This is a genomic window from Cupriavidus sp. FW305-3-2-15-C-LB2 (genome assembly GCF_058787575.1).
Genome location: NZ_JBYSZW010000017.1, coordinates 55,970 through 112,206, shown reverse-complemented (window position 1 = coordinate 112,206; position 56,237 = coordinate 55,970). Strand labels below are relative to the sequence as shown.

At 66.6% G+C, this 56,237-nt stretch carries 53 protein-coding genes and 1 other RNA gene (2 of these 54 running past the window's edge); 44 read left to right on the top strand and 10 right to left on the bottom strand.

Annotated elements, in window-relative coordinates; genetic code table 11:
• Together AC3WRR_RS14975 and AC3WRR_RS14970 are read right to left on the bottom strand one after the other, a co-directional pair.
• Positions 1 to 1,742: the 5' portion of a xanthine dehydrogenase family protein molybdopterin-binding subunit gene (locus AC3WRR_RS14975; RefSeq protein ID WP_058697897.1), read on the bottom strand. 634 nt of this gene lie to the left of the window's left edge; 1,742 of the gene's 2,376 nt are visible here — the first part of the coding sequence; the start codon lies at positions 1,740 to 1,742; its stop codon lies beyond the left edge, outside the window.
• 12 nt (positions 1,743 to 1,754) lie between these two features.
• Entirely contained in the window at positions 1,755 to 2,243 is a 489-nt protein-coding gene (locus AC3WRR_RS14970) for a (2Fe-2S)-binding protein (protein ID WP_058697896.1), read from the bottom strand.
• Positions 2,244 to 2,589: 346 nt separating this feature from the next.
• Here AC3WRR_RS14970 and AC3WRR_RS14965 point away from each other — a divergent pair, with 346 nt between their 5' ends.
• The 17 genes from AC3WRR_RS14965 to AC3WRR_RS14885 all read left to right on the top strand — a co-directional run bounded on the left by AC3WRR_RS14965 (position 2,590) and on the right by AC3WRR_RS14885 (position 22,532).
• Positions 2,590 to 3,168: a YqaA family protein gene (locus tag AC3WRR_RS14965; protein ID WP_011614517.1), complete on the top strand. Its 579-nt coding sequence runs from the start codon at positions 2,590 to 2,592 to the stop codon at positions 3,166 to 3,168.
• Between the two features lie 180 nt (positions 3,169 to 3,348).
• Positions 3,349 to 7,323, top strand: coding sequence for a DUF3683 domain-containing protein (locus tag AC3WRR_RS14960; RefSeq protein WP_011614518.1), 3,975 nt, complete (start codon positions 3,349 to 3,351; stop codon positions 7,321 to 7,323).
• Positions 7,324 to 7,332: 9 nt separating this feature from the next.
• Positions 7,333 to 7,770 carry an HIT family protein gene (locus AC3WRR_RS14955; RefSeq protein WP_492297336.1) on the top strand — a complete coding sequence of 146 codons (438 nt, stop codon included), beginning with the start codon at positions 7,333 to 7,335 and terminating at the stop codon, positions 7,768 to 7,770.
• Between the two features lie 123 nt (positions 7,771 to 7,893).
• Positions 7,894 to 9,759, top strand: coding sequence for an ABC transporter ATP-binding protein/permease (locus AC3WRR_RS14950; RefSeq protein ID WP_011614520.1), 1,866 nt, complete (start codon positions 7,894 to 7,896; stop codon positions 9,757 to 9,759).
• Between the two features lie 72 nt (positions 9,760 to 9,831).
• Positions 9,832 to 10,254, top strand: coding sequence for a gamma-butyrobetaine hydroxylase family protein (locus tag AC3WRR_RS14945; protein WP_492297335.1), 423 nt, complete (start codon positions 9,832 to 9,834; stop codon positions 10,252 to 10,254).
• Between the two features lie 34 nt (positions 10,255 to 10,288).
• Positions 10,289 to 11,020 (top strand): bifunctional demethylmenaquinone methyltransferase/2-methoxy-6-polyprenyl-1,4-benzoquinol methylase UbiE, encoded by a 732-nt coding sequence (ubiE, locus tag AC3WRR_RS14940; protein ID WP_010814445.1) that lies wholly within the window; start codon positions 10,289 to 10,291, stop codon positions 11,018 to 11,020.
• Between the two features lie 63 nt (positions 11,021 to 11,083).
• Positions 11,084 to 12,073, top strand: a complete 990-nt coding sequence (locus AC3WRR_RS14935; protein WP_011614522.1) for a Tim44 domain-containing protein — start codon at positions 11,084 to 11,086, stop codon at positions 12,071 to 12,073.
• A 130-nt stretch (positions 12,074 to 12,203) separates the two neighbouring features.
• A complete protein-coding gene (locus tag AC3WRR_RS14930; protein WP_492297333.1) occupies positions 12,204 to 12,902 on the top strand; it encodes a ubiquinone biosynthesis accessory factor UbiJ in 699 nt (232 codons plus the stop codon).
• A 67-nt stretch (positions 12,903 to 12,969) separates the two neighbouring features.
• Positions 12,970 to 14,547, top strand: a complete 1,578-nt coding sequence (ubiB, locus tag AC3WRR_RS14925; RefSeq protein WP_010813941.1) for a ubiquinone biosynthesis regulatory protein kinase UbiB — start codon at positions 12,970 to 12,972, stop codon at positions 14,545 to 14,547.
• 32 nt (positions 14,548 to 14,579) lie between these two features.
• Positions 14,580 to 15,200, top strand: a complete 621-nt coding sequence (locus tag AC3WRR_RS14920; protein WP_010813940.1) for a methyltransferase domain-containing protein — start codon at positions 14,580 to 14,582, stop codon at positions 15,198 to 15,200.
• A gap of 293 nt (positions 15,201 to 15,493) precedes the next feature.
• Complete coding sequence (locus AC3WRR_RS14915; protein WP_010813939.1) at positions 15,494 to 16,930, top strand: high affinity choline transporter 1; 1,437 nt, start codon at positions 15,494 to 15,496, stop codon at positions 16,928 to 16,930.
• A 164-nt stretch (positions 16,931 to 17,094) separates the two neighbouring features.
• On the top strand, positions 17,095 to 17,439 hold the full coding sequence (locus AC3WRR_RS14910) for an FmdB family zinc ribbon protein (RefSeq protein ID WP_010813938.1): 345 nt from the start codon (positions 17,095 to 17,097) through the stop codon (positions 17,437 to 17,439).
• A 14-nt stretch (positions 17,440 to 17,453) separates the two neighbouring features.
• Entirely contained in the window at positions 17,454 to 18,167 is a 714-nt protein-coding gene (locus AC3WRR_RS14905; RefSeq protein WP_492297332.1) for a DUF502 domain-containing protein, read from the top strand.
• Between the two features lie 66 nt (positions 18,168 to 18,233).
• Positions 18,234 to 20,042, top strand: coding sequence for an aspartate--tRNA ligase (aspS, locus tag AC3WRR_RS14900; protein ID WP_011614526.1), 1,809 nt, complete (start codon positions 18,234 to 18,236; stop codon positions 20,040 to 20,042).
• A gap of 212 nt (positions 20,043 to 20,254) precedes the next feature.
• The gene (locus AC3WRR_RS14895; RefSeq protein ID WP_492297330.1) at positions 20,255 to 21,166 is read left to right on the top strand and encodes a hypothetical protein; all 912 of its coding nucleotides are present in this window, start codon (positions 20,255 to 20,257) and stop codon (positions 21,164 to 21,166) included.
• Positions 21,167 to 21,264: 98 nt separating this feature from the next.
• The gene (nudB, locus tag AC3WRR_RS14890; protein ID WP_058697892.1) at positions 21,265 to 21,753 is read left to right on the top strand and encodes a dihydroneopterin triphosphate diphosphatase; all 489 of its coding nucleotides are present in this window, start codon (positions 21,265 to 21,267) and stop codon (positions 21,751 to 21,753) included.
• Positions 21,750 to 22,532, top strand: a complete 783-nt coding sequence (locus AC3WRR_RS14885) for an endonuclease/exonuclease/phosphatase family protein (protein ID WP_010813933.1) — start codon at positions 21,750 to 21,752, stop codon at positions 22,530 to 22,532. The genes nudB and AC3WRR_RS14885 overlap by 4 nt, the downstream gene beginning before the upstream one ends.
• 2 nt (positions 22,533 to 22,534) lie before the next feature.
• On the opposite strand, the gene mobB is transcribed toward AC3WRR_RS14885, so the two are convergent.
• Positions 22,535 to 23,050 carry a molybdopterin-guanine dinucleotide biosynthesis protein B gene (gene mobB, locus AC3WRR_RS14880; RefSeq protein ID WP_010813932.1) on the bottom strand — a complete coding sequence of 172 codons (516 nt, stop codon included), beginning with the start codon at positions 23,048 to 23,050 and terminating at the stop codon, positions 22,535 to 22,537.
• 92 nt (positions 23,051 to 23,142) lie between these two features.
• On the opposite strand from mobB, the gene clsB reads away from it, so the two are divergent.
• A complete protein-coding gene (gene clsB / locus AC3WRR_RS14875) occupies positions 23,143 to 24,486 on the top strand; it encodes a cardiolipin synthase ClsB (RefSeq protein WP_492297352.1) in 1,344 nt (447 codons plus the stop codon).
• On the opposite strand, the gene AC3WRR_RS14870 is transcribed toward clsB, so the two are convergent.
• Positions 24,480 to 24,755 (bottom strand): hypothetical protein, encoded by a 276-nt coding sequence (locus AC3WRR_RS14870; protein WP_041687143.1) that lies wholly within the window; start codon positions 24,753 to 24,755, stop codon positions 24,480 to 24,482. The two genes, clsB and AC3WRR_RS14870, sit on opposite strands and share 7 nt — an antisense overlap.
• A gap of 92 nt (positions 24,756 to 24,847) precedes the next feature.
• On the opposite strand from AC3WRR_RS14870, the gene AC3WRR_RS14865 reads away from it, so the two are divergent.
• The 6 genes from AC3WRR_RS14865 to AC3WRR_RS14840 all read left to right on the top strand — a co-directional run bounded on the left by AC3WRR_RS14865 (position 24,848) and on the right by AC3WRR_RS14840 (position 32,905).
• Entirely contained in the window at positions 24,848 to 25,438 is a 591-nt protein-coding gene (locus tag AC3WRR_RS14865; RefSeq protein ID WP_026201385.1) for a TetR/AcrR family transcriptional regulator, read from the top strand.
• A gap of 76 nt (positions 25,439 to 25,514) precedes the next feature.
• On the top strand, positions 25,515 to 27,302 hold the full coding sequence (locus tag AC3WRR_RS14860) for an acyl-CoA dehydrogenase C-terminal domain-containing protein (RefSeq protein WP_316152901.1): 1,788 nt from the start codon (positions 25,515 to 25,517) through the stop codon (positions 27,300 to 27,302).
• 76 nt (positions 27,303 to 27,378) lie between these two features.
• Complete coding sequence (locus AC3WRR_RS14855; protein ID WP_492297328.1) at positions 27,379 to 29,802, top strand: 3-hydroxyacyl-CoA dehydrogenase/enoyl-CoA hydratase family protein; 2,424 nt, start codon at positions 27,379 to 27,381, stop codon at positions 29,800 to 29,802.
• Positions 29,803 to 29,823: 21 nt separating this feature from the next.
• A complete protein-coding gene (locus tag AC3WRR_RS14850; protein WP_037025321.1) occupies positions 29,824 to 31,023 on the top strand; it encodes an acetyl-CoA C-acyltransferase in 1,200 nt (399 codons plus the stop codon).
• Positions 31,024 to 31,140: 117 nt separating this feature from the next.
• Positions 31,141 to 32,097, top strand: coding sequence for a DegV family protein (locus tag AC3WRR_RS14845; protein ID WP_454749230.1), 957 nt, complete (start codon positions 31,141 to 31,143; stop codon positions 32,095 to 32,097).
• A 31-nt stretch (positions 32,098 to 32,128) separates the two neighbouring features.
• Entirely contained in the window at positions 32,129 to 32,905 is a 777-nt protein-coding gene (locus AC3WRR_RS14840; RefSeq protein ID WP_492297326.1) for an enoyl-CoA hydratase, read from the top strand.
• Between the two features lie 90 nt (positions 32,906 to 32,995).
• Here the strand turns inward: AC3WRR_RS14840 and AC3WRR_RS14835 are convergent, their stop codons facing one another.
• The gene (locus tag AC3WRR_RS14835) at positions 32,996 to 33,400 is read right to left on the bottom strand and encodes an acyl-CoA thioesterase (RefSeq protein WP_037025319.1); all 405 of its coding nucleotides are present in this window, start codon (positions 33,398 to 33,400) and stop codon (positions 32,996 to 32,998) included.
• Positions 33,401 to 33,508: 108 nt separating this feature from the next.
• On the opposite strand from AC3WRR_RS14835, the gene AC3WRR_RS14830 reads away from it, so the two are divergent.
• The 10 genes from AC3WRR_RS14830 (at position 33,509) to AC3WRR_RS14785 (ending at position 44,223) form a co-directional block, all read left to right on the top strand.
• Positions 33,509 to 35,407 carry an ABCB family ABC transporter ATP-binding protein/permease gene (locus AC3WRR_RS14830; protein ID WP_010813923.1) on the top strand — a complete coding sequence of 633 codons (1,899 nt, stop codon included), beginning with the start codon at positions 33,509 to 33,511 and terminating at the stop codon, positions 35,405 to 35,407.
• A 204-nt stretch (positions 35,408 to 35,611) separates the two neighbouring features.
• Positions 35,612 to 36,754, top strand: a complete 1,143-nt coding sequence (locus AC3WRR_RS14825) for an ABC transporter substrate-binding protein (protein WP_011614533.1) — start codon at positions 35,612 to 35,614, stop codon at positions 36,752 to 36,754.
• Complete coding sequence (locus AC3WRR_RS14820) at positions 36,751 to 37,605, top strand: ABC transporter ATP-binding protein (RefSeq protein WP_010813921.1); 855 nt, start codon at positions 36,751 to 36,753, stop codon at positions 37,603 to 37,605. The genes AC3WRR_RS14825 and AC3WRR_RS14820 overlap by 4 nt, the downstream gene beginning before the upstream one ends.
• Positions 37,606 to 37,617: 12 nt before the next feature.
• Positions 37,618 to 38,391, top strand: coding sequence for an ABC transporter permease (locus AC3WRR_RS14815; protein WP_010813920.1), 774 nt, complete (start codon positions 37,618 to 37,620; stop codon positions 38,389 to 38,391).
• A gap of 55 nt (positions 38,392 to 38,446) precedes the next feature.
• Entirely contained in the window at positions 38,447 to 39,430 is a 984-nt protein-coding gene (locus tag AC3WRR_RS14810; RefSeq protein ID WP_011614535.1) for a LysR substrate-binding domain-containing protein, read from the top strand.
• 103 nt (positions 39,431 to 39,533) lie between these two features.
• A complete protein-coding gene (locus tag AC3WRR_RS14805; RefSeq protein ID WP_010813918.1) occupies positions 39,534 to 40,841 on the top strand; it encodes a Glu/Leu/Phe/Val family dehydrogenase in 1,308 nt (435 codons plus the stop codon).
• 266 nt (positions 40,842 to 41,107) lie between these two features.
• Entirely contained in the window at positions 41,108 to 42,007 is a 900-nt protein-coding gene (locus tag AC3WRR_RS14800) for a glutamate/aspartate ABC transporter substrate-binding protein (RefSeq protein ID WP_010813917.1), read from the top strand.
• A gap of 63 nt (positions 42,008 to 42,070) precedes the next feature.
• A complete protein-coding gene (locus tag AC3WRR_RS14795) occupies positions 42,071 to 42,799 on the top strand; it encodes an amino acid ABC transporter permease (RefSeq protein WP_010813916.1) in 729 nt (242 codons plus the stop codon).
• A gap of 9 nt (positions 42,800 to 42,808) precedes the next feature.
• Positions 42,809 to 43,492, top strand: coding sequence for a glutamate/aspartate ABC transporter permease GltK (gltK, locus tag AC3WRR_RS14790; protein WP_010813915.1), 684 nt, complete (start codon positions 42,809 to 42,811; stop codon positions 43,490 to 43,492).
• On the top strand, positions 43,489 to 44,223 hold the full coding sequence (locus tag AC3WRR_RS14785; protein ID WP_010813914.1) for an amino acid ABC transporter ATP-binding protein: 735 nt from the start codon (positions 43,489 to 43,491) through the stop codon (positions 44,221 to 44,223). The genes gltK and AC3WRR_RS14785 overlap by 4 nt, the downstream gene beginning before the upstream one ends.
• Positions 44,224 to 44,284: 61 nt before the next feature.
• Here the strand turns inward: AC3WRR_RS14785 and AC3WRR_RS14780 are convergent, their stop codons facing one another.
• The gene (locus AC3WRR_RS14780; protein ID WP_010813913.1) at positions 44,285 to 45,115 is read right to left on the bottom strand and encodes a class II glutamine amidotransferase; all 831 of its coding nucleotides are present in this window, start codon (positions 45,113 to 45,115) and stop codon (positions 44,285 to 44,287) included.
• Positions 45,116 to 45,253: 138 nt separating this feature from the next.
• Here AC3WRR_RS14780 and AC3WRR_RS14775 point away from each other — a divergent pair, with 138 nt between their 5' ends.
• The 5 genes from AC3WRR_RS14775 to rnpB all read left to right on the top strand — a co-directional run bounded on the left by AC3WRR_RS14775 (position 45,254) and on the right by rnpB (position 49,933).
• Entirely contained in the window at positions 45,254 to 46,327 is a 1,074-nt protein-coding gene (locus tag AC3WRR_RS14775) for a tartrate dehydrogenase (RefSeq protein WP_010813912.1), read from the top strand.
• The gene (locus tag AC3WRR_RS14770; protein WP_492297323.1) at positions 46,324 to 47,631 is read left to right on the top strand and encodes a glycerate kinase type-2 family protein; all 1,308 of its coding nucleotides are present in this window, start codon (positions 46,324 to 46,326) and stop codon (positions 47,629 to 47,631) included. The genes AC3WRR_RS14775 and AC3WRR_RS14770 overlap by 4 nt, the downstream gene beginning before the upstream one ends.
• 44 nt (positions 47,632 to 47,675) lie before the next feature.
• On the top strand, positions 47,676 to 48,710 hold the full coding sequence (gene pyrC / locus AC3WRR_RS14765; protein ID WP_011614536.1) for a dihydroorotase: 1,035 nt from the start codon (positions 47,676 to 47,678) through the stop codon (positions 48,708 to 48,710).
• Between the two features lie 20 nt (positions 48,711 to 48,730).
• On the top strand, positions 48,731 to 49,558 hold the full coding sequence (locus AC3WRR_RS14760; RefSeq protein WP_454749232.1) for a DUF3025 domain-containing protein: 828 nt from the start codon (positions 48,731 to 48,733) through the stop codon (positions 49,556 to 49,558).
• A gap of 34 nt (positions 49,559 to 49,592) precedes the next feature.
• Positions 49,593 to 49,933, top strand: an RNA gene (gene rnpB / locus AC3WRR_RS14755) — RNase P RNA component class A.
• Positions 49,934 to 49,987: 54 nt separating this feature from the next.
• On the opposite strand, the gene AC3WRR_RS14750 is transcribed toward rnpB, so the two are convergent.
• Positions 49,988 to 50,410: an OsmC family protein gene (locus tag AC3WRR_RS14750; RefSeq protein ID WP_010813908.1), complete on the bottom strand. Its 423-nt coding sequence runs from the start codon at positions 50,408 to 50,410 to the stop codon at positions 49,988 to 49,990.
• A gap of 724 nt (positions 50,411 to 51,134) precedes the next feature.
• Between AC3WRR_RS14750 and rplM the strand changes: the two genes are divergently transcribed.
• From rplM to erpA, 4 genes are all read left to right on the top strand, one after another.
• A complete protein-coding gene (gene rplM, locus AC3WRR_RS14745) occupies positions 51,135 to 51,563 on the top strand; it encodes a 50S ribosomal protein L13 (protein WP_010813907.1) in 429 nt (142 codons plus the stop codon).
• Positions 51,564 to 51,575: 12 nt separating this feature from the next.
• A complete protein-coding gene (rpsI, locus tag AC3WRR_RS14740; protein ID WP_010813906.1) occupies positions 51,576 to 51,968 on the top strand; it encodes a 30S ribosomal protein S9 in 393 nt (130 codons plus the stop codon).
• 256 nt (positions 51,969 to 52,224) lie between these two features.
• Positions 52,225 to 52,713: a bactofilin family protein gene (locus AC3WRR_RS14735; protein ID WP_436220829.1), complete on the top strand. Its 489-nt coding sequence runs from the start codon at positions 52,225 to 52,227 to the stop codon at positions 52,711 to 52,713.
• Positions 52,714 to 52,814: 101 nt separating this feature from the next.
• A complete protein-coding gene (erpA, locus tag AC3WRR_RS14730; protein WP_010813904.1) occupies positions 52,815 to 53,183 on the top strand; it encodes an iron-sulfur cluster insertion protein ErpA in 369 nt (122 codons plus the stop codon).
• Positions 53,184 to 53,242: 59 nt separating this feature from the next.
• Here the strand turns inward: erpA and AC3WRR_RS14725 are convergent, their stop codons facing one another.
• Positions 53,243 to 54,040, bottom strand: coding sequence for a phytanoyl-CoA dioxygenase family protein (locus AC3WRR_RS14725; RefSeq protein ID WP_454749235.1), 798 nt, complete (start codon positions 54,038 to 54,040; stop codon positions 53,243 to 53,245).
• A 90-nt stretch (positions 54,041 to 54,130) separates the two neighbouring features.
• Here AC3WRR_RS14725 and AC3WRR_RS14720 point away from each other — a divergent pair, with 90 nt between their 5' ends.
• Positions 54,131 to 55,036: a LysR family transcriptional regulator gene (locus AC3WRR_RS14720; RefSeq protein WP_011614539.1), complete on the top strand. Its 906-nt coding sequence runs from the start codon at positions 54,131 to 54,133 to the stop codon at positions 55,034 to 55,036.
• Here the strand turns inward: AC3WRR_RS14720 and AC3WRR_RS14715 are convergent.
• Positions 55,033 to 56,163 carry an anhydro-N-acetylmuramic acid kinase gene (locus tag AC3WRR_RS14715; protein ID WP_010813901.1) on the bottom strand — a complete coding sequence of 377 codons (1,131 nt, stop codon included), beginning with the start codon at positions 56,161 to 56,163 and terminating at the stop codon, positions 55,033 to 55,035. The two genes, AC3WRR_RS14720 and AC3WRR_RS14715, sit on opposite strands and share 4 nt — an antisense overlap.
• Before the next feature lie 11 nt (positions 56,164 to 56,174).
• Positions 56,175 to 56,237, bottom strand: the 3' end of a protein-coding gene (locus AC3WRR_RS14710) for a M23 family metallopeptidase (RefSeq protein ID WP_492297322.1). It continues 1,329 nt past the right edge of the window; the window shows 63 of its 1,392 coding nt (coding positions 1,330-1,392); its start codon lies beyond the right edge, outside the window; it ends in the stop codon at positions 56,175 to 56,177.

The window sequence follows — 56,237 nt, the reverse complement described above, 5'->3', positions numbered from 1 at the left end:
GCTTCCAGCAGGTGCGCGGCGATCTTCTTGGCCTTGGCCTCGATCTTGTCGAGCGCCTTGACGATGGCCGAGCCGCCCACCGCCAGCGAGCGCGAGCCATAGGTGCCCATGCCGAACGGCACCCGGCCGGTGTCGCCGTGCACGATCTCGACCTGGTCCAGCTGCAGCCCGAGCCGGTCGGCGACCACCTGCGCGAAGGTGGTCTCGTGCCCCTGGCCATGGCTGTGCGAGCCGGTGAACACGGTCACGGTGCCGGTCGGGTGCACGCGGATCTCGCCCACCTCGAACAGCCCCGCGCGCGCGCCCAGCGCGCCGGCGATATTCGACGGCGCCAGCCCGCAGGCCTCGATATAGCAGGAATAGCCCAGGCCGCGCAGCTTGCCGCGCTGCTTCGCTTCGTCGCGCCGGGCCGGGAAGCCCTTGACGTCGGCCAGCTCCTGCGCGCGCGCGAGGCACGGCTCGTAGTCGCCGGTGTCGTAGGTCAGGCCCACCGGCGTGGCGTACGGGAACTGGCGGATGAAATTCTTGCGGCGCAGCTCGGCCGGGTCGATCTTCATCTCGTGCGCGGCGGTTTCTACCAGGCGCTCGACCACATAGGTGGCCTCGGGCCGGCCGGCGCCGCGATAGGCATCCACCGGCGCGGTGTTGGTGAAGACCGACTGCACCTCGGCGTAGATCGCGGGCGTGGCGTACTGGCCCGCCAGCAGCGTCGCATACAGGATGGTGGGCACGCTGCTGGCGAAGGTCGACAGGTAGGCGCCCATATTGGCGGTGGTATGCACCCGCATCGCCAGGAACTTGCCGTCGGCGTCGAGCGCCAGCTCGGCCCTGGTCACGTGGTCGCGGCCGTGGGCATCGGTCAGGAAGGACTCGGAGCGGTCCGCGGTCCACTTGACCGGGCGCCCGATCTTCTTCGAGGCCCAGGTCAGCGCCACGTCTTCCGGGTACAGGAAGATCTTGGAGCCGAAGCCGCCGCCCACGTCCGGTGCGATGATGCGCAGGCGCGATTCGGGTAGCCCCAGCACGAACGCGCCCATCAGCAGGCGTTCGACGTGCGGGTTCTGGTTGGCCACGTAGACGGTGTAGCTGTCGTCCTGGCGCGTGTAGCTGGCATTGACCGCGCGCGGCTCGATCGCGTTGGGGATCAGCCGGTTGTTGACGATGTCCAGCGTGGTCACGTGCGCGGCCTTGGCAAAGGCGGCGTCGGTGGCGGCCTTGTCGCCGTGGCCCCAGGTGTAGCAGGTGTTGGCCGGCACGTCGTCATGCACCAGGGTGGACGCCTTGACGGCATCCGCGGCGCTGACCACGGCGGGCAGCTCTTCATAGTCGACGTCGATCTTCTCTGCCGCGTCACGCGCCTGCTGCAGGGTCTCGGCGATGACCAGCGCGACCTGGTCGCCGACGTGGCGCACCTTGTCGTGGGCAATCACCGGGTGCGGCGGCTCCTTCATCGGCGAGCCGTCGATGCTGTGGATCAGCCAGCCGCAGGGCAGGCCGCCGACCTTGTCGGCCGCCAGCTCGTCGCCGGTCAGCACGGCGATCACGCCGGGCGCGGCCAGGGCCTCGGTCTTGTCGATCGAGCGGATGCGCGCATGCGCGTGCGGCGAGCGCAGGAAGTACGCGTAGCTTTGCTGCGGCAGCACGATGTCGTCGGTGTACTGGCCGTTGCCGGTCAGGAATCGATAGTCTTCCTTGCGCTTGACCGGCGCGCCTACCAGGCGTTGGTTCTCGGGTGCGTTCATGGCCGGTACCCCTTATTCCGCGCTGGCGGTGGTGCCCTGCATGGCCGCCTGGCCCTGCTGCACTGCGCGCACGATGTTGTGGTAGCCCGTGCAGCGGCACAGGTTGCCTTCCAGGTGGGCGCGGATGGTGGCGGCGTCGGCGCCCGGATGTTCCTGCACCAGCGCGGTGGCGCTCATCACCATGCCCGGCGTGCAGAAGCCGCATTGCAGGCCGTGGCATTCGCGGAAGGCTTCCTGCATCGGGTGCAGCGTGCCGGGAGCGGCGAGGCCCTCAATGGTGGTCACGGCGGCGCCGTCGGCCTGGACCGCGAGGATATTGCACGACTTGACCGCCCGGCCATCCAGGTGGACCGTGCAGGCGCCGCACTGCGCGGTGTCGCAGCCGACGTGGGTGCCGGTCAGGCGCAACTGTTCGCGCAGGAACTGGACCAGGAGGGTGTTGGGTTCTACCTGCGCGTCAACGGGCTTGCCGTTGACCGTCAGGCGGATCGGAATCGCCATGCTTGTCTCCATGTGGGGTGGACGCGCATGACCAATTGCCCGAAATCCCGAAAGAACTGCGTGGGACTGGCCACGACGCGGTACTGCCGCTTAAGACGGCTATAGGACGGCTAATTCGTGATATTGGTGCTGCCGCTACAACTGCTGTAGGTGCGCCAGCGCACGCGGCGAGCGGCTTCAATGCTGGCGCGAATGCTGCGGCCGGCGAACGATTGGCCACAACAGGCTCTAACAGTTAATCACAAATCCAGCACAGGTGCCATGTGGTTTGCCCGCTCCCCATTCGCGGGGCGGGGTCCTGGCAGGGCCGCTGCTAGAATGGCCCGGCCCCCTTGCTCACCCTGACATGGAAGCCTTCTTCGACTGGCTGTTCGAAACCATTGCCCTGCCCAAGGTGGGCCTGCCCGCGATCTTTGTGGTCAGCCTGATCTCGGCCACGCTGCTGCCGCTGGGCTCGGAGCCGGCGGTGTTCGGCTACGTCAAGCTCAACCCGCAGATGTTCTGGCCGGCGATCGTGGTGGCCACTGCCGGCAACACCGTGGGCGGCGCCATCGACTGGTGGCTGGGCTATGCCGCCAAGCTGGCGCTGGTGCGCTACCACAAGCGGCGCCGGGCGCGCGAGCACGACCGTGAGCACCTGGAGCATCGCGAGCACGCGCGCAAACCGCCCAAGCCCAAGCTCGACGCGCGCTACTTCCGGTGGATGCGCCGGCTTGGGCCGCCTACGCTGCTGTTCTCGTGGTTGCCCGGCATTGGTGATCCTTTGTGCACTTTAGCCGGCTGGCTGCGCCTCTCCTTCTGGCCCAGCCTGGCCTGGATGGCGGTCGGCAAGTTCATCCGCTATCTGTTCATGACCGCCAGCCTGCTTTGGATCCCGGACAGTTTTTGGCAGAACATTGCGCAAACGTTCAAGGCCTGGTTCTGATCCGGCGCGTTGCCGGCACCACCGTGGGGCGCCATTGCCAGGCCAGAAAGCCGCCTAATCCCTTGTTCCGACAAGGATTCCTCTATGTTGCGGTGCGGCGAAAGCAGGGGTTGAAGTACAATCGCCCTTTAATGAACGATTCGCGCACAGTCCCCGTGCGCAGCAGGAAGCGGTCCCCCAATGAACGCCCCACTCGTGCTCGACGCCAAGCTCGCCGCGCAGGACGCCCCGCCGCGCCTGCGTGAAATCCCTTATAACTACACGTCCTTCTCGGACCGCGAGATTGTCATCCGCCTGCTGGGCGAGGAAGCCTGGCGCATCCTGGACGAGCTGCGCAGCGAGCGCCGCACCGGCCGCTCGGCCCGCATGCTGTACGAGGTGCTGGGCGATATCTGGGTGGTCCGCCGCAATCCCTACCTGCAGGACGACCTGCTGGAAAATCCCAAGCGCCGCCAGATGCTGGTCAGCGCGCTGCACCACCGCCTGAACGAGATCGAGAAGCGCCGCGCCGCCGACCGTGCCGAGCACGCCGAGCCCGCCGCCGAGGACCGTTCGCACCGCGTGGAGCAGCTGGTCGCCTTCGCCAAGCAGGCGATCGAGGACTTCAAGAACGAATTCGCCGCCGCCTACGACCTGCGCAAGCGCGCGCAGCGCGTGCTGGGCAAGGTCACGCAGAAGGACAACATCAAGTTCGATGGCCTGTCGCGCGTGTCGCACGTGACCGACGCCACCGACTGGCGCGTGGAATACCCGTTCGTGGTGCTGACGCCCGATACCGAGGAAGAGATCGCCGGCCTGGTCAAGGGCTGCTTCGAACTGGGCCTGACCATCATTCCGCGCGGGGGCGGCACCGGCTATACCGGCGGCGCCGTGCCGCTGACGCCGATGAGCGCGGTGATCAATACCGAGAAGCTGGAGCAGCTCGGGCCGGTGGAGCAAACCGACCTGCCGGGCGTGTCGCACAAGGTCGCGACCATCTTCTCCGGCGCCGGCGTGGTGACGCGCCGCGTGGCCGACGCTGCCGACAAGGCAGGCCTGGTGTTCGCGGTCGACCCGACCTCGATCGATGCCTCGTGCATTGGCGGCAACGTGGCCATGAACGCGGGCGGCAAGAAGGCCGTGCTGTGGGGCACCGCGCTGGACAACCTGGCCTGGTGGCGCATGGTGGATCCGGAAGGCAACTGGCTGGAGATCACCCGGCTGGACCACAACCTGGGCAAGATCCACGACGTGCCGGTGGCCACCTTCGAACTGAAATGGTCGGACGGCAACCGCGCCCCGGGCGAGAAGGTGCTGCGCACCGAGACGCTGGCCATCGAGGGCCGCAAGTTCCGCAAGGAAGGCCTGGGCAAGGACGTCACCGACAAGTTCCTGGCCGGCCTGCCCGGCGTGCAGAAGGAAGGCTGCGACGGCATCATCACCAGCGCGCGCTGGATCCTGCACCGCATGCCGAAATTCATCCGCACGGTCTGCCTGGAGTTCTTCGGCCAGGCGCGCGACGCGATCCCCAGCATCGTCGAGATCAAGGACTTCCTCGACGCCGAGACCAAGAAGCCCGGCGGCGCCATCCTGGCCGGCCTGGAGCACCTGGACGAGCGCTACCTGCGCGCGGTCGGCTACGCCACCAAGAGCAAGCGCAACGCCTTCCCGAAGATGGTGCTGATCGGCGATATCGTCGGCGACGATGAAGACGCCGTGGCGCGCGCCACCTCGGAAGTGATCCGCATGGCCAACGGCAAGAGCGGCGAAGGCTTTATCGCCGTCAGCCCCGAGGCGCGCAAGAAGTTCTGGCTGGACCGTTCGCGTACCGCCGCCATCGCCAAGCACACCAACGCCTTCAAGATCAACGAAGACGTGGTGATCCCGCTGAACCGGATGGGCGAGTACACCGACGGCATCGAGCGCATCAATATCGAGCTGTCGATCAAGAGCAAGCTCAAGCTGGTCGACACGCTCGAAGCGTTCTTCGCGCGCGGCAACCTGCCGCTGGGCCGCAGCGACGACGCCAACGAGATCCCCAGCGCCGAGTTGCTGGAAGACCGCGTGCAGCACGCGCTGACGCTGCTGCGCGAGATCCGCGCGCGCTGGCGTTACCTGCAGGACCACATGGACGTGCCGCTGACGCAGGCCAAGGCCTCGCTGATCGGGCACGGGCTGGGACTGCTGGGGCAGGAGTTCGATGCGCGCCTGCAGCATCAGCCTGATGCCACTGTGTTCCACCTGCTGCAGGACCGCACCATCCGCGTGTCCTGGAAGGCGGAGATCCGCGCCGAATTGCGCAAGATCTTCAACGGCGGCGAGTTCAAGCCGATCCTGGACGAAGCCCAGAAGATCCACAAGCAGGTGCTGCGCGGCCGCGTCTTCGTGGCGCTGCACATGCACGCCGGCGACGGCAACGTGCACACCAATATCCCGGTCAACTCCGACGACTACGACATGCTGCAGGACGCGCATCGCGCGGTGGCCCGCATCATGGACCTGGCGCGGTCGCTCGACGGCGTGATCTCGGGCGAGCACGGCATCGGCATCACCAAGCTGGAATTCCTGACCGAGGAAGAGATCGGCGACTTCCGCGCCTACAAGCTGAAGGTCGATCCGCAAGGGCGCTTCAACAAGGGCAAGCTGCTGCCCGGCGCCGACCTGCGCAATGCCTACACGCCGTCGTTCGGCCTGATGGGGCATGAGTCGATCATCATGCAGCAGAGCGATATCGGCGCGATTGCCGAGAGCGTCAAGGACTGCCTGCGCTGCGGCAAGTGCAAGCCGGTGTGCGCCACCCACGTGCCGCGCGCCAACCTGCTGTACAGCCCGCGCAACAAGATCCTGGCGACCTCGCTGCTGGTCGAGGCCTTCCTGTACGAAGAGCAGACCCGCCGCGGCATTTCGGTCAAGCACTGGGACGAGTTCTCGGACGTGGCCGACCACTGCACCGTGTGCCACAAGTGCGTGACGCCGTGCCCAGTCAAGATCGACTTCGGCGACGTGTCGATGAACATGCGCAACCTGCTGCGCAAGATGGGGCAGAAGAAGTTCAACCCCGGCACCGCGGCGTCGATGTTCTTCCTCAACGCCACCAACCCCGAGACCATCAACCTGACCCGCAAGGTCATGATCGACTGGGGCTACAAGGCGCAGCGCCTCGGCAATGACGTGCTGAAGAAATTCGCCAAGAAGCAGACCGCGCATCCGCCCGCGACCGTGGGCAAGGCGCCGGTGCGCGAGCAGGTGATCCACTTCATCAACAAGAAGATGCCGGGCAACCTGCCCAAGAAGACCGCGCGCGCGCTGCTCGACATCGAGGACAACGAGATCGTGCCGATCATCCGCGACCCGAAGGCGACCACGCCGGAAACGGAAGCGGTGTTCTACTTCCCCGGCTGCGGCTCGGAGCGGCTGTTCTCGCAGGTGGGCCTGGCCACGCAGGCGATGCTGTGGCACGTGGGCGTGCAGACCGTGCTGCCGCCGGGCTACCTGTGCTGCGGCTATCCGCAGCGCGGCAACGGCCAGTATGACAAGGCCGAGAAGATCGTCACCGACAACCGCGTGCTCTTCCACCGCGTCGCCAATACGCTGAACTACCTCGACATCAAGACCGTGGTGGTCAGCTGCGGCACCTGCTACGACCAGCTCGCCGGGTATGAATTCGACAAGATCTTCCCGGGCTGCCGCATCATCGACATCCATGAATACCTGCTCGAGAAGGGCGTGAAGCTGGAAGGCGTGACCGGTACCCGCTACATGTACCACGATCCCTGCCACACCCCGATCAAGACCATGGACCCGACCAAGCTGGTCAATGACCTGATGGGCGGCAACACCGGCCTGGGCAAGATCGAGAAGAACGAGCGCTGCTGCGGCGAGTCGGGCACGCTGGCGGTGACGCGTCCGGATATCTCGACGCAGGTCCGCTTCCGCAAGGAAGAGGAAATGACCAAGGGCGCCGACAAGCTGCGCGCCGACGGCTTCACCGGCGACGTCAAGATCCTGACCAGCTGCCCGTCGTGCCTGCAGGGGCTGTCGCGCTACAAGGAAGATGCCACGGTGCAGGCGGATTATATCGTGATCGAGATGGCGAAGCATCTGCTTGGGGAAAACTGGATGCCGGAGTACGTCGCGAAGGCGAACGCCGGCGGTATCGAGCGGGTGCTGGTTTAAATCTCGGCGATGGCACTCGTACCCAACTGCCCCTTGTGCGAGACCGACGGCGGCGAACTGGTCTGGATGGGCGACCGCGCCCGGCTGATCCTGGTCGAGCATGACCGTTTCCCGGGCTTCTGCCGCATCGTCTGGAACGATCACGTGGCCGAGCTGAGCGACCTGGAGGATGCCGACCAGGCCTGGCTGATGCGGCTGGTCGCACGTGTCGAACGGGTGGTGCGCGAGGTCATGGCGCCGGACAAGGTCAACCTGGCGGCCTTTGGCAACATCGTGCCGCACCTGCACTGGCATATCATCCCGCGCTACCGCTGGGACACCCATTTCCCCGAGGCAATCTGGGCCGCGCCGCAGCGCGCGGCGGATGCCGTGCGCGTGCAGGAGCTGGCCAGCCGGTTGCCGGCGCTGCGTACGGCGCTTTCGCTGCTCGAAGCCGGCGACGCCTGAGGGGCGCGCGGAACCCACGCCTGGCCGTGACCGTCTGAATGCTGTTGCCGCCGTGGCCTGCCGCCACGGTATCCAGAACAACAAGCCCGGCCGGCATCCGCTGACGGGCCAAGCACTGCCGCTATGTCCTCCACTCCGACCTCAGTCACCGTACCGGGCCCTGCCGTCCCTGCCAGGGCCCTCAAGATCCAGAGCCGGCTGCGCATGGCTGCCACGTGGGCGCTGATCAAGCCTTACTGGAAATCCGAGGACCGCCTCGCCGGGCTTGGCCTGCTGGCGCTGGTGGTGGTGCTCAACCTCGGCATCGTCTATATCAACGTGCTGCTCAACGAGTGGAACCGCGTGTTCTACAACGCGCTGGAGCAGCGCGACTACGCCTCGTTCAAGGTGCTGCTGCTGCGCTTCTCGTGGATCGCGGCGTTCTTCATCGTGGCGGCGATCTCGCGCCAGTACTACACCATGATGCTGCAGATGCGCTGGCGTACCTGGATGACCGGCCGCTTCATGGGCCACTGGCTCGGGCACCAGGCCTATTACCGCATCGAGCAGACCCACACTACCGATAACCCCGACCAGCGTATCGCCGACGATTTGCGCCTGTTCACGGACGGCGCGCTGTCGTTGTCGCTCGGGCTGCTCAACTCGGTGGTGACGCTGCTGTCCTTCGTCGGCATCCTGTGGACGGTATCGGGGCCGATCAGCTTTGCGCTGGGCGGCACCGAGTGGACCATCCCCGGCTATATGGTGTGGTTCGCGGCGGGCTATGCGGTGATCGGCTCGCTGGTGGCGCACGTGGTCGGCCGCCCGCTGATCGGCCTGAACTTCCAGCAGGAGCAGTATGAGGCGGATTTCCGTTTCACGCTGGTGCGCCTGCGCGAGAACAGCGAGCCGGTGGCGCTGTACCGCGGCGAGCCCACCGAGCAGGCCGGCCTGCGCGCGCGCTTCGACCGCATCCGCGCCAACTGGAACCAGCTGATGCGCTATACGCGGCGGCTGACCTTTGTCAGCTCCGGCTATGCGCAGTTCGCCATCATCTTCCCGATCCTGGTGGCGGCGCCGCGCTACTTCGCCGGCAAGATGACGCTCGGCGGCCTGATGCAGACCAGCTCCGCCTTCGGCCAGGTACAGGGCGCGCTGTCGTGGTTTGTCGACAGCTACGCCACGCTGGTGGGCTGGAAGGCGGCCGCCAACCGCCTGATCGATTTCCAGGAAGCGATCCGCGTGGCCGAGCGCCAGGACCTGGCGCCGGGCGGCGTGCGCGATATCGAGGTGGAACATACCGGCAAGCCGCAGAATGGCATCACCATCGACGGCCTGGCGCTGGCACTGCCGGTACGCGCCGCGCGCAGCGCGGCCGTGGGCCAGCGGCCGCTGGTGGCGCCGTTCTCGCTGTCGGTCGCGCCGGGCGAGCGCTGGCTGGTCAGCGGCCCGTCCGGCTGCGGCAAGAGCGTGCTGTTCCGCGCGCTGGCGGGGATCTGGCCGTACGGCAGCGGCACCGTGACCATGCCCGACGGCGCGCGCATGCTGTTCCTGCCGCAGCGCAGCTACCTGCCGATCGGCACGCTGGCCGATGCGCTGGCTTACCCGGACGCCGGCACCGTGCATAGCGCGGAAGCGCTGCAGGCGGCGCTGCGCCAGGCGCGGCTGGCGGCGCTGGCGGACCAGCTCGACGTGTTCGACAACTGGGCGCTGCGGCTTTCGCCGGGCGAGCAGCAGCGTCTGGCCTTCGCGCGCGCGCTGCTGCAGAAGCCGGACTACCTGTTCCTGGACGAAGCCACCAGCGCGCTGGACGAGGAAACCGAAGGCGCCATGTACCGGCTGATGGTGGAGTCGCTGCCGCAGGCGGCCATCATCAGTATTGCCCACCGCAGCACCGTGGCGGCCTATCATCAACGGCGCCTGCGTTACGTGCCGCAGGACGGGGAAGCGGCCCGGGCTGCGCAAGCCGGCGAGCCTGGGGTAAGCTATCGGGTCGTATGCGAAGCGTGATGCCGTGCCGTACCGGCAGCATCGCGCGGCAATCACCCCCTCAGGAGCGACCCTAACCGGGCCGCGATCATCATGGCAGGCCTGGAAAAAGACACCCCTCATCCCACCGCGCTGACCGTCCATACGCAATCCCGCGTGCTGGAGATCGGCTTCGACAACGGCCGCAGCTTCCGGCTGCCGTTCGAGCTGCTGCGCGTGTATTCGCCGTCCGCTGAAGTCCAGGGCCACGGCCCGGGGCAGGAAGTGCTGCAGACCGGCAAGCGCGAGGTGGGCGTCAACGCGGTCGAGCCGGTCGGCAACTACGCGATCCAGATCCGCTTTACCGACGGCCACGATACCGGCATCTATTCCTGGGACCTGCTGTACCGCCTCGGCGACAACCAGGATGCGCTCTGGCAGGAATACCTGCAGCGCCTGGAAGCCGCCGGCGCCGACCGCGACACCCCGATGCCCGCCGCCGGCGCTGCCGGCGGCCACGGCTGCGGCCATCACTGAGCCGCGCCGAACCGATTACCCTGGAGTCTGAAAGATGAGTGAAACCCACTTCGGGTTTGAAAAGGTCGACGAAGCGGAAAAGGCCGACAAGGTTGCCGGCGTGTTCCATTCGGTGGCGAGCAAGTACGACGTGATGAACGACCTGATGTCGGGCGGCATGCACCGGCTCTGGAAGATGTTCACCATCGCCCAGGCTGGCGTGCGCCCCGGCCACAAGGTGCTGGACATCGCCGGCGGCACCGGTGACCTGGCCAAGGCGTTCGCGAAGCAGGCCGGCCCGACCGGAGAGGTCTGGCTGACCGACATCAACGAGTCGATGCTGCGCGTGGGCCGCGACCGGCTGCTGAACAAGGGTATCGTCACCCCGGTGTGCCTGTGCGACGCCGAGCGCATTCCGTTCCCGGACAACCACTTCGACCTGGTGACCGTGGCCTTCGGCCTGCGCAACATGACGCACAAGGATGCCGCGCTGGCCGAGATGCGCCGCGTGGTCAAGCCGGGCGGCAAGGTCATGGTGCTGGAGTTCTCCAAGGTGTGGAAACCCCTGGAGAAGGCCTACGACGTCTATTCTTTCAAGGTGCTGCCGTGGCTGGGTGAGCGGGTGGCAGGGGATGCCCCCAGCTATCGCTATCTCGCGGAATCGATCAGAATGCATCCAGACCAGGCTTCACTTGTACGCTTGATGGAACATGCCGGCCTGGAAAATGTCGAATACTTCAATCTGACGGCCGGAGTGGTGGCGCTCCACGTCGGGCGCAAGTATTAAGAAGACTTGAAATCGCCATGCCTCGCCCGCATATAGGGTGAAACTGACAGGGGATAGCAGAATATGTCGTCATTTCGTGGGAAATTCCTGGTTGGGTCGCTGATCACCGCGATTGCCTTGGGAGTAATGTTCGACGCCAATGCCAAGCGCATGGGCGGTTCGCGCAGCATCGGCAAGCAATCTGAGTCGGTCACGCAGCGCCAGCAGGCGCCGCAGCCCACTTCGCCGACCCAGCAGGCGCAGCAGCCCGCACAACAGGCAGCTCCGGCAACGGCCGGTGCGGCCGGCGCGGCCGCGGCCGCGGCGCCCAAGCGCAACTGGGGCGGCATCCTGGGCGGCATCGCCGCCGGCCTGGGTATCGGCTGGCTTCTGTCGCACTTCGGTCTGGGCGGGGCGGCACTGAGCTTCCTGTCCAATCTGATCCTGATCGCGCTGGTGGCGTTCGCTGCGATCTGGCTGATCCGCAAGTTCCGTGGCGGCAGCAAGCGCACCCAGCAGCCGGCCTACGCCGGCGCCGGCAACGCGCCGAACCTGGGCCGCAGCGCCGAGCCCATGTTCCGCGGCGAGCCGACGCCTGTGTCTTCGGGTAGCCCGGCAGGCCCGGCCGCCAATACGGTACTGCCGGCAGCATCGGCAGCCCCGGTCGCGGCCGATGCGGTGGCCCAGCAGCCGTGGGGCGTGCCGGCCGACTTCGATACCGAAGCCTTCCTGCGCAACGCCAAGGTTCATTTCGTGCGCCTGCAGGCCGCGTGGGATGCAGGCAACCTGGACGACATCCGCGAGTTCACCACGCCGGAGATGTTCGCCGAGATCAAGATGGACCTGGCCGACCGCGGCGCCGAGGTCAACAAGACCGACGTGGTCACGCTGGAAGCCCAGCTGCTCGGCATCGAGTCGGCTGCGGCCCAGCATATCGCCAGCGTGCGCTTCTCGGGCATGATCCGCGAGAAGTCCGGCGAGGCGGCCCAGCCGTTCGGCGAGGTCTGGAACCTGGCCAAGCCTGCCAGCGGCACCGGCGGCTGGCTGCTGGCCGGCATCCAGCAAGAGTCCTGATGCCGCACCCCGCGGCGGTGATGCGCCGGGGGGAGTAGCTTAGAATGGAGGCCCACGCGAAAGCGTGGGCCTTTTTTTGTTTGGGACGCCCGACCTGCGGCGTCGCTGCCTGCCCGCCAACCGCGCTGTCATGAATACTCTGCCTTCCGCCCTGGCCATGCCCGCCATCTCGGCGCTGAACCACCTGCTTGAGCAGGAGCCGTGGGCCCGCAACCAGCTCACGCCGTTTGCCGGGCGCGTGATCCGCTTCGATGCGGCCGCCTTCGTGCTGTCGCTGAAGGTGACGGAGCACGGCTGCACCGAACCAGGGCCCGAGGCCGAGGCGCCCGCGGTGACGCTGCGTGTGCCGGTGCAGCAGTGGCCGCTGGTGGCCGCCGACGTGGCCGAAGGCGGCCAGGCCGCCGCCATGCGCCATGTCCGCATCGAGGGCGACGCCGAGCTGGCCAACACCATCTCGACGCTGGCGCGCAACCTGCGCTGGGACGCCGCCGAAGACCTGTCGCGCGCGCTGCGCGGCATCCTGGGCGGGCCGGTGAGCGACAGCGTGGCGCAGCGCGTGGTCGACGGCGCGCGCCAGGTGCATGAGCAGGCCACGCGCGTGGGCCGCGCCCTGGTCGACAACGTCACCGACTACCTGCTGGACGAGCATCCGACCCTGGTGCGCCACGCCGCGCTCGATGCCTTCGGCACCGACGTGGGCCGGCTGCGCGACAGCCTGGCCCGGCTCGAAAAACGGCTGGAGCGGCTGGAGCGCGCCGGCCCGCCGCCGGCTTCCGGACAGTCGGGCCAGTCGGGCCAGTCCGGCAAGCTGCCGTCGCCGCACCGCTGAGCCGGCCGCGCCCCGATCCCATCCACCAACAACATGACTGCCTGCCCGGCCCTGTGAAGACTCCCGAATGACCCGCCTCCTGCGCCTTGGCAAGATTCTCTTCGTCATCCTCTATTACGGCCTGGACGAGCTGGTGCTCTCGGGCTTCAGCAGCCGCAGGATCCGCTTCCTGGTACGCGTCATCACCATCGGGCGCAAGCTCGAGATGCCGCGCGGCGAGCGCCTGCGGCTGGCGCTGACGCGGCTGGGCCCGATCTTCGTCAAGTTCGGCCAGGTGCTGTCGACCCGGCGCGACCTGATGCCGGCGGACATTGCCGACGAACTGGCCAAGCTGCAGGACCAGGTGCCGCCGTTCGATTCGGTGGTGGCGGTGAAGATCATCGAGCGCGCGCTGGGGCGGCCGCTGGACCAGCTGTTCGAGACCTTCGAGCACCAGCCGGTGGCCAGCGCCTCGATCGCACAGGTGCACTTCGCCACGCTCAAGGGCGGCCCCTGCCACGGCCGCGAGGTCGCGGTGAAGGTGCTGCGCCCGGGCATGCTGCCGGTGATCGACAGCGACCTGGCGCTGATGCGCGACATGGCCACCTGGCTGGAACGCTTCTGGGCCGACGGCAAGCGCCTGAAGCCGCGCGAGGTGGTGGCCGAGTTCGACAAATATCTGCACGACGAACTCGACCTGATGATCGAGGCGGCCAATGCCAGCCAGCTGCGCCGCAACTTTGCCGACACCAGCCTGCTGCTGGTGCCCGAGGTGTTCTGGGACTGGTGCAGCAGCACCGTGTTCGTGATGGAGCGCATGCACGGCATCCCGATCTCGCGCACCGAGTCGCTCAAGGCCGCCGGCGTGGACATGCACCAGCTGGCGGAAGAGGGTGTCGAGATCTTCTTCACCCAGGTGTTTCGCGACGGCTTCTTCCATGCCGACATGCACCCGGGCAATATCCTGGTGTCGGTGCAGCCCGAGACCTTCGGCCGCTATATCGCGCTGGACTTCGGCATCGTCGGCGCGCTGTCCGAGTTCGACAAGAACTACCTGGCGCAGAATTTCATCGCCTTCTTCCGGCGCGACTACCACCGCGTAGCACTGCTGCACGTGGAGTCCGGCTGGGTGCCGCCAGACACCCGTGTCGAAGAGCTGGAAAGCGCCGTGCGCGCCTGCTGCGAGCCGTACTTCGACAAGCCGCTCAAGGAAATCTCGCTGGGCATGGTGCTGATGCGCCTGTTCCAGACCTCGCGCCGCTTCAATGTCGAGATCCAGCCGCAGCTGGTGCTGCTGCAGAAGACGCTGCTCAATATCGAAGGCCTGGGCCGCCAGCTCGACCCCGACCTGGACCTGTGGAAGACCGCCAAGCCTTTCCTGGAACGCTGGATGCACGAGCAGGTGGGCTGGAAGGGCGCCTGGGAGCGGGTCAAGGTGGAGGCGCCGCTGTGGGCCAAGATGCTGCCCGACTTCCCGCGCCTGGCGCACCAGTTCCTGGAGCGGCGCGCGCTGACCAGCAACGGCGAGCAGGACAAGCTGCTGGCGATGCTGGTGGTGGAGCAGCGCCGCACCAACCGGCTGCTCGGCACCGGGCTGCTGTTGCTGGGCGGCTTTGTCGCCGGCATCGTGCTGACGCATGTGCTGGGCTGGGCGGGCTACTGGTAGCGCACCCAGGCTGATCCATTTTTGAGGTGACCATGAGCGACCCTGCCAAGCCCGTGCCGACCTTCGCCACCCGCAACGCCGCCGACCCGGCATTCTGGGACGAGCGTTTCGAACAGGGCTTCACGCCCTGGGACCAGGGCGGCGTGCCCGAGGAATTCCGGCAGTTCATTGAAGGCCGTGCCCCATGTCCGACCCTGGTGCCAGGCTGTGGCAACGGCTGGGAGGCCGCGTGGCTGTTCGAGCGTGGCTGGCCGGTGACGGCAATCGACTTCTCGCCGCAGGCGGTGGCGTCGGCGCGGCAAACTCTGGGGCCGGCGGGGGTAGTGGTGCAGCAGGGCGATTTCTTTGCCTTCACGCCGCAGCCGCCGTGCGAGCTGATCTACGAACGGGCCTTCCTGTGCGCGCTGCCGCCGGCGATGCGGGCCGACTATGCCGCCCGGGTCGCGCAACTGCTGCCGCCGGGCGGCCTGCTGGCCGGCTACTTCTACCTCGGCGAAAACCGCGGCGGGCCGCCGTTCGCGATGCCGGCCGAGGCGCTGGACGCGCTGCTGGCACCGGCCTTCGAGCGACTTGAGGACCGGCCCACGGCCGCGCCGCTGCCGGTGTTCCAGGGGCAGGAGCGCTGGCAGGTCTGGCGCCGCCGGTCCGGCTGAAGCAGCCGCCGGCCAGCCCTTGTGGCGCAGGCGATGCTCCGCGTGGCGCATTTGCGCCAGCGGGGAATTTTTTTCGCCCACGCTGGTCTGCGTCGCTATAATCCGCGTTTTGATTCGGCTACGACCGCAGCCCCGGCCGCGTTTTCCGCCCAGCGCGAGAACTCCAGGCAGCTCGATATGCGGCCCCGACCGATGAATTGGACTCCGGGCAGATGCGCGCAAGCAACGTGCACTCATGCGCCGCCCGGCATTCGGTTTCTCGCCACAAGGGCACTTCTGCATAGGGCAGCGGCATGCTGATCTGGTTCGTCATCATCTACTGGGTAATCTCGGTCGGCATCGGCCTGTGGGCGGCGCTGCGCGTACGCAACACCACCGATTTCGCCGTCGCCGGGCGCAGCCTGCCATTCCATATCGTCACCGCCACCGTCTTCGCCACCTGGTTCGGCTCGGAGACGGTGCTGGGCATCCCCGCCGTATTCCTCAAGGAAGGCCTGTCGGGCGTGGTCTCCGACCCCTTCGGCTCGTCGCTGTGCCTGATCCTGGTGGGCCTGTTCTTCGCCCGGCCGCTGTACCGGATGAACCTGCTGACCATCGGCGACTACTACCACAACCGCTATGGCCGGCTGGCCGAGGTGCTGACCACGCTGTGCATCGTGGTGTCCTACCTGGGCTGGGTGGCGGCGCAGATCAAGGCGCTCGGGCTGGTGTTCTATACCGTCTCGGACGGCGCGCTGTCGCAGGAGGCCGGCATGATGATCGGCGCAGCCAGCGTGCTGGTCTATACGCTGTTCGGCGGAATGTGGTCGGTGGCCATCACCGACTTCATCCAGATGATCATCATCGTGATCGGCATGCTCTATATCGGCTACGAGGTCAGCGGCCAGGCCGGCGGCGTCACGGCGGTGGTGTCGCACGCGGCCGCGGCCGGCAAGTTCGAGTTCCTGCCGTCGCTGGATTTCATACAGATCATCGGCTTCGCGGCGGCGCTGTTCACCATGATGCTGGGCTCGATCCCGCAGCAGGACGTGTTCCAGCGCGTGACCTCGTCGCGCACCGAGCAGATCGCCGGGCGCGCCTCGGTGCTGGGCGGCGTGCTGTACTTCTGCTTCGCCTTTATCCCGATGTTCCTGGCGTATTCGGCCACGCTGATCGACCCCGGCATGGTGGCCAGGTACATCGACACCGATTCGCAGCTGATCCTGCCGAAGCTGATCCTGCAGCACGCACCGATGTTCGCCCAGGTGATGTTCTTCGGCGCGCTGCTGTCGGCGATCAAGAGTTGCGCTTCGGCCACCCTGCTGGCGCCGTCGGTGACCTTTGCCGAGAACATCCTGCGCCCGTACTTCCGCCACCTCGACGACCGGCAGTTCCTGCGCGTGATGCAGACCGTGGTGCTGGTATTCACCGCGCTGGTGACGCTGTTCGCACTTAACTCGCACCTGTCGATCTTCCATATGGTCGAAAATGCCTATAAGGTCACCCTGGTCTCGTCCTTCGTGCCATTGGCCTTCGGCATGTTCTGGAAGCACGCCACCCGCCAGGGCGGGCTGGCGGCGATCCTGCTGGGCCTGTCCTCCTGGCTGACCTGCGAGCTGGCCTTTGCCGATGCCGTGGTGCCGCCGCAAATGGTGGGCCTGCTGTTCTCGATCAGCGGCATGGTGATCGGTTCACTGCTGCCGCAGTGGATTGCAGATCACGCGCCGGTCAAGGAAGTGCATATCGCCTGACGGCCCGGGGTCTGCCACCCCCTCATTTCCGGCGATCAGGCGGCCCCGGAACGGTTTATAATTCAAGGCTTTGCATCGTCGCACGGGAATTTCCCGCGGCCGCCATGGCCCGCGCCGATGTCCGCCTTTGTACCAATTCCGAAGTTTTCTCGCGAAATAACACCATGCCGATCTATGCCTACCGTTGCGACGCCTGCGGCCACGGGCGCGATGTGCTGCAGAAAATGAGCGATGCCCCGCTGACGGACTGCCCGTCGTGCGGCACCGCCGGCGCGTTCAAGAAACAGCTGACCGCTGCTGGTTTCCAGCTCAAGGGCTCGGGCTGGTACGTGACCGACTTCCGCGGCGGCAGCGCCGGCGCGCCGGCAGCGACCGGCGCCGCTGGTGGCGCCGCTGCAGCGGCGGCCAGCACCCCGGCGGCGGCTGAATCGCCGGCCAGTCCTGCCTCGTCCGCTTCGGCCACGCCCGCGGCAGCCGGCGGCTGCGGCAGCGCCTGCGCCTGCCATTGAGCCGGACCCGCCCCGTGGTTGCCAAGAAGACTTCCGCCCTGAAAACCTGGTTCCTGACCGGGCTGCTGGTGCTGGTGCCGCTGGGCATCACGCTGTGGGTGCTCAGCCTGATCATCGGCACGATGGACCAGAGCCTGGCGCTGCTGCCCGAGGCCTGGCGCCCGGACCGGCTGATGTTCGGCAAGCGCGTGACGGGCCTGGGCGCCATCCTCACGCTGCTGGTCATCCTGCTGGTCGGCCTGCTGGCGCATAACTTCATCGGCCAGCGCCTGGTGCGCTGGTGGGAAGCGCTGCTGGGCCATATCCCGGTGGTGGGCCCGATCTACACCAGCGTCAAGCAGGTCTCGGACACGCTGCTGTCGTCCTCGGGCAACGCCTTCCGCAAGGCGCTGCTGGTGCAGTACCCGCGCGAGGGCTCGTGGACCATCGCCTTCCTGACCGGGCGCCCCGGCGGCGACGTGCAGAACCACCTGCAGGGCGAATACGTCAGCGTCTACGTGCCGACCACGCCGAATCCGACCTCGGGCTTCTTCCTGATGATGCCCAAGGCCGACACCATCGAACTCGACATGACCGTCGACGCCGCGCTCAAGTACATCGTCTCGATGGGCGTGGTGGCACCGGCGGAATTGCCGCGCAAGAACGGCAGCATGTCCCGGCCGGCAGCCCCGACCAATCCGGCCGGCAGGGCCAGCAGCGAGGAAACGGTCGAGACGACCGATCCTTAAGCATCCAATCTGATCACGGGCCGCCCGATGTGCTTCGGGCGGCCGCGTTTTACCGGGAATCTCCTTATGTCCTCCATGCGTACTCACTACTGCGGTCTGGTGACCGAACAATTCTCGGGCCAGGAAGTGGCCCTGACCGGCTGGGTCCAGCGCCGCCGCGACCATGGCGGCGTGATCTTCATCGACCTGCGCGACCGCGAAGGCCTGGTGCAGGTGGTGTGCGACCCGGACCGCCCCGAGATGTTCAAGGCCGCCGAAGAGATCCGCAATGAGTTCTGCATCCGCGTCACCGGCAAGGTCCGTCCGCGCCCGGCCGGCACCGAGAACGCCAACCTGACCTCGGGCAAGATCGAGGTGCTGTGCCATGAACTGACCGTGCTGAACCCGTCGGTCACGCCCCCGTTCCAGCTCGACGACGACAACCTGTCGGAAACCACACGCCTGACGCACCGCGTGCTGGACCTGCGCCGCCCGCAGATGCAGTACAACCTGCGCCTGCGCTACAAGGTGGCGATGGAAGTGCGCAAGTTCCTCGATGCGCAGGGCTTTATCGACATCGAGACCCCGATGCTGGGCAAGAGCACGCCCGAAGGCGCGCGCGACTACCTGGTGCCGTCGCGGGTCAACCCGGGCCATTTCTTCGCGCTGCCGCAGTCGCCGCAGATCTTCAAGCAGATGCTGATGGTCTCCGGCTTCGACCGCTACTACCAGATCACCAAGTGCTTCCGCGACGAAGACCTGCGTGCCGACCGCCAGCCGGAATTCACGCAGATCGACTGCGAGACCTCGTTCCTGACCGAGCAGGAGATCCGCGACCTGTTCGAGGACATGATGCGCACGGTGTTCAAGAACGCCATCGACGTCGACCTGGACGCCAGGTTCCCGGTGATGGAGTTCCGCGAGGCCATGGCCCGCTTCGGCTCGGACAAGCCTGACCTGCGCGTCAAGCTGGAATTCACCGAGCTGACCGAGGTGATGAAGGACGTCGACTTCAAGGTGTTCTCGAGCCCCGCCAACAGCGACAACGGCCGCGTGGTCGGCCTGCGCGTGCCGGGCGGCGGTGCGATCTCGCGCGGCGAGATCGACGCCTACACCCAGTTCGTCGGCATCTACGGCGCCAAGGGACTGGCCTGGATCAAGGTCAACGAAGTGGCCAAGGGCCGCGACGGCCTGCAATCGCCGATCGTCAAGAACCTGCACGACGCCGCCATTGCCGAGATCCTCAAGCGCACCGGCGCTCAGGACGGCGACATCATCTTCTTCGGCGCCGACAAGGCCAAGGTGGTCAACGACTCGATCGGCGCGCTGCGCCTGAAGATCGGCCACTCTGACTTCGGCAAGGCCAACGGCCTGTTCGAAGACACCTGGAAGCCGCTGTGGGTGGTCGACTTCCCGATGTTCGAGTACGACGAGGAAGACGCGCGCTGGGTGGCCATGCACCACCCGTTCACCAGCCCCAAGGACGAGCACCTGGAATACCTGGAGACCGACCCGGGCAAGTGCCTGGCCAAGGCCTACGACATGGTGCTGAACGGCTGGGAAATGGGCGGCGGCTCGGTGCGGATCTTCCGTTCGGACATCCAGAGCAAGGTGTTCCGCGCGCTCAACATCAATGACGATGAAGCCCGCGCCAAGTTCGGCTACCTGCTGGACGCGCTGCAGTACGGCGCGCCTCCGCACGGCGGCCTGGCCTTCGGCCTGGACCGCATCGTCACGATGATGGCCGGCGCCGACTCGATCCGCGACGTGATCGCCTTCCCGAAGACCCAGCGCGCCCAGGACCTGCTGACCCAGGCCCCGAGCTCGGTCGACGAGAAGCAACTGCGCGAACTGCACATCCGCCTGCGCGCCACGGAGCCCAAGCCGACGGCCTGAGTTGCCTGAAGTCCGCAAGGAAGCCGCGCGATTGCGCGGCTTTTTTGCTTTATGCGCAACGTCTGGCCGCCTGCGCTGTGAGGCGCGCCGCGCATTGGTTTCGATTTGTTACCGGTCGGAACGAAGGGCGCCGCGGCGGGGTCTGCTCTCTTTGACACGTAATTTGCCGAGCGGCCTCGCAATGAAGGCTTCCGGCACTCGGGAGGAAATTCGTGACCCTGGATATCGACCTGATCCGCCAGTTCCTGCTGGCCCATGACCAAACCATCCTGACCTGGCTGGTGGCCGGACTGGTGATGATGCTGCTGGCGCGCTTCGAGCTGCGCCGCGCCGTGCGCCGCTCGGCGCAGGCCATGTCTGAATCGGTGGCCACCACGGTGGCCGCCTGCGTGCCCGACATCGCCCATGCGGTGCAGTCGGCCGCGCCCGCCGCGGCGGCCGAGCCGGTGGAAATGCAGCGTGCCGAAGCGCTGCGCCGGCTGGCGCTGGATACCGTCGGCGTGGTCATGACGCGCGGGCGCTGGCTGGACGAGCTCGGCAACCTGCGCCTGGCTGATGACGCCTTGCTGGCCGGCCAGCGCGCCGACGGCGCCGACCCGCTGCTGGTGGTGGCGCCGCAGCCGGTGGTGCAGGCCTACCTGGATGCGCAGCGCGTGTTCGAGGACGAGGCCGCGCAGGTGCAGGCACTGCGCCGCGACGCCCAGCGTGTGCAGGAGGCGCTGCAGGCCCTGGACGCCGAGGTTGCCCATATCGAGCAGGAAACCGGCAGCATCGTGCTGCGTTTCGAGCAGGTCAACGCGCAGGCGGCGCAGGGCATGGATGGCGGCGATTACCAGCGCTTCCTGATCCAGAAGTACAACTCGCTGGGACAGCGCGAGAAGGAAATCGCGCTGGAGCGCACGCGGCTGCAGGGCGAGGTCCGGCACCGCGCCGACGCCCTGGCCACGCACGCGCATGGCGCCTCCAAGCGCTACCGCCAGGCGCTGGCGCCGCTGATGGACCAGCTGCGTGCGGCCTGGGGCCACGGCGATTCGCCCCAGGTGTTCGACACCTGGCAGCGCACTGCCGCCGACGAGCCGTACCTGGCACCCCGTGCCACCTATGGCGCGCGCAGCGCCGCCTGAAGGCCGCCGAGGGTCGACCCGGGCGTGCGCCGCCACGCTTTCGCGTGGCAACGTGGCACGGCTGCGCTATCCTTGGGTTTGTCCTTTCGCCCAGACCCATGTCCTACAAGATCCCGGAATCCGTGCTGGTGGTGATTTACACGCCAGATCTTCAAGTCTTGCTGCTGGAACGCGCCGATCGCCCGGGGTTCTGGCAGTCCGTGACCGGCAGCCTCGACACCCTGGACGAACCCCTGGCCCTGACCGCCGCGCGTGAAGTGGCCGAGGAAACCGGCATCATCGCCGGCGAGCACCAGCTGACCGACTGGGCCCACACCATCCAGTACGAGATCTACCCGCAGTGGCGCCACCGCTACGCCGAAGGCGTCACGCGCAATACCGAGCACTGGTTCGGGCTGCGCGTGCAGGAGGCGCTGCCGGTGACGCTGGCGCCACGCGAACACCTGCAATACCAGTGGCTGCCGTGGGAGCAGGCGGCGCAGCAATGCTTTTCCAGCAGCAATGCCGAGGCCATCCGCCAGCTCGCCTGGCGCGCGGCCGGGGCTGGCGCTGGCGAGCGGCAGGCGGTATACGGAGCGCAGCCATGAAGCTGCGCGTGGTCACCTACAACATCCACAAGGGAGTGACCGGCATCTCGCGGCGCCCGCGCATCCAGAACGTGCGCGCCGGCCTGCATGCGATGGATGCGGACATCGTCTTCCTGCAGGAAGTGCAGGACCGCAACGACCGGCTGGTGGCCGCGGCGCTGTTCGATCCGGAGCATACGCAGCTCAACTACCTGGCCACTGACGCCTATCCGCACTCGGTCTACGGCCGCAACGCGGTCTATGACTACGGCCATCACGGCAACGCGATCCTGTCGCGCCACCCGATCCTGATGTCCGAAAACCTGGATATTTCCGACCACCGCTTCGAGCAGCGCGGGCTGCTGCATGCGGTGGCGGATGTGCACGGGGTGGAAACCCACCTGATCTGCGTGCATTTCGGCCTGTTCGCGCGCAGCCGCGTGCGCCAGGCCGAGGCCCTGGTGGAGCGTGTGCGCAACGTGGTGCCCGCGGGCATGCCGCTGGTGATCGCCGGCGACTTCAACGACTGGAACCACCGGCTCGATGCGCAGATCTGCAATACGCTGGGCGCGGTCGAGGCCTCGCACGCGCGCGGTGCGCGGCTGCATACCTTCCCCAGCCATATGCCGTGGTGGCAGCTCGACCGCATCTATGTGCGCGGCTACGAGATCGAGCGCGCGCATGCGCTGACCGGCCGCGACTGGGCGCAGCGCTCGGATCACGTGCCGCTAGTGGCGGAACTGGGGCATCCGCGGGGCGAGCTGGCCATGCCCGCGGAGCCCGCCGGCAAGGCCGCCTGAATTCAGCGCGCGCTGTCCGGATAGTCGCGGATGAAGGCGAACACCGCCTGCGGGTCGTTCAGGTCCAGCACCGGCAGCGCGGTCATGGCGGCCACTGCGGCAGGGTCGTCGCTTGCCACCGCCACCACGCCCGGCACCTCGTCCCACAGCGGCGTGCGCCCCAGTGCCGGGCGATATACCTCCAGCTTGGGAAAATCACTGCGCTTGTAGCCCTCCACCAGCACCAGTTCGGTGTCGGCCGGCAGCACGGCGAGCGCATCGTCCAGTTCGGGGGAGGGCACCGCTTCCGGGTAGTGGCGCATCAGCGTCAGGTGGCGCGCGCCGACCAGCACGACATTGGCGCAGCCGGCCTCGCGCATGCGCCAGGAGTCCTTGCCGGGCGTGTCGGGGTCAAAGCCGTGATGGGTATGCTTGACGCCGGCCACGCGCAGGCCGGCGGCGACGAAACAGGGGATGAGCTGGTCCAGCAGCGTGGTCTTGCCGCTGCCGGACGATCCGGTAATGCCGAATACCTTCACAATGGGTTCCGTGGGGGCGTCAGTCGTCGCTTGCCCGTCGCTGGCTGCGCGGGCAAGCATCAGTCTCGACGATAGCAGAGATGCGCCTGCCAATGTGCGCGCGGCGCCTTGCGCCCGGCAATCTGTCCGATAATCACGGCATGTCACGGATCTCCCACTCCGCTCATGCCGACACCCGCGCGCACGACCCCGCAGCGGCCGGCGACCACGCGCCGCGCCGCCACATGCTGCGCTGGACCTGGCGCCGCGGCAAGCCCACCACCGGCAATGCGGTGCGGCTGCTGCACGGCGGCCAGGACTTCTTCCCCGCGCTGATCGCCGCCATCGACCAGGCCGCGTTCCAGGTGATGCTGGAAACCTACATCTATGCCAATGACGAGGTCGGCCGCGCGGTCAGCGACGCGCTGATCCGCGCCGCCGCGCGCGGCGTGACCGTGCGCGTGACCGTGGACGGATTCGGCGCCGGCGACATGCCCGCCGAGCTGGCCGCGCGGCTGCGCGCCGGCGGCGTGCAACTGCGCGTATTCCGCATGCTGCGCGGCTTCCGGCTGGCGCGGCGCCACCTGCGCCGGCTGCACCGCAAGCTGGCGGTGATCGACCGGCGCGTGGCTTTTGTCGGCGGCATCAATATCATCGACGACCACAACCACGGCCCGTTCGAAGGCGCCAACCTGGGGCCGCGCTATGACTTCGCGGTGCAGGTCGGCGGCCCGCTGGTGGACGGCATCGCGCTGTCCGCCGAGCGGCTCTGGTGGCGCTTGTCGCTGCGCGATATGCACGGCACCGAACGCGCCGCCGCGGTGGCCGACTACCCGCTGGTCACCGACCTGCCGCCGCGCCCGGAAGCCGCGGGCGGCGTACGCGCCGCGCTGCTGCTGCGCGATAACCTGCGCAACCGCCGCACCATCGAGCGCGAATACCTGCGCGCGCTGGGCGCCGCGCGCCACGACGTGATCCTTGCCAACGCCTACTTCCTGCCTGGCCACAAGATGCGGCGCGCGCTGCTGGCCTGCCGCGCGCGCGGCGTGCGCGTGCGGCTGCTGCTGCAGGGGCGGGTCGAATACCGGCTGCAGCACTACGCCACCCATGCGCTGTATGCCTCGCTGCTGGAGGCCGGCGTCGAGATCTACGAGTATGCCGAGAGCTTCCTGCACGCCAAGGTGGGCGTGGTCGACGAGACCTGGGCCACGGTCGGGTCGAGCAATATGGACCCGTTCAGCCTGCTGCTCGCGCGCGAAGCCAACGTCGCCGTTTATGATGCGGCCTTCGCCGCTGAACTGCGCACCGCGCTGGAACACGCCATTGCGCACCGCAGCGTGCGCGTGATGCCCGAGGTGCATGCGCGCCGCTCGCCGCTGCACCGGCTGGCCAACTGGGCGGCCTATATGCTGCTGCGCCTGGGTGTCGTCATTGCCGGTGTCGCGGGGCGCTACTGAACGACAGCCGCGAACGCGGTGTGCGTTTGCTGCCATGCGGCAGGGCGCTCGCTGCAACCGGTCGCGGCGCAAGCCATGACCGACATGACGGACATGCTGCATTGCAGTCCGTTTAGAAACAGCGGTCTAATTAAAAGCTTGATGGTCGGCTGCTGCGCCAGAATAATCTGAACGACCGTTCTTTTTTGGCTTAGACTGCGTGCATTCGCGGTATGCACCGGCAAATCCGCCGGTTCGGCCGCAAGCAAATAATGCAACGTCAGGGTCATACGCGGGGCCGCAGCAGGGCCCCGCAGAACGGAGAAAAAACATGCGACACCAGTCAGCCCGTCTCGAATCCGCCGCCGCCTCCCCCGCGCCAATGCGCAAGGGTGAAATGACGCGCGTGGCGATTCTGGATGCCGCACTGGAATTGTCGTCCCGCGACGGGCTCGAAGGTCTGACCATCGGGCTGCTCGCGGAACGCATGCAGATGAGCAAGAGCGGTGTCTTCGCGCATTTCGGTTCGCGCGAAGACCTGCAGGTGGAGGTGGTGCGGGAGTATCACCGCCGGTTCGAGCAGGAGGTGTTCTATCCCTCGCTGCAGGAGCCGCGCGGCCTGCCCCGGCTATGGTCGATGGTGCGGCGCTGGATGGAGAAGCGCATCCAGGAAGTGACGACTGGATGCATCTACATCAGCGGCGCCGTGGAGTACGACGACCGTGCCGGCAGCCTGGTGCGTGACGAGCTGGTCAAGAGCGTCACCATCTGGCGGGCAGCGCTCACGCGCGCCATCAACCAGGCGCGGGAGGAAGGGCACCTGCGCGCGGACTGCGATCCGCGCCTGATGCTGTTCGAGATGTACAGCCTTGAACTAGGCTTGCATCATGACGCCCGTTTCCTGCGCCTGCCTGACAGTGCCGAGCTTGCCATGGTCGCGCTCAACAAGCTGATTCAGTCTTACCGTACCTGAGGTCGCCCCGGTCGGACCGTATCGCGCAAGCGGGACGGGCGGCGTGGCGGCATCGCACAACTCCAAGGAGTCTCAGATGGGCCAGTACACCGCACCGTTGCGCGACATGCAGTTCGTGCTCCATGAACTGCTCGGCGCCGAAGCCGAACTCAAGGCGATGCCGCCGCACGCGGACATCGACGCGGACACCATCAACCAGGTTATCGAGGAAGCCGGCAAGTTCTGCTCGGACGTGGTGTTCCCGCTCAACCAGGTGGGCGACCGCGAAGGCTGCACCTACGTCGGCGACGGCGTGGTCAAGGCTCCCACCGGCTTCAAGGAGGCCTATCAGCAGTATGTCGAGGCCGGCTGGCCGGCGCTGGCGTGCGATCCCGAGTTCGGCGGCCAGGGCCTGCCGATCGTGATCAACAATGTGGTCTACGAGATGCTGAACTCGGCCGGCCAGGCCTGGACCATGTACCCGGGCCTGTCGCACGGCGCGTACGAGGCGCTGCACGCGCACGGCACGCCAGAACTGCAGCAGACCTACCTGCCCAAGCTGGTCTCCGGCGTGTGGACCGGCACCATGTGCCTGACCGAGCCGCACTGCGGCACCGACCTCGGCATCCTGCGTTCCAAGGCAGAGCCGCAGGCCGACGGTTCCTACCTGATCTCGGGCACCAAGATCTTCATCTCGGCCGGCGAGCACGACATGGCCGAGAACATCATCCACCTGGTGCTGGCACGCCTGCCGGACGCGCCGGGCGGCACCAAGGGCATCTCGCTGTTCGTGGTGCCCAAGTTCATCCCCGATGCCAACGGCAACCCGGGCGAGCGCAACGGCATCAAGTGCGGCTCGATCGAGCACAAGATGGGCATCCACGGCAACGCCACCTGCGTGATGAACCTGGACGGCGCGCGCGGCTGGATGGTGGGCGAGCCCAACAAGGGCCTGAACGCCATGTTCGTGATGATGAACGCCGCGCGCCTGGGCGTGGGCGCGCAGGGCCTGGGGCTGACCGAAGTGGCGTACCAGAACTCGCTGGCCTACGCCAAGGACCGCCTGCAGATGCGCGCGCTGACCGGCCCGAAGGCGCCGGACAAGCCCGCCGACCCGATCATCGTGCACCCGGACGTGCGCCGCATGCTGCTGACGCAGAAGGCCTACGCCGAAGGCGGCCGCGCCTTCAGCTACTGGACCGCGCTGCAGATCGACCGCGAGTTGTCGCACCCTGACGAAGCCGTGCGCAAGCAGGCCGGCGACCTGGTCGCGCTGCTCACGCCGGTGATCAAGGCCTTCCTGACCGACAACGCCTTCACGTCCACCAATGAGGGCATGCAGGTGTTCGGCGGCCACGGCTATATCGCCGAGTGGGGCATGGAGCAGTATGTGCGCGATGCGCGCATCAACATGATCTACGAAGGCACCAACACCATCCAGGCGCTGGACCTGCTGGGCCGCAAGATCCTGGGCGACATGGGCGCCAGGATGAAGGCCTTCGGCAAGATCGTGCAGGAATTCGTTGAAGCCGAAGGCACCAACGAAGCCATGCAGGAGTTCATCAACCCGCTCGCCGACATTGGCGACAAGGTGCAGAAGCTCACCATGGAAATCGGCATGAAGGCGATGGGCAATGCCGACGAGGTGGGCGCTGCCGCGGTGCCGTACCTGCGCGTGGTGGGCCACCTGGTGTTCTCATACTTCTGGGCCCGCATGGCCAAGATCGCGCTGGAGAAGGAAGCGAGCGGCGACAAGTTCTACACCGCCAAGCTGGCCACGGCACGCTTCTACTTTGCCAAGCTGCTGCCGGAAACCGCCGCCGAGATCCGCAAGGCGCGCGCCGGTTCGGCCACGCTGATGGCGCTGGACGCAGACCTGTTCTGAGTCGACTCTACCCGTCGTTCCCGGCCGGGAACGACGGCTTCGCATCTGTCTAACGCTCACTAATCCAGGAGCGAGCATGTCCAATTTCATCGTCAAGAAGGTCGCCGTGCTGGGTGCCGGCGTCATGGGGGCGCAGATCGCCGCCCACCTGATCAATGCGCGCGTGCCGGTGGTGCTGTTCGACCTTCCCGCCAAGGAAGGCCCCAAGAACGGCATCGCGCTGCGCGCCATCGAGAACCTGAAGAAGCTCTCGCCCGCGCCGCTGGGCATCAAGGAAGAGGCCGGCCTGATCCAGGCGGCCAACTACGAGGACGACATCGCGCTGCTCAAGGAATGCGACCTGGTGATCGAGGCGATCGCCGAGCGCATGGACTGGAAGCACGACCTGTACAAGAAGGTCGCGCCGCACCTGGCCTCGCACGCGATCTTCGCGACCAACACCTCGGGCCTGTCGATCACAGCGCTGTCCGACGGGTTTGATGCGGACCTGAAGTCGCGCTTCTGCGGCGTGCACTTCTTCAACCCGCCGCGCTACATGCACCTGGTGGAACTGATCCCGACCGCGACCACGCAGCCGCAGATCCTCGACCAGCTGGAAGCCTTCCTGACCACCACGCTCGGCAAGGGCGTGGTACGCGCCAAGGACACGCCCAACTTCATCGCCAACCGCGTCGGCATCTTCTCGATCCTGGCCGTGTTTGCCGAAGCCGAGAAGTTCGGCATCCCGTTCGACGTGGTCGATGACCTGACCGGCTCCAAGCTGGGCCGCGCCAAGTCCGCCACCTTCCGCACCGCGGACGTGGTCGGCCTGGACACCATGGCGCACGTGATCAAGACCATGCAGGACACCCTGCACGACGACCCGTTCGCGCCGGTGTACAAGACCCCGGCCGTACTCAAGGGCCTGGTCGACGCGGGCGCGCTGGGCCAGAAGACCGGTGCCGGCTTCTACAAGAAGGAAGGCAAGGCCATCAAGGTGCTCGACGCCAAGACCGGCCAGTACGTCGATGCCGGCAAGAAGGCCGACGAGATTGTGGTGCGCATGCTGAAGAAGGATGCGGCCGAGCGCATCAAGCTGCTGCGCGAGTCGACCAACCCGCAGGCGCAGTTCCTGTGGGCGGTGTTCCGCGACGTGTTCCACTACATCGCCGTCTACCTGGAGCAGATCGCAGGCTCCGCCGCCGACATCGACCTGGCGATCCGCTGGGGCTTCGGCTGGAACTCGGGTCCGTTCGAAGACTGGCAGTCGGCCGGCTGGAAGCAGGTGGCCGAGTGGGTCAAGGAAGACGTGGAAGCCGGCAAGGCGCTGTCGGCCGCGCCGCTGCCGGCATGGGTATTCGAGGGCCCGGTGGCAGAGAACCAGGGCGTGCACGCCGCTGCCGGTTCGTGGTCGCCGGCGACGCAGTCCTTCGTCGCGCGCAGCAAGCTGCCGGTGTACCAGCGCCAGGCATTCCGTGCCGCGATCAAGGGCACTGCCGCGGCCGATCCGCGCAAGGCCGGCCGCACCGTCGAAGAGAACGACGCCGTGCGCATCTGGGTGAGCGAAGGCCAGGACGACGTGCTGGTGGTCTCGTTCAAGAGCAAGATGAACACCATCGGGCCGGACGTGATCGACGGCCTGACCCGCGCCATCGACCTGGCCGAAACCGGCTACAAGGGGCTGGTGGTGTGGCAGCCGACTTCGCTGCAGCTGGGCGCACCGGGTGGCCCGTTCTCCGCCGGCGCCAACCTGGAAGCGGCCATGCCCGCCTTCATGATGGGCGGCGCCAAGGGCATCGAACCGTTCGTGAAGAAGTTCCAGGACGGCATGATGCGCGTGAAGTACGCCTCGGTGCCGGTGGTGTCCGCGGCGTCCGGCATTGCGCTGGGCGGCGGCTGCGAGCTGATGCTGCATTCGGCTTCGCGCGTGGCCGCGCTGGAGACGTATATCGGCCTGGTCGAAGTGGGCGTGGGCCTGGTGCCGGCCGGCGGCGGCCTGAAGGAAGCCGCGCTGGCGGCCGCGCGCGCGGCGCAGGCCGCGGGCAGCACCAACATCCTGCAGTTCCTGACCAGCCGCTTCCAGAGCGCGGCCATGGCCAAGGTCTCGGCCTCGGCGCTGGAAGCGCGCCAGATGGGCTACCTGCAGCCGTCCGACAAGATCGTCTTCAACGTGCACGAGCTGCTGTACGTGGCGCAGAACGAAGTGCGCGCGCTGGCCAGCGCCGGCTACCGCGCGCCGCTGCCGACGCTGGTCCCGGTGGCCGGCCGCTCGAGCATTGCCACCATCAAGGCATCGCTGGTCAATATGCGCGACGGCGGCTTTATCTCGGCGCACGACTTCCTGATCGCCAGCCGCATCGCCGAGGCGGTGTGCGGCGGCGACGTCGAGGCCGGCTCGCTGGTGAGCGAGGACTGGCTGCTGGCGCTGGAGCGCAAGGCCTTTGTCGACCTGCTCGGCACCGGCAAGACGCAGGAGCGCATCATGGGCATGCTGCAGACCGGCAAGCCGGTGCGTAACTAACAGGGCAAGCGAGGAACCGACATCATGAAACAACTGCAAGACGCATATATCGTTGCGGCCACCCGCTCGCCGATCGGCAAGGCCCCGAAGGGCGCGTTCAAGAACACGCGCCCGGACGACCTGCTGGCAACCATCCTGAAGGCTGCCGTGGCGCAGGTGCCGGACCTGGACCCGAAGCTGATCGAAGACGCCATCGTCGGCTGCGCGATTCCTGAGGCGCAGCAGGGCCTGAACGTGGCGCGCATCGGTGCGCTGCTGTCGGGCCTGCCCAATACCGTGGGCGGCATCACCGTCAACCGCTTCTGCGCCTCGGGCGTGAGCGCGGTGGCGATGGCTGCCGACCGCATCCGCGTGGGCGAGTCCGACGTGATGATCGCCGCCGGCGTGGAATCGATGAGCATGGTGCCGATGATGGGCAACTCGCCGTCGATGTCGCCGGAGATCTTCACCCGCGACGAGAACGTGGGCATCGCCTACGGCATGGGCCTGACCGCCGAGAAGGTGGCGCAGCAATGGCAGGTCAGCCGCGAGGACCAGGATGCGTTCTCGCTGGCCTCGCACCAGAAGGCCATCGCGGCGCAGCAGGCCGGCGAGTTCAAGGACGAGATCACGCCGATCGAGATCGTCGAGCGCTTCCCCGACCTCGCCAGCGGCCAGGTGAACGTGAAGTCGCGCACGATCTCGCTGGACGAAGGCCCGCGCCCGGAGACCTCGCTGGAAGGCCTGGGCAAGCTGCGCCCGGTGTTTGCCAACAAGGGCAGCGTCACCGCCGGCAACAGCTCGCAGACCTCCGACGGCGCCGGCGCGCTGATCCTGGTCTCGGAAAAGATCCTCAAGCAGTTCAACCTGGTGCCGCTGGCGCGCTTCGTCTCGTTCGCGGTGCGCGGCGTGCCGCCCGAGATCATGGGCATCGGCCCCAAGGAAGCGATTCCGGCGGCGCTGAAGGCCGCGGGCCTGACCCAGGACCAGCTCGACTGGATCGAACTGAACGAGGCCTTTGCCGCGCAGTCGCTGGCGGTGATGCGCGATCTGCAACTGGATCCGGCCAAGGTCAACCGCATGGGCGGCGCGATTGCGCTGGGCCACCCGCTCGGTGCGACCGGTGCGATCCGTTCGGCCACGGTGGTGCACGCGCTGCGCCGCCATAACCTGAAGTACGGCATGGTGACCATGTGCGTTGGCACGGGCATGGGCGCCGCAGGTATCTTCGAGCGCGTCTGAACGCGCCTGCGGGACGGTCCCTCGGGACTGTCCCGCCCTTCTGCATCAGGTGAAGAAAGCAGTAACCGGGGGCTGCCGCCCGCGACGCGGGTCACCAGGTAGGGAGGAGACAATAATATGCAGGAGACAGCCATCCTGGCCGATGCCGCGTGCGATCTGCCGCGCGACGTCATGGCCCAGCTGAAGGTCCACACGATTCCGTTCCGCATCCGCGCGGGCGAACACTTTGTCGCCGATACGCGCGATGAAGACGCGCTGCCCACGCTCTACCAGCAATACCTGATCGGCCGCCAGGACCACTACGCCGAATCGATCCCGCTGCTCGAGCGCGAGCTGGAAGAACACCTGCTGCGCAACGTGGTGGCCCACTGCGACCGCGCCATCCTGTTCACCATTGCCAGTTCGCGCAGCAAGCTGTATGCGCATGCCACCGGCGCGGTGATCGGCACCGTGGCGCGCAGCGTGCGCCTGCGCAAGGAAGCCGGGCGCACGGGCCTGTTCGACCTGACCGTGGTCGACACCGGCGCGATCGGGCCGGGCCAGGCGCTGATCGTGCGCGAAGCCGCGCGCATGGCCGCCGCCGGCGCCAGCCCGCAGGCGGTGCGGGAAGCGGTCGAGACGCGCCTGCGCGATGCCGCCCATATGTTCCTGGTGCCCGACGAGCTGCTCTACATGTACACGCGCGCGCGCCAGAAGGGCGAGGGCAGCATTACCTGGGGGCGCTATGTGATGGGCAGCGCCTTCAATATCCGCCCGGTGGTGCGCATGCACCGCGGGCACACCGAGGCCATTGCCAGGGCGCGCGGCTCCGAGGAGGGTGCGCGCCGCGTGCTGCAGCATGCCGAGCAGTGCATCCGCGGCGGCGACCTGATGGTGCCGGCGATCTCGGTCTGCTATGCCGGCCCGCTCGATGACGTGCGCGCGATGCCGGCGTTCCAGTCGCTGGAGCGCACCGCGCGCGGACAGGGCGTGGCACTGATGCTGGCGCCGATGAGCCTGACGGTGGCGCTGAATGTCGGCGCGCGCGCGTTCGGGCTGAGCTATCTTTCCGAATCGCCGCCGCCTTTTGAATAAACCCAGCAATGCATCCACAGACGAGGACACCATGAGCATCCGCACCGGCATCGAGCAGGGCATCCTGACCATCGAGTTCGACCGCATCGACAAGAAAAACGCCATCACCGCGGCGATGTACCAGGCCATGGCCGACGCGCTGCGCGTGGCCGAGACCGACCGCAACGTGCGCGCCATCCTGCTGCGCGGCAAGCCCGAGATCTTTACCGCCGGCAACGACCTGGAAGACTTCATGCAGCGCCCGCCCACCGCCGGCGAAGGCGCGGAGCAGGCGCCGGTGTTCCAGTTCCTCTACCAGATCAGCCACGCCACCAAGCCGATCGTGGCAGCCGTCAGCGGTGCCGCGGTCGGGGTGGGCACCACCATGCTGCTGCATTGCGACCTGGTCTATGCGTCCGATACGGCCAAGTTGTCGCTGCCGTTCGTGCAGCTGGGCCTGTGCCCGGAGGCCGCCTCGAGCCTGCTGCTGCCGCGGCTGGTCGGCTACCAGCGCGCGGCCGAGAAGCTGCTGCTGGGCGAAGCCTTCAGCGCGCAGGAGGCGCTGGAGATCGGGCTGGTGACGCGGGTGCTGCCGGTGGCCGAGCTGCACGACTTTGCGTTGGAGCAGGCGCTCAAGCTGGCGGCCCTGCCGGCGTCGTCACTGCGCGAGACCAAGCGGCTGATGAAGGCGGGCGATGTGGCGGTGGTGGAAAAGCAGATGGCCGACGAGGGCGCGGTGTTCCGCAGGATGCTGGTGGCGCCGGAGGCGAAAGAGGCGTTTGCTGCCTTCTTCCAGAAGCGCAAGCCGGATTTTACGAAGTTCGAGTAAGGCCCACGTCTGTCCAATCCCGCTTGTTCTCTCCCCTCTCCCGCTCGCGGGAGAGGGGAGAAAACAGCCAGCAAGCGCTGGCTTATCCCTTCAAGCCGACGGCAGCATCCGCGGCTGCCGCGATTCATCCGTCGCCACATACGTCAGCGTGGCCTCCGTCACCTTGACGATCTCATTGCTGTGGCGCATCCGTTGCGCGTAGACCTCGACCGACACCGTGATCGAGGTACGGCCGGTCTTGACGATGTCCGCATAAAAGCTGACCAGGTCGCCAACGAACACCGGATGCTTGAACAGGAAGGAGTTGACCGCGACGGTGGCCACGCGGCCCTGGGCGCGTTCCACCGCCGGGATCGAGCCGGCGATATCCACCTGCGCCATGATCCAGCCACCGAACACGTCGCCGTGCACATTGGCGTCGGCGGGCATGGGCACCACGCGCAGAGCGGGATTCTTGCCGGCGGGCAGGGCGGGGACGGTGTGGGGAGCGTTCATGACGGTGTGTGGTGGACTGCGGAAGGAGGCGGGGCGCGGCGAAAGACCCTTCGCCTGCCACGTAATGCGAACTCTGCGACAATCGCGCATTGGCCCGAATTCTAACGTATGCGCCGCTATTCCACGACCGCCGAGCCGGCCCCCGCTCCTGCTTCAAACACGCTCTTTCCCGGTCAGCGCGCGCCCCGCAGCGACTGGCAGACGGTGCGCAACCTGCTGCCCTATGTCTGGCACTACAAGTGGCGCGTGATGCTGGCGCTGGCGTGCCTGGTGTCCGCCAAGGTGGCCAACCTGGGCGTGCCGGTGCTGATGAAGCAGCTGATCGACAGCATGAACCTGCAGCCGGGCGATCCGCGCGCGCTGCTGGCCGTGCCGGTCGGGCTGATCGTCGCCTACGGGCTGCTGCGGCTGTCGGCGACACTGTTCACCGAGTTGCGGGAGATGCTCTTTTCCAAGGTCACGCAGAGCGCCGTGCGCGAGATCGCGCTGCAGGTGTTCCGACACCTGCATGCGCTGTCGCTGCGCTTCCACCTGGACCGGCAGACCGGCGGCATGAGCCGCGACATCGAGCGCGGCACGCGCGGCATCCAGTCGCTGATCTCGTACTCGCTGTACAGCATCCTGCCCACGCTGGTCGAGATGGGGCTGGTGATCGGCTTCTTTATCCTGCACTACGACATCTGGTTCGCGGCCATCACCGGCTGCGCGCTGGTGGGCTATATCGTCTTTACCATCGTGGTGACGGAATGGCGCACGCATTTCCGCCGCCGCATGAACGAGCTCGATTCGCGCGCCAACCAGAAAGCGATCGATTCGCTGCTCAACTTCGAGACCGTCAAGTACTTCGGCAATGAAGAGTACGAGGCGCAGCGCTACGACGAGAACCTGCGCAAGTACCGCACCGCGGCGATCCGCTCGCAGAACTCGCTGTCGTTCCTGAACTTCGGCCAGCAGACCATCATCGCACTGGGGCTGATCCTGATCCTGTGGCGCGCCACCGTGGGCGTGGTCGACGGCAAGCTCACGCTGGGCGACCTGGTGCTGGTCAACACCCTGATGATCCAGCTCTATATCCCGCTGAACTTCCTCGGCGTGATCTACCGCGAGATCAAGCAGGCCACCACCGACATGGACCGCATGTTCGTGCTGCTGGGCACCAACCAGGAGGTGGCCGACGCGCCCGGCGCGCAGCCGCTGCAGGTCAGCGGCGCGCAGGTGCGTTTCCGCGACGTGCGCTTCAGCTATGAGCCGGACCGGCTGATCCTGGATGGCGTGGATTTCACCATCGCGGCGGGCACCACCACCGCGGTGGTCGGGCACAGCGGCTCGGGCAAGTCGACGCTGGCGCGGCTCTTGTTCCGCTTCTACGACGTCAACGGCGGCGCCATCGAGATCGACGGCCAGGACATCCGCGCGATCACGCAGGACAGCCTGCGCCGCGCCATCGGCATCGTGCCGCAGGACACGGTGTTGTTCAACGACAGCATCTTCTACAACATCGCCTACGGCCGGCCAGACGCCAGCCGCGACGAGGTCATCGCCGCCGCGCGCGCCGCGCAGATCGACAGCTTCATCCGCGAGCTGCCGCAGGGGTACGAGACCCCGGTGGGCGAGCGTGGCCTGAAGCTGTCCGGCGGCGAGAAGCAGCGCGTGGCGATCGCGCGCACGCTGCTGAAGGACCCGCCGGTGCTGGTCTTCGACGAAGCCACCTCGGCGCTGGATTCACGCACCGAGCAGGCGATCCAGGCCGAGCTGATGCGGCTGGCGCAGAACCGCACCACGCTGCTGATCGCGCACCGGCTGTCCACCGTCGTGCATGCCGACCAGATCCTGGTGATGGACCACGGCCGCATCGTCGAGCGCGGCACCCATGCCGAGCTGATGCGCGCGCGTGGCCGCTACGCCGAGATGTGGGACATCCAGGCGCGCGCCGCCGCCAAGGGCGGCGAAGCCGTGGGCGCGGATGCGCTGGCACTCGACGTGGGCGACGCCACGCAGGACGCCTGACGGGACTGCATTCTCCTGTATCCGCATGCACCAAGGGGCGGCGGGCATTGTCGACAATCATTGCCGACGATGGCGCTGCGGCAATCGCCTCGCACACTTTTGGTTCGGCAATCGCTTGCGGGCACGCCCTGAAACGGGGCTGAAAAACCTGGCACGTCCCTTGCGGACGAATCCCTCCGAGATCACGATCAACGGAGAGTTTCCATGCCTCATTTCCACGCTGCGCTAGCGTCCCCCGGCGTTTGCGCTGCTGCCGCCGAGAACCATGAACATACCGGCACGCGCGCGTCCCGCACTGCGGCACGGCGCCGCCTGCTGAAGCTCGGCGTGATGATCGGCACCAGCCTGGTGCTGTCGACACAGTTCGCCGGCGCGGCCCACGCGCAGGCTGCACCAACCAAGGTCCGCTTCCAGCTCGACTGGCGCTTCGAAGGGCCGGCGGCGCTGTTCCTGCTGGGCGAGCAGAAGGGCTACTACAAGGCCGAGAAGCTCGACGTCTCGATCGATGCCGGCAACGGCTCGGGCAACGTGGTCAACCGCGTGGCCTCGGGCACGTACGACATGGGCTTCGCCGATATGTCGTCGGTGATGGAGTTCTACGGCAACAACCCCGACGCGAAGAACAAGCCGGTGGCCGTGATGATGGTCTACAACAACACGCCCGCCGCCGTCCTCGCGCTGAAGAAGTCCGGCATCCGCGCGCCGAAGGACCTCGCCGGCAAGCGCATGGGCGCGCCGGTGTTCGACGCCGGCCGCCGCGCCTTCCCGATCTTCGCCAGGGCCAACGGCCTGCAGGCGTCCTCGTTCAACTGGCAGGCAATGGACCCGACGCTGCGCGAGACCATGCTCACGCGCGGCGACCTCGATGCCATCACCGGGTTCTCGTTCACATCGATCCTGAACCTGAACGCGCGCGGCGTGAAGGATGAAGACATCGTGGTGCTGCCGTACCCGCAGTTCGGCGTGAAGCTGTACGGCAACGCGGTGATCGCCTCCGAGGATTTCATGAAGAAGAACCCCGAGGCGGTGAAGGCCTTCCTGCGCGCCTTCAGCAAGTCGGCGCGCGACGTGATCGCGCGGCCGGAAGAGGGCATCAAGGCGGTCAAGGCGCGCGACGGCATCATCGATGAGAAGCTGGAAGTGCGCCGGCTCAAGCTGGCGCTGGACAGCGTGGTCAAGTCGCCGGACGCGAAGGCCGAGGGCTTCGGGCGCGTCAGCGAGCCGCGCCTGTCGCTGATGGCCTCGCAGGTGGCCGATGCCTTCGGCACCAAGGGCCGCATCAACCCCGATGCCCTGTGGACCGACGCGTTCCTGCCCAGCGCGGCCGAACTGGATGTGCTGCGATGATGACGCGCCAGGCTGCCTTCATGCCCGCCTCCGGCGGGAGCGCCGCGCCCGCGGCCGCGGAACCCTTTGTCGATTTCAACCGGGTCTGGCTGGCCTATAACGACGAGCTCGCGCACAAGGGCGAGTTCGCGGTCGAGGACATCTCGCTGCAGGTGGCGCCGGGCGAGTTCATTGCCATCGTCGGCCCGTCCGGCTGCGGCAAGTCCACCTTCATGAAGCTGGCGACCGGGCTCAAGGCGGCCACGCGCGGCGTCGTGAGGATTGCCGGCGAGAAGGTGACCGGCCCGCTCAAGCAGGTCGGCATGGCCTTCCAGGCGCCCACGCTGCTGCCGTGGCGCACCACGCTGGACAACGTGATGCTGCCGCTGGAGATCGTCGAACCATATCGCTCCACCCTGCGCGCACGTCGCGACGAGTACGTCGAGCGCGCGCGCAAGCTGCTGCATACGGTGGGCCTGGCCGGCTACGAGGACAAGTACCCGTGGCAGCTGTCCGGCGGCATGCAGCAGCGCGCCTCGATCTGCCGCGCGCTGGTCCACGAGCCGCGCATGCTGCTGCTGGACGAGCCCTTCGGCGCGCTCGACGCCTTTACGCGCGAGGAGCTCTGGTGCGTGCTGCGCGACCTGTGGCAGGCGCAGCGCTTCAACGTGATCCTGGTCACGCACGACCTGCGCGAGGCCGTGTTCCTGGCCGACACCGTCTACGTGATGAGCCAGCGCCCGGGTCGCATCCTGATGCGCAAGGAGATCGACCTGCCGCGCCCGCGCGACCTGGAACTGACCTATACCGAGCCATTTGCCGACCTGGTGCACGTGCTGCGCGAGAAGATCGGCCATGTGCGCCAACACTGAGGCAAAGCTACCATGATGACTCTCACTTCCGCGCAGGAGCGCCGCGTGCAGCGCGTGGCGCCCTGGCTGCTGCTGGCCGCGGTGCTGCTGCTGTGGCAGGGCGCGTGCATGGCCTTCGGCGTGTCCGACTTTATCCTGCCGACACCATCGGCGATCGTGGCCTCGCTGGTGGAATATGCCGACGTGATCGCCGGCCATGCGTGGCGCACCTTCTGGACCACCATGGTGGGCTTCGGCGTGGCCATCGCCGTGGGCGTGCTGCTGGGGCTGGCAATGGGCTCGTCACGGCTGCTCTATGCCGCCAGCTATCCGCTGATGACGGCCTTCAACGCGCTGCCCAAGGCCGCCTTCGTGCCGATCCTGGTGGTGTGGTTCGGCCTGGGCGCGGGTCCGGCCATCCTGACCGCGTTCCTGATCTCGTTCTTCCCGATCATGGTCAATATCGCCACCGGGCTGGCCACGCTGGAGCCGGAACTGGAGGACGTGCTGCGCGTGCTCGGCGCCAAACGGCGCGACGTGTTGTTCAAGGTCGGTCTGCCGCGCGCCATGCCGTATTTCTTCGCCTCGCTGAAGGTGGCAATCACGCTGGCCTTTGTCGGCACCACGGTGTCGGAGATGAACGCCGCCAACGAGGGTATCGGCTACCTGCTGGTGTCGGCCGGCTCGGCCATGAAGATGCCGCTGGCCTTTGCCGGGCTGGTGGTGATCGCGGTGATGGCGATGGCGATGTACGAGCTGTTTGCGGTGGTCGAGAAGCGCATGACCGGCTGGGCGCATCGTGGCTGACGGCTTGCCGCCGGACAGGTGACGGAGGCCCGGGCGCGGGTGGATAATCCGCGTCATGGAAATCAAATGGCTTGAAGACTTCGTCAGCCTGGCCGAGACGCACAGCTTCTCGCGCTCGGCCGAGCTGCGCCACGTCACGCAGCCGGCGTTCTCGCGCCGCATCCAGTCGCTGGAGGCGTGGGTCGGCACCGAGCTGATCGACCGCTCGAGCTACCCCACCAGCCTGACCCCGGCCGGCAAGGTGTTCTACGAGCAGGCGCTGGCCATGCTGGCGCAGGTCAGCGAGACCCGTGCGCTGATGCGCGGCCAGCGCTCGGCCAACGCCCAGGTGCTGGAGTTCGCGGTGCCGCATACGCTGTCGCTGACCTTCTTCCCGGAATGGCTCAAGGCGCTGGAGCGCAGGATCGGCACGCTGCCGTGCCGGCTGCGCGCGCTCAACGTCCACGACGCGGTGCTGATGCTGGTGGAGGGCGGCTGCGACCTGGTGATGGTCTACCACCACGCGCGCCAGGCGATCCAGCTGGATCCGGCCCGGTACGACATGCTGGTACTTGGTACCGAGCGGCTGTCGCCCTACAGCGTGCCGGACGCTGCCGGCAAGCCGCAATTCCGGCTGCCCGGCACCGACAAGAAGCCGGTGCCCTTCCTCAGCTACACGCCCAACGCCTTCCTCGGCCGCATGGTCGACCTGCTGCTGGCCGACACCTCCGAGGCGCTCAAGCTCGACAAATGCTACGAGACCGACATGGCCGAGGCGCTCAAGGTGATGGCGCTGGCCGGCCACGGCATGGCCTTCCTGCCCGAAAGCGCGGTGCGCGAGGACGTGGCCGCGGGCCGGCTGGTGCGGGCCGAGTCGGCGCGCGGGCTGCCGTTGTCGATCGACATGGAAATCCGCCTGTACCGCGAGCGCCCGGGCGAGAACGGCAACGAACGCCGCGCCGGGGCACGGCGCAAGCGCCAGCTGGTCGACCAGGTGTGGTCGACCTTGTCGGCGGCCCAGTCCGCCCAGCCGGCCGGCTCCCCGGTTTCCGCCAGATGACAACGTTATGCAGGTTTTGCATGACCGGATGAGCAAACGGCATTGGATTCGGGCGGGGCGCCAGCCCTAAGCTTGCGGGCATTCTTCACACCGGAACCAACCGATGTCTTCCGCAGCACCGACCAATATTGCTGGCCAAAAGCACGCACTCCCGTCTTACCTCAATGCCGACCATCTCGGCCCCTGGGGCATCTACCTGCAGCAGGTCGACCGTGTCACGCCTTACCTGGGCTCGCTGGCACGCTGGGTCGAAACCCTCAAGCGCCCCAAGCGCGCGATGATCGTCGACGTTCCCATCGAACTGGATAACGGCACCATTGCCCATTTCGAGGGCTATCGGGTGCAGCACAACCTGTCGCGCGGCCCGGGCAAGGGCGGCGTGCGCTTCCACCAGGACGTGACCCTGTCCGAGGTGATGGCGCTGTCGGCCTGGATGTCGGTGAAGAATGCCGCGGTCAACGTGCCCTACGGCGGTGCCAAGGGCGGCATCCGCGTCGATCCGCGCACGCTCTCGCACGCCGAGCTGGAACGCCTGACGCGCCGCTACACCAGCGAAATCAACATCATCATCGGGCCGAGCAAGGATATTCCGGCGCCGGACGTGAACACCAACGCCCAGGTCATGGCCTGGATGATGGACACGTACTCGATGAACTCCGGCAGCACGGCCACCGGCGTGGTGACCGGCAAGCCGATCTCGCTGGGCGGCTCGCTCGGCCGCCACGAAGCCACCGGCCGCGGCGTGTTCGTGGTCGGCTCCGAGGCCGCGCGCAATATCGGCCTGGAGATCAAGGGCGCGCGCGTGGCGGTGCAGGGCTTCGGCAACGTGGGCGCGGTGGCGGCCAAGCTGTTCCATGAGGCCGGCGCCAAGGTGGTGGCGGTGCAGGACCACCGCACCACGCTGTTCGACCCGGCCGGCCTGGACGTGCCGGCGATGATGGAATACGCCTCGCACAGCGGCACCATCGAAGGCTTCCGCGGCGAAGTCCTGCGCACCGAGCAGTTCTGGGAAGTCGACTGCGACATCCTGATCCCGGCCGCGCTGGAAGGCCAGATCACGGTGCAGAACGCGCCCAAGATCACGGCAAAGCTGGTGATTGAAGGCGCCAACGGCCCGACCACGCCGCAAGCCGACGATATCCTGCGCGAGCGCAATATCCTGGTCTGTCCCGACGTGATCGCCAACGCCGGCGGCGTGACCGTGTCCTACTTCGAATGGGTGCAGGATTTCTCCAGCTTTTTCTGGACCGAGGAAGAAATCAACCAGCGCCTGGTACGGATCATGCAAGAAGCCTTCCGGGCAATCTGGCAAGTGGCACAGGACAACAAGGTGACGCTGCGCACGGCGGCGTTTATCGTGGCCTGTACGCGGATCCTGCAGGCGCGCGAGATGCGCGGCCTGTATCCCTGATCCGGGCACGGGAAACGGGATAAGGCACTGCCATGGTGCAATGCAATAATCGTCCCGCTCCCCATGGCTCATGACCGTCAGACGCGGTCTCCGGCAAGCGCCGGAGACCGCGTTGTCGTATCCGGACGCCGTGCGCAGTGATTGCCCTGAAGTGGGGTTCTAGGAGAAAACCCAGTTGTATTGCGGCGGATGCTGCGCAATACTGTTTCACCAGTGGGGGTTTTATCTCTAGAATCCCGCTTTCTCTTCATGGTCAAGGAGATGTTATGAATTTCGCCAAGCTGGCTGCCCTGATGATTGCCGGGGGCGTGATGTGCGGGACGGCACAGGCAGCTGAACAACTGACGGGCACGCTGAAGAAGATCAAGGACACCGGCGTCATCACGCTGGGCGTGCGCGAGTCGTCGATTCCGTTCAATTACAACCTGGGCGGCGTGCGTCAGGTTGGCTATTCCTACGATATCAACATGAAGATCGTGGAAGCCATCAAGGACCAGCTCAAGCTGCCGAACCTGCAGGTCAAGGAAATCCCGATCACCTCGCAGAACCGCATCACGCTGCTGCAGAACGGCACCATCGACATCGAGTGCGGCTCCACCACCAACAACCTGGAGCGCCAGAAGCAGGTTGGGTTCACCAACTCCATCTTCATCATCGGCACGCGCATCATGGTGAAGAAGGACGCCGGCATCAAGGACTGGGCCGACCTGAAGGGCAAGAACGTCGTCACCACCGCCGGCACCACGTCGGAGCGCCTGCTGCGCAAGATGAACGACGACCAGAAGCTGGGCGTGAACATCATCAGCACCAAGGACCATGGCCAGTCGTTCCTGACGCTGGAATCGGGCCGCGCGGTCGCGTTCATGATGGACGACGCGCTGCTGTACGGCGAGCGCGCCAAGGCCAAGAACCCGGCCGACTGGATCGTGGTGGGCAAGCCGCAATCGCGCGAGTCCTATGGCTGTATGATCCGCAAGGACGATCCGCAGTTCAAGAAGCTGTCCGATACCGTGATCTCCGGCATGATGAAGGACGGTTCGATCAACACCCTGTACACCAAGTGGTTCATGACGCCGGTGCCGCCGAAGGGCCTCAACCTGGACTTCCCGCTGTCCGAAGACATGAAGGCGTTGTTCAAGACGCCGAACGACAAGGCGCTGGACTGACCTGCCGTTGACAGCAGTGTGAAACGGAAGGCATGTCCTTCCGTTTCTTTTTGAGGACGCAACATGAACTACAACTGGCATTGGGCAGTTTTCCTCGAACAGGCCGCCCAGAACGAGACCTACCTGGACTGGATGATCTCGGGCCTGAAGGTAACGCTCGCCCTGGGACTCTCGTCCTGGGTCATCGCCCTGGTCATCGGTTCGGTGCTCGGCGTGCTGCGCACCGTGCCCAACAAGTGGCTGGCGGGCATCGCCGCCACCTATGTGGAAATCTTCCGTAACATCCCGCTGCTGGTGCAGCTGTTCATCTGGTATTTCGTCGCGCCCGAGCTGCTGCCCGGTGGCGAGGCGATCAAGCAGATGAACCCGTTCGCGCAGCAGTTCCTGGCCGCCATGCTGTGCCTGGGCACCTTCACCGCCGCGCGGGTCTGCGAGCAGGTGCGCTCGGGCATCAACTCGCTGGCGCGCGGGCAGAAGAATGCCGGCCTGGCGATGGGCTTCACGCTGCCGCAGACGTACCGCCACGTGCTGCTGCCGATGGCGTTCCGCGTGATCGTGCCGCCGCTGACTTCCGAATTCCTGAACATCTTCAAGAATTCGGCGGTGGCTTCGACCATCGGCCTGCTGGAACTGGCGGCGCAGGGCCGGCAACTGGTGGACTACACCGCGCGCCCGTATGAATCGTTCATCGCGGTCACGCTGATGTACGCGCTGATCAACGTGACGGTGATGCTGATCATGCGCTGGGTGGAAGCCCGCACGCGCGTGCCCGGCTTTATCGGCGGCAAGTAAGGGGGCGCCATGGCTTATTCCTTCGATTTCACTTCCATCACCCCTGCCACGCTCGAGGTCCTGGGCGAGGGCATGATGGTCTCGCTCAAGATCACCGTCACCGCGGTGGTGGTGGGCATCGTCTGGGGCACCATCCTGGCGATGATGCGGCTGTCGTCGTTCAGGCTGCTGAACTGGTTTGCGCAGGGGTACGTGACCATCTTCCGCTCCATCCCGCTGGTGATGGTGCTGTTGTGGTTCTTCCTGATCATTCCGCAGGTGCTGCAGAACCTGTTCAACCTGTCGCCGGCGACCGACCTGCGCATGACGTCCGCGCTGGTGGCCTTTGCGCTGTTCGAGGCCGCGTACTACTCGGAAATCATCCGCGCGGGCATCCAGAGCGTGTCGCGCGGGCAGATGTTCGCGGCGCAGGCGCTGGGCATGACCTATGGCCAGTCGATGCGGCTGGTGATCCTGCCGCAGGCGTTCCGCAACATGGTGCCGCTGCTGCTGACCCAGGGCATCATCCTGTTCCAGGATACGTCGCTGGTCTACGTCAGCGCGCTGGCCGACTTCTTCGGCCAGGCCTACGGCATCGGCGAACGTGACGGCCGCATCGTCGAGATGCTGCTGTTCGCCGGCGTGGTGTACTTCGTTATCTGCTTCTCCGCTTCGCTGCTGGTCAAGCGTTACCAGAAAAAGGTGGCTGTATGATCGAAATCAACAATGTCTCCAAGTGGTACGGCGCCTTCCAGGTGCTGACCGACTGCACCACCAAGGTCGCCAAGGGTGAAGTGGTGGTGGTATGCGGCCCGTCCGGGTCGGGAAAGTCCACGCTGATCAAGACCGTCAACGCGCTTGAGCCGTTCCAAAAGGGCGATATCCTGGTCGACGGCACCTCGGTGGGCAATCCCAAGACCAACCTGCCCAAGCTGCGCTCGCGCGTGGGCATGGTGTTCCAGAACTTCGAGCTGTTCCCGCACCTGTCGATCACCGAGAACCTGACCATCGCGCAGATGAAGGTGCTCGGCCGCTCCAAGGACGAGGCGATGGCCAAGGGCCTGAAGTACCTGGACCGCGTGGGCCTGAAGAGCCAGGCGGAGAAGTACCCCGGCCAGCTGTCGGGCGGCCAGCAGCAGCGCGTGGCGATCGCCCGTGCGCTGTCGATGGACCCGATCTGCATGCTGTTCGACGAGCCGACTTCGGCGCTGGACCCGGAGATGGTCAACGAAGTGCTGGACGTGATGGTGCAGCTGGCGCAGGAAGGCATGACCATGATGTGCGTGACCCACGAAATGGGCTTCGCGCGCAAGGTGGCCAACCGCGTGATCTTCATGGACCAGGGCAAGATCGTCGAGGACTGCGAGAAGGAGGAGTTCTTCGGCAATATCGAACACCGCTCCGAGCGCGCCAGGCAGTTCCTGTCGAAGATCCTGCATCATTGACCGGCCTGGCAGGGCAAGCAGAAAGGGACGCCTCGGCGTCCCTTTTTTCGTTCCCGATGGCTCAGGTGCAGGCCGTGTTGGCCGCGTTCTTCGCCTGCACTTCAGGCGGGATCGGCACCGTCAGCGTCATGGTCGGGTGCCCGTCCTCGAACATGATCAGCTCGCCCGGGGCGAAGCGGGTCCAGGTCTCGTTGTCGGTCAGCGGCTGGGTGGCGATCACCGCCACGCGGTCGTCCGGTGTGGTGACCTGGGCGAAGTCGATCGACAGGTCGGCGTCGATCAGGTGCGCGGTCGAGAACGGCCACTGCCGCACGATGTAGTACAGGTGCGTGGAGCAGTGCGCGAACTGGGCCTGGCCGTTGCACAGCAGGTAGTTGAACACGCCATGCAGCGTGATCTCGCGGGTGATGTCGGCCAGCGCATGGCACAGCTCGTTCAGCGGCGGCTGCGAACCCGGGAAGCGCTTGCGCAGGCCCTGCATCAGCGTGCAGAAGGCCAGTTCGCTGTCGGTATCGCCCACTGGCTGGTAGACGCCGGACAGGAACGGGGTGAAGCCCTTCAGGTCGCCGTTATGGGCAAAGATCCAGTGGCGGCCCCACAGCTCGCGCATGAAGGGGTGGCAGTTCTCCAGCAGCACGGTGCCCTGCGTGGCCTTGCGGATATGCGAGATGACGTTCTTGGACTTGATCGGGTAGCGCTTGATCAGGTCTGCCACCGGCGAGGTGCCGGCGGACTGGTTGTCGATAAACAGGCGGCAGGCCTTGTCCTCGAAGAAGGCCACACCGAAGCCGTCGGCGTGATGGTCGGTCAGGCCACCACGCGCGGCAAAGCCCGTGAAGGAGAACGTCACGTCGGTCGGCGTGGCGCAGTTCATGCCTAGCAGCTGGCACATATCGGGGTACCGGTCGGCAGCGGGCTGCCGCTTTGCAATAGAATGCAGACATTATCCCGCGCACCCGGGCCGCTGCCAAGCAGCGTCGGCCGGCCGCGCGCGGCGACCGGCCATCCTGCACGTATCTCCCCAATAACCATGCGCCAATACAAGATCGCCGTGATTCCCGGAGACGGAATCGGCACGGAAGTCATGCCCGAGGGCATCCGCGTGATGGACGCCGCGGCGCGGCGCTTCGGCATCGACTTCCAGTGGGACCACTTCGACTTTTCCAGCTGCGACTACTACGCCCGCCACGGCAAGATGCTGCCGGACGACTGGTTCGACACGCTGGTCAAGTACGACGCCATCTACTTCGGCGCGGTGGGCTGGCCTGATGCCGTGCCTGACCACGTCTCGCTGTGGGGTTCGCTGCTGCAGTTCCGGCGCTCGTTCGACCAGTACGTGAACCTGCGCCCGGTGCGGCTGATGCCCGGCATCAGGAGCCCGCTGGCCGGCCGCCAGCCTGGCGATATCGACTTTTATGTGGTGCGCGAGAACACCGAGGGTGAATACTCCAGCATCGGCGGGCGCATGTTCCCGGGCACCGAGCGCGAGATCGTGGTGCAGGAAACCGTGATGAGCCGCACCGGCGTCGACCGCATCCTGAAGTTTGCCTTCGAGTTGGCACAGAAGCGGCCGAAGAAGCACCTGACGTCGGCGACCAAGTCCAATGGCATCTCGATCACCATGCCGTACTGGGACGAGCGCGTCGAGGCGATGGCGGCCAGCTACCCCGGCATCAAGGTCGACAAGTACCACATCGACATCCTGACCGCGCATTTCGTCCAGCATCCGGACTGGTTCGACGTTGTGGTGGCCAGCAACCTGTTCGGCGACATCCTGTCCGACCTGGGCCCGGCTTGCACCGGCACCATCGGCATCGCGCCGTCGGGCAATATCAACCCCGACCGCACCTTTCCCAGCCTGTTCGAGCCGGTGCACGGCTCGGCCCCGGATATTGCCGGGCGCGGCGTGGCCAACCCGATCGGCCAGATCTGGTGCGGCGCCATGATGCTGGAGCACCTGGGCCATGAAGCAGCCGGCGCCGCCGTACTGGGCGCGATCGAAAAGGTGCTGGCCGCGGGCCCCGAACACGCGCCGCTGACGCGCGACATCGGCGGCAAGGCTGGCACTGCCGACCTGGGCCTGGCTATCGCGGAGGCGCTGTGAGCGCGGCGGTCGCGGGCGATCCCCGCGCCTTGCTGCTGGACAGCTTCCACGCGGCGGTGGCGGCGGCCGATCCGCTGCAGATCGTGGCGCAGCACCTGCCACCCCCGCACGCGGGCGGCCGCACGCTGGTGGTGGGCGCGGGCAAGGCCGCGGCGTCGATGGCCGCGGCGGTCGAGCGTGCCTACGCTGGCAAGGCCACGCTGGAGGGGCTGGTGGTCACGCGCTACGCCCACGGGCTGCCGACCGACCATATCCGCGTGATCGAGGCCGGCCATCCGGTGCCCGACGAGGCCGGCGAGCAGGCCGCCGCCGATATCCTGGCCAGCGTGCGGTCGCTGACGCCGCAGGACCGGCTGCTGGTGCTGGTGTCAGGCGGCGGCTCCAGCCTGCTGTCGCTGCCGGCCGAAGGCATCCCGATGGCTGACCTGAAGGCCGCCACTCGGGAACTGCTGCGCTGTGGCGCGCCGATCACCGAGATGAATATCGTGCGCAAGCATGTCTCGCGCATCCAGGGCGGGCGGCTGGCGCAGGCAAGCCGTGCGCCGGTGACCACGCTGATCGTCTCGGACGTGGCCGGCGACGATCCCAGTGCGATCGCCTCGGGCCCGACCGTGGCCGACCCGAGCACCTTTGCCGATGCGCTGGAGATCCTGCGCCGCTGGGGCGCGCAGGTGCCGGCCAGCGTGCAGGCACACCTGGAGCGCGGCGCCCGCGGCGACGTGCCGGAGACGCCCAAGCCGGGCGATGCACTGTTCGCCCGGGTCGACCACCGCATGATCGCCACTGCCCATGGCAGCCTGCAGGCGGCCGCGGCGCTGTTCCGCGAACGCGGCATCACCCCGGTGGTGCTGGGCGATACCGTGACCGGCGAAGCGCGCGAAGTGGCCCGCGTCTACGCCGCGCTGGTGCGCGAGATTCGCGCGTACAATGCGCCGTTTGCCGCGCCCGTGGCGCTGATTTCCGGAGGTGAGTGCACGGTCACTTTGCCTGCCGGCGGTGGCGCCACGAAGGCACGGGGCGGGCGTTGCTCCGAATTCCTGCTGTCGCTGGCGGTCGAGCTTGACGGCATGCCCGGCGTGCATGCGATCGCAGCCGACACCGACGGCATCGACGGTTCGGAAGACAATGCCGGTGCGCTGGCCGATCCGACCACGCTGGCGCGCGCCGCGGCCGCCGGCCTGCCGGGACTGCGCCAGCTGGACGCGCACGACGCCTGGGGCCTGTTCGATGCCATCGGCGACCTGGTAGTCACCGGCCCGACGCGCACCAATGTGAACGACTACCGCGCCATCCTGATTCTCTGATTTCGACGAACGCCAGCCGCCGCCGCGGCAGGCCCAAGCTAGCCATGACCCAGAAGCTCACCATCACCCGCCCGGACGACTGGCACCTGCACCTGCGCGACGGCGCGGCCCTGGCCGCCGTGCTGCCCGACACCGCGCGCCAGTTCGCACGCGCCATCATCATGCCCAACCTGAAGCCGCCCGTGACCACGGTGGCGCAGGCGCAGGCCTACCGTGCCCGCATCCTGGCGGCGCTGCCGGCCGGCCTGCAGTTCGAGCCGCTGATGACGCTGTACCTGACCGACAACACCACGGCCGAAGAGATCGCCGCGGCCAAGGCCAGCGGCTTTGTGCACGGCGTCAAGCTGTACCCGGCCGGCGCCACCACCAACAGCGACGCCGGCGTGACCGATATCCGCCGCTGCTACCCGGCGCTGGAAGCGATGCAGCGCGCGGGCCTGCCGCTGCTGGTGCATGGCGAGGTGACCGACCCCAGCATCGACATCTTCGATCGCGAAGCCGTCTTTATCGACCGCGTGATGACGCCGCTGCGCCGCGACATGCCAGAGCTGAAGGTGGTGTTCGAGCACATCACCACCAAGGATGCCGCCGAATACGTGCGCGACGCCAGCGGCCCGGTCGGCGCCACCATCACCGCGCACCACCTGCTCTACAACCGCAACGCCATCTTCACCGGCGGCATCCGCCCGCACTACTACTGCCTGCCGGTGCTCAAGCGCGAGACCCATCGCGAGGCCCTGGTGGCGGCCGCGGTCTCGGGCAGCCCGCGCTTTTTCCTGGGCACCGACAGCGCGCCGCACGCGCGCGGGCTGAAGGAGCACGCCTGCGGCTGCGCCGGCTGCTATACCGCGCTGCATGCGATGGAGCTGTATGCCGAGGCCTTCGACGCCGCCGGCGCGCTGGACAAGCTGGAAGCCTTTGCCAGCTTCAACGGCCCGGCCTTCTACGGCCTGCCGCGCAACACCGGCACGCTGACGCTGGAGCGCGAGGACTGGGAACTGCCGGCCGAGCTGCCCTATGGCGACACCACGCTGGTGCCGCTGCGCGGCGGCGAGACGCTGCGCTGGAAGGCCCGCTAAACCCTGCTGCGGCCTTGCCCATGCAGGCGCAAGCGGGCGACGAGCCCTTCGTCGCCGCGCTGGCCGGGATCGACTGGTCCCGGCCGTGGTTCCAGCTGTTTGCTGCGCAGGGTGCCGCGCTCGCTGCGGCGGTGCAGGGCGGCGCCGATCTGCGCGCGCTGCTAAGTGCGCATGCAGCCCAACTCCGCCTGTGCAATGCCCGCGGCCTGCCGCTGCGTTTCATTGCCCAGCATGCCTTGCCGGAAGGCAGCGCCTATGAGGCGCATATCCATGCCACCGGCGAGATCCCGACCCGCGACAATCTCCACGATTTCTTCAACGCGCTGACCTGGCTGCATTTCCCGCAAGCCAAGCGCGTGCTCAACCAGATCCAGGCCGAGGTCATTGCGCGCGAAGGCGTGCAGACCACGCGCGGCAGCGTGCGCGATGCGGCGACCCTGTTCGACGAAAATGCGGTGCTGTTTGTCAGCACCGACCAGGACCTGGCGGATGCGCTCAAGGGGTTTGCGTGGCAGCGGCTGCTGGTCGAATCCAGGCCGGCGTGGGGCAGGGCCTGCACGGTGGTGCCGTTCGGCCATGCGCTACTCGAAAAACTGGTGCAGCCGTACAAGTCGGTCACTGCCCATGCATGGGTGCTGCCGCTGGCGCCGCAGCAGGCGGCAGGCCCGTGGCTGGACGTCATGCTGGCGCAATCCCTTGCCGCTGCGGCCCAGGCTGGCGCGCTGCGCGGCGGGCGCAGTTTTGCGCCGCTGCCGGTGATGGGCATTCCGGGCTGGTGCGACGATAACGCCGAACCTGGCTTCTACGCCGATACCTCTGTGTTCCGCCCAGGACGGCGCGCCGGCTGAAGGCGCCGCCAATCGGTGTTAGACTGCGGGCCGCAAAGCAGGCCAGGCAACCGCTGCCTGCACCGCAAGGTGCAGGGGGAGGAAAGTCCGGACTCCACAGGGCAGGGTGTTGGCTAACAGCCATCCACGGCAACGTGCGGAATAGGGCCACAGAGACGAGTCTTGCCGCCGGGTTCGCCCGGCGGGAAGGGTGAAACGCGGTAACCTCCACCTGGAGCAATCCCAAATAGGCAGGCGATGAAGCGGCCCGCTGAGTCTGCGGGTAGGGAGCTGGAGCCGGCTGGTAACAGCCGGCCTAGAGGAATGGTTGTCACGCACCGTTTGCCGCAAGGCGGGCGGGGCGCACAGAATCCGGCTTATCGGCCTGCTTTGCTTCTTCTTCCGGCATGACCCGGCGCCACCACGGCGTACCGGGTCTGCATCTTCCTTTCAGGCTTCGACGATTTCCATCGTGTGCGTGATCTCGGCCGTCTTGGCCAGCATGATCGACGCCGAGCAGTACTTTTCGTGCGACAGCTTGATGGCACGCTCGACCGTGGCGGGGTTGAGATTCTTGCCGGTCACCACAAAATGGAAGTTGATGCGGGTGAAGACTTTGGGGTCCTCGCCGGCGCGCTCGGCCTGCAGCTGCACGCTGCAGCCGGAAACGTCCTGGCGGCCGCGCTTGAGGATCAGCACCACGTCATAGGCGGTGCAGCCGCCGGTGCCGAGCAGCACCATCTCCATCGGCCGCGGTGCCAGGTTATGGCCGCCGCCGTCGGGCGCACCGTCCATCGCCACGATATGGCCGCTGCCGGTCTGGGCCACGAAGCTCATGCCGTCGGCACCCATCCATGTCACTTTGCATTCCATTTTGTTCGTTCCTGTCGTTTATATTGTGTGCTTCCGATCACAGGCGCATGATCTCGAATCTTGCAATTCTCAGTATATGGCATCGCCCGGCTTGGGTTGCTGACGCCCAAATCCCTATGAAATCTGAGGGTTTCCTCTAGTATGACAGCTCAATGACATGCCTTGATTTTTCGTAAGTCATTGATTTCTAATCGAAATGCTCTGTCTGGTGCGTCACGTTTTTCTTTCCGCAATACGAAATTGCATTTCGCAGTACAAATTTTCCTTGCACTGGGGAAAACCCCATGTATAATTTGAATCATTGAACGACGGCACTGACAGCGCGCCAGAGTGCGAAAGCGAAGCCCCAGGGGGCAAGCCGCACCGCCCGCCAGTCCCTCCGTCGATCTCCCAGTGTCTCCTCCACCCTCCTCCTTTGGTGGATTCAAACCCAAGCTCAACCGCTTGGGTTTTTTTTCGCCCCTGCGTTCTGGCGCGCTAAGCACTGAAAAGCGCGCGACGCTGCCCTGGTTTGGGCCCGCGATGGCGGCGACCTTGACGAAAAGGTCAGTCTTTGCTTGTGCGGTTCCGGTAGCCGCCAGTATAATGGAAGGCTTTCCGTCATACCCGCGGAAGAAAGAGCAGGATCAGGCCAGCCCTCACGGGCCAGCCACAAGACTTGCAGGGGCGAGTACAAGCCTTCGCGAGTCGGATTTCGGGTACGAACTAATAGTCAGGAAAAATCATGAAGACCTTTTCCGCCAAGCCTCATGAGGTAAAGCGCGACTGGTACGTGATTGACGCGACGGACAAAGTCCTCGGCCGTGTCGCCAGCGAAGTGGCACGCCGTCTGCGCGGCAAGCACAAGCCGGAATTCACTCCGCACGTCGACACGGGTGATTACATCATCATCGTCAATGCAGCCAAGCTGCGTGTCACGGGTACCAAGGAAACGGACAAGAAGTACTATCGCCATTCGGGCTACCCGGGCGGTATCTACGAAACGACGTTCGGCAAGATGCAGCAGCGTTTCCCGGGCCGTGCCCTGGAAAAGGCTGTCAAGGGCATGCTGCCGAAGGGTCCGCTGGGCTACGCGATGATCAAGAAGCTGAAGGTTTACGCCGAAGCCGAGCATCCGCATGAAGCGCAGCAGCCCAAGGCGCTGGAAATCTAAGGAGGCCAATCCATGATCGGTAACTGGAATTACGGTACTGGCCGCCGCAAGAGCGCTGTGGCTCGTGTCTTCATCAAGTCGGGCAAGGGCGATATCATCGTCAACGGCAAGCCCATCAAAGAGTATTTCGCTCGCGAAACCTCGCTGATGATCGTGCGCCAGCCCCTGGAACTGACCGCTCACGCTGAAACGTTCGACATCAAGGTCAACGTGACCGGCGGTGGCGAAACCGGCCAGGCCGGCGCAGTGCGCCACGGCATCACCCGCGCCCTGATCGATTACGATGCGACCCTGAAGTCGGCCCTGTCGAAGGCTGGCTACGTCACGCGCGATGCACGTGAAGTCGAGCGTAAGAAGGTCGGCTTCCACAAGGCGCGTCGTCGCAAGCAGTTCTCGAAGCGCTGATGCGTTTTCGCAGGTCCGGTACTGCCGGATCTTGCGAGACCAAAGAAACCGCACGCTGGCCGTGCGGTTTTTTTTTCGCCTGCAGGGTACGGAAATACTCTGGCCTGCCGAAAAAGCGATTGGGCAGCCATACTTTTGTGGGGTATGGGCTGCGCGCGGCTACAATCACGCCCTGTCGCCATCGGCAAGTGCTGCTTGCCGGCGCGAATGCGCCACGGCCGGAGGATTCGGCACGAACGAGAGAGGAGTGAGAGTGATGCTGTTTTCGAAAAAGAAGGGCCTTTCGATCGATACTCTGATCGGCGAAGACACCGCCGTCGACGGCGACCTGGTATTTGCGGGCGGCCTGCGCCTGGACGGCCGCGTGCGCGGCAACGTCACCGCGGCGCCGGGCAAGCCGAGCATGCTGGTGGTCAGCGAGAAAGGCATGGTCGAGGGCGAGATCAGCGTCGGCCACCTGGTGCTCAACGGCACCGTCAAGGGCCCGGTGCAGGCCACCGACCTGCTCGAACTGCAGCCGCATGCCCGCGTGCTGGGCGACGTGCGCTATGCGGCGCTGGAAATGCACCAGGGCGCGCTGGTCGAAGGCCGCCTGATGCCGCTGGTGCAAGGCGAGATCAAGGCGCTGCCGAACCTGGTCGAGGCGGCGCCGGCGGTCGAAGTGACGGAAGCGGCGGACGAGGCTGCTGTCACGGACCGCGCAACGCCCGCTGCCGACACCCAACCCACTGAAAAGGCCGCCTGAGCGGCACCCGCCATGCCGGGAACCCCTTGAAAACACAGGGTTTCGGCACGATCTTTCAGTAGCGCTTAGAATACAGGCGTATCTAAACAGGAGAACCCCCCATGAACGCAGTCGCAGAGGCACCCGTTACCGAGGACGTGCCGGCACCGTTCGTCTTTACCGACAGCGCCGCCGACAAGGTCAAGCAGTTGATCGAGGAAGAGGGCAATGCCGAACTGAAACTGCGCGTGTTCGTGCAGGGCGGCGGCTGCTCCGGCTTCCAGTATGGCTTCACCTTCGATGAGGAAGTCAACGAAGACGACACCACCATGGTCAAGAACGGCGTCACCCTGCTGATCGACTCGATGAGCTACCAGTACCTGGTCGGCGCCGAGATCGACTACAAGGAAGACATCAACGGCGCGCAGTTCGTGATCAAGAACCCGAATGCCTCGACCACCTGCGGTTGCGGCTCGTCGTTCTCGGTCTGACCGGCACCGGCCCAGAAAAAAACGCACCTTCGGGTGCGTTTTTTCTTTTCCGCGATGGCTTACCGCGCGGCGCGCCAGACCACGGGAAACCAGTCTTCGCGCATGCGCTCGCCGGTCTGCTGATCGATGCCGGGAAAGGGCGGTGAGGTGCGCCCGGGCCGCTGCATGAAGCGCACGTCGTCGCCCAGGAAGCGCGCCGAGAACGCTCGCCGGCGCCCGCTGCCGGTATTGCCGGCAGCGCCATGCACGGTACGGAAGTCGAACACCACGGCATCGCCTGGCTCCAGTTCCGGTGCGAGCAGGGTGTAGCTGCCGTCTTCCACGTCCGGCATCTCCATGAAGGCGTCGTTACCTCCATAGAAGTTCTCGTTGCTGGCCCAGCGCTTGGGCCGCACCAGCCGCGTCCAGCGGTGCGAGCCGGCCACCACGCGCAGGGTATTGGCCTGCGTCACCGGGTCCAGCGGGATCCAGTAGCTCGCGGTCTGGGTGCCGTCGACACAGTAGTAGGGCAGGTCCTGGTGCCACGGCGTGGGCTTGGCCGTGCCGGGCTCCTTGACCAGGATGTGTTCGTGGAACACCTGCACCGCCTGCGACTGCATAATGCGCCCGGCAATGGCAGCCGCCGGCGACTGGCGGATAAAGTCATCGAACGGCGTAATGCGCTGCCAGTTGCAGTAGTCCTCGAAGAAGCGCCCGCTTTCGCCGGGCCGTACGTTCTCGATGGCGAAGGGGCCCGGCTCGGCCAGGTTCTGCGCAAAGCCGTCGCGCAGCCGTTCGACCCAGTCGGTGAAAGCGCCGCGCAGCACCAGCACGCCGTCGCGCTGGTAGGTGTCGATGTGTTCCTGGGTGATGTTCATGGCGATATTGTGTGGGGGCGATGTGCCCAGTATCGCCATGCATTGGGGATAGGAAAAGCATATATTTCCTATGTTGCGATATAGGAAATCATGATCCCCTTCTCTTTCCGCCAGCTCGAATACTTTGTCGCCGCAGCCGAGCACGGCAGCATCAGCGCGGCGGCTCGCGCGCGCCATGTGTCGCAGCCGTCTGTCTCCACCGCGATCGCGCAGCTGGAAGACACTCTGGGCGAGCCTCTCTTCAGGCGCCAGGTCAGCCGTGGGTTGTCGCTGACGCCCGCCGGTCAGCGCCTGCTGGGGCGGGCACGAGACATCCTTGCGCTGGCGGCCGGCCTCACCGTGGACGACGCCACCGGCCGGGGGTTGACCGGCCAGCTCTCGCTGACCTGCTTCCAGGACCTCGGGCCGTACTTTGTGCCACGTCTGCTGGCGGGGCTGCGCCGGCACCATCCGGGCATCTCGGTGACCTTGTTCGAGGCCGACCTGGCGACCGTCCACCGCACGCTGCAGGCGGGCAAGGCCGAACTGGCGCTGACCTATGAACTGGGGCTCGATGCCCGCACCGAGCGCCGCACGCTGGCGGAACTGGCACCCTATGCGCTGCTGCCCGCCGGCCATCCGCTGGCAAGCGGCACCGATGTGAGCCTGGCCGACCTGGCCGGCGAACGGCTGATCCTCGAGGACATCCCGCAGACGCGCGAGTACTTCCTGTCGCTGTTCTGGGCGCATGGCCTGCACCCGGTGCTGCACCAGTACACGCAGACCTTCGAGATGCAGCGCGGACTGGTGGCGCACGGCTATGGCGTGGCGCTGTCGTGCACGCGCCCGGCCGGCGACCACAGCTACGACGGCGTGCCGATCGCCTGCCTGCCGCTGCGCGAGCCGGTGACGCCGCAGCGCGTGGTGCTGGCGCGCTCGCCGGCCATGCGGGCCTCGCCGCTGGCACAAGCGTTCATGGATTGGGTGGAGGCGGGCGGCGCGATGCGCCTGCCTTAGCGCGGATAGATCGCGCCCAGCACGCGCGGCCCGGCGGCGCCGGTCACGGTGGGCACGTTGCCGGGCAGGCGCAGCAGGCACTGGCGTGCCAGCCAGGCAAAGGCGATGGCTTCGACCTGCGACACCGGCACGCCGTAGTCATCCGAGGTCTCGATGGCCACGCCGGGCAATGCCTGCGTCAGTCGTGCCATCACGAACGCATTGCGGGCGCCGCCGCCGCAGACGATCAGGCGGCGCGCATCAGGCGCATGGGTGCGCATGTCGCGCGCGATGGCCTCGGCAGTCAGCGCGGCCAGTGTCGCCTGCACATCGGCAGGCGCGAGGTGTTGGAACGAGGCGAGACGGGCTTCGAGCCAGCCCGGATGGAACAGGTCGCGCCCGGTGCTCTTGGGCGGTGCTGCGCTGAAGTAGGGCTCGGCCAGGCACTGCGCCAGCAGCGCGGCGTCGACCCGCCCGCTGGCGGCCCAGTCGCCGTTGCTGTCGAAGGGAAGCCCGCGGTGGCGGCCGACCCAGTAGTCGAGCAGCGCATTGCCCGGGCCGCAGTCAAAGCCGCTGACGGCGCCGCCCGCCGCGGGCAGGATGCTGATATTGGAGATGCCGCCGATATTGCAGGCAACGCGGGTTTCGGCGTCGCTGCCGAACAGCGCATGGTGCAGCGCCGGCACCAGCGGCGCGCCCTGGCCACCGGCGGCGAGGTCGCGGCTGCGGAAGTCCGCCACCACGTCGATGCCGGCGAGCTCGGCCAGATGCGCCGGATGCTGGCTTTGGCGGGTGTAGCCGATGCCGTCGTACAGGCCCGGCCGGTGGCGGATAGTCTGGCCGTGGGCGCCGATGGCGGCCACCGCGGCCGCGTCGACCTGGGCCTCGCTCAGCAGTGCCGCCACGCAGTCGGCGTAGACCTGCGCCAGTGCATTGGCTGCCAGCGCCTCGCGATGGATCTCGTCCTCGCCCGGCTGCTGCAGGGCAGAGAATGCCGCGCGCAGCGTGTCGGGGAAAGGCTGGCTGGCGGCCGCCAGCACGGCGGGCCGCGCGCCGCTGAAATCCACCAGCACTGCGTCGGCACCGTCCATGCTGGTGCCGGACATGATGCCGATATAGCGTTCGCTGCCAGGCGCGGGCTGGGTCACGATGGGCGCGGTCAGTTGGAGGCGGTCAGCACGTTGTAGGTGCGCAGCGCATTGATGCGGCTGAGCAGCCCGCT

Excerpts from the sequence above, each read along its gene's own strand:
- AC3WRR_RS14820 (WP_010813921.1), top strand. The coding sequence starts at position 36,751 with ATGATGACGCGCCAGGCTGCCTTCATGCCCGCCTCCGGCGGGAGCGCC.
- AC3WRR_RS14825 (WP_011614533.1), top strand. The coding sequence starts at position 35,612 with ATGCCTCATTTCCACGCTGCGCTAGCGTCCCCCGGCGTTTGCGCTGCT.
- ubiB (WP_010813941.1), top strand. The coding sequence starts at position 12,970 with ATGACCCGCCTCCTGCGCCTTGGCAAGATTCTCTTCGTCATCCTCTAT.
- AC3WRR_RS14750 (WP_010813908.1), bottom strand. The coding sequence starts at position 50,410 with ATGGAATGCAAAGTGACATGGATGGGTGCCGACGGCATGAGCTTCGTG.
- AC3WRR_RS14720 (WP_011614539.1), top strand. The coding sequence starts at position 54,131 with ATGATCCCCTTCTCTTTCCGCCAGCTCGAATACTTTGTCGCCGCAGCC.
- AC3WRR_RS14865 (WP_026201385.1), top strand. The coding sequence starts at position 24,848 with ATGCGCAAGGGTGAAATGACGCGCGTGGCGATTCTGGATGCCGCACTG.
- AC3WRR_RS14725 (WP_454749235.1), bottom strand. The coding sequence starts at position 54,040 with ATGAACATCACCCAGGAACACATCGACACCTACCAGCGCGACGGCGTG.
- AC3WRR_RS14935 (WP_011614522.1), top strand. The coding sequence starts at position 11,084 with ATGTCGTCATTTCGTGGGAAATTCCTGGTTGGGTCGCTGATCACCGCG.
- AC3WRR_RS14860 (WP_316152901.1), top strand. The coding sequence starts at position 25,515 with ATGGGCCAGTACACCGCACCGTTGCGCGACATGCAGTTCGTGCTCCAT.
- AC3WRR_RS14800 (WP_010813917.1), top strand. The coding sequence starts at position 41,108 with ATGAATTTCGCCAAGCTGGCTGCCCTGATGATTGCCGGGGGCGTGATG.
- AC3WRR_RS14970 (WP_058697896.1), bottom strand. The coding sequence starts at position 2,243 with ATGGCGATTCCGATCCGCCTGACGGTCAACGGCAAGCCCGTTGACGCG.
- AC3WRR_RS14760 (WP_454749232.1), top strand. The coding sequence starts at position 48,731 with ATGCAGGCGCAAGCGGGCGACGAGCCCTTCGTCGCCGCGCTGGCCGGG.
- AC3WRR_RS14845 (WP_454749230.1), top strand. The coding sequence starts at position 31,141 with ATGCAGGAGACAGCCATCCTGGCCGATGCCGCGTGCGATCTGCCGCGC.
- clsB (WP_492297352.1), top strand. The coding sequence starts at position 23,143 with ATGTGCGCGCGGCGCCTTGCGCCCGGCAATCTGTCCGATAATCACGGC.
- AC3WRR_RS14785 (WP_010813914.1), top strand. The coding sequence starts at position 43,489 with ATGATCGAAATCAACAATGTCTCCAAGTGGTACGGCGCCTTCCAGGTG.
- nudB (WP_058697892.1), top strand. The coding sequence starts at position 21,265 with ATGTCCTACAAGATCCCGGAATCCGTGCTGGTGGTGATTTACACGCCA.
- AC3WRR_RS14735 (WP_436220829.1), top strand. The coding sequence starts at position 52,225 with ATGCTGTTTTCGAAAAAGAAGGGCCTTTCGATCGATACTCTGATCGGC.
- AC3WRR_RS14830 (WP_010813923.1), top strand. The coding sequence starts at position 33,509 with ATGCGCCGCTATTCCACGACCGCCGAGCCGGCCCCCGCTCCTGCTTCA.
- AC3WRR_RS14805 (WP_010813918.1), top strand. The coding sequence starts at position 39,534 with ATGTCTTCCGCAGCACCGACCAATATTGCTGGCCAAAAGCACGCACTC.
- AC3WRR_RS14950 (WP_011614520.1), top strand. The coding sequence starts at position 7,894 with ATGTCCTCCACTCCGACCTCAGTCACCGTACCGGGCCCTGCCGTCCCT.
- AC3WRR_RS14965 (WP_011614517.1), top strand. The coding sequence starts at position 2,590 with ATGGAAGCCTTCTTCGACTGGCTGTTCGAAACCATTGCCCTGCCCAAG.
- AC3WRR_RS14780 (WP_010813913.1), bottom strand. The coding sequence starts at position 45,115 with ATGTGCCAGCTGCTAGGCATGAACTGCGCCACGCCGACCGACGTGACG.
- pyrC (WP_011614536.1), top strand. The coding sequence starts at position 47,676 with ATGACCCAGAAGCTCACCATCACCCGCCCGGACGACTGGCACCTGCAC.
- AC3WRR_RS14910 (WP_010813938.1), top strand. The coding sequence starts at position 17,095 with ATGCCGATCTATGCCTACCGTTGCGACGCCTGCGGCCACGGGCGCGAT.
- AC3WRR_RS14920 (WP_010813940.1), top strand. The coding sequence starts at position 14,580 with ATGAGCGACCCTGCCAAGCCCGTGCCGACCTTCGCCACCCGCAACGCC.
- erpA (WP_010813904.1), top strand. The coding sequence starts at position 52,815 with ATGAACGCAGTCGCAGAGGCACCCGTTACCGAGGACGTGCCGGCACCG.
- AC3WRR_RS14915 (WP_010813939.1), top strand. The coding sequence starts at position 15,494 with ATGCTGATCTGGTTCGTCATCATCTACTGGGTAATCTCGGTCGGCATC.
- AC3WRR_RS14810 (WP_011614535.1), top strand. The coding sequence starts at position 38,447 with ATGGAAATCAAATGGCTTGAAGACTTCGTCAGCCTGGCCGAGACGCAC.
- rplM (WP_010813907.1), top strand. The coding sequence starts at position 51,135 with ATGAAGACCTTTTCCGCCAAGCCTCATGAGGTAAAGCGCGACTGGTAC.
- AC3WRR_RS14885 (WP_010813933.1), top strand. The coding sequence starts at position 21,750 with ATGAAGCTGCGCGTGGTCACCTACAACATCCACAAGGGAGTGACCGGC.
- aspS (WP_011614526.1), top strand. The coding sequence starts at position 18,234 with ATGTCCTCCATGCGTACTCACTACTGCGGTCTGGTGACCGAACAATTC.
- ubiE (WP_010814445.1), top strand. The coding sequence starts at position 10,289 with ATGAGTGAAACCCACTTCGGGTTTGAAAAGGTCGACGAAGCGGAAAAG.
- gltK (WP_010813915.1), top strand. The coding sequence starts at position 42,809 with ATGGCTTATTCCTTCGATTTCACTTCCATCACCCCTGCCACGCTCGAG.
- AC3WRR_RS14815 (WP_010813920.1), top strand. The coding sequence starts at position 37,618 with ATGATGACTCTCACTTCCGCGCAGGAGCGCCGCGTGCAGCGCGTGGCG.
- AC3WRR_RS14835 (WP_037025319.1), bottom strand. The coding sequence starts at position 33,400 with ATGAACGCTCCCCACACCGTCCCCGCCCTGCCCGCCGGCAAGAATCCC.
- AC3WRR_RS14960 (WP_011614518.1), top strand. The coding sequence starts at position 3,349 with ATGAACGCCCCACTCGTGCTCGACGCCAAGCTCGCCGCGCAGGACGCC.
- AC3WRR_RS14945 (WP_492297335.1), top strand. The coding sequence starts at position 9,832 with ATGGCAGGCCTGGAAAAAGACACCCCTCATCCCACCGCGCTGACCGTC.
- AC3WRR_RS14795 (WP_010813916.1), top strand. The coding sequence starts at position 42,071 with ATGAACTACAACTGGCATTGGGCAGTTTTCCTCGAACAGGCCGCCCAG.
- AC3WRR_RS14840 (WP_492297326.1), top strand. The coding sequence starts at position 32,129 with ATGAGCATCCGCACCGGCATCGAGCAGGGCATCCTGACCATCGAGTTC.
- AC3WRR_RS14855 (WP_492297328.1), top strand. The coding sequence starts at position 27,379 with ATGTCCAATTTCATCGTCAAGAAGGTCGCCGTGCTGGGTGCCGGCGTC.
- AC3WRR_RS14930 (WP_492297333.1), top strand. The coding sequence starts at position 12,204 with ATGAATACTCTGCCTTCCGCCCTGGCCATGCCCGCCATCTCGGCGCTG.
- AC3WRR_RS14870 (WP_041687143.1), bottom strand. The coding sequence starts at position 24,755 with ATGACCCTGACGTTGCATTATTTGCTTGCGGCCGAACCGGCGGATTTG.
- AC3WRR_RS14955 (WP_492297336.1), top strand. The coding sequence starts at position 7,333 with ATGGCACTCGTACCCAACTGCCCCTTGTGCGAGACCGACGGCGGCGAA.
- AC3WRR_RS14775 (WP_010813912.1), top strand. The coding sequence starts at position 45,254 with ATGCGCCAATACAAGATCGCCGTGATTCCCGGAGACGGAATCGGCACG.
- rpsI (WP_010813906.1), top strand. The coding sequence starts at position 51,576 with ATGATCGGTAACTGGAATTACGGTACTGGCCGCCGCAAGAGCGCTGTG.